This is a genomic window from Paraburkholderia sp. SIMBA_054, from assembly GCF_046534875.1.
Lineage (GTDB): Bacteria > Pseudomonadota > Gammaproteobacteria > Burkholderiales > Burkholderiaceae > Paraburkholderia > Paraburkholderia hospita.
In genome coordinates this window covers 1-54,084 of the sequence record NZ_JAWRXV010000070.1, presented here as the reverse complement: position 1 = coordinate 54,084, position 54,084 = coordinate 1, and the positions used below count along the sequence as shown (strand labels likewise).

At 62.7% G+C, this 54,084-nt stretch carries 51 protein-coding genes and 1 tRNA gene; 30 read left to right on the top strand and 22 right to left on the bottom strand.

Annotated elements, in window-relative coordinates:
• Positions 1–490: 490 nt before the first annotated feature.
• The 3 genes from imuA to SB822_RS46555 are packed head-to-tail and all read left to right on the top strand — an operon-like array spanning position 491 to position 5,753.
• On the top strand, positions 491–1,198 hold the full coding sequence (gene imuA, locus SB822_RS46565; protein WP_007590380.1) for a translesion DNA synthesis-associated protein ImuA: 708 nt from the start codon (positions 491–493) through the stop codon (positions 1,196–1,198).
• On the top strand, positions 1,128–2,597 hold the full coding sequence (locus tag SB822_RS46560; protein ID WP_410857836.1) for a Y-family DNA polymerase: 1,470 nt from the start codon (positions 1,128–1,130) through the stop codon (positions 2,595–2,597). Before imuA ends, SB822_RS46560 begins: the two co-directional genes overlap by 71 nt.
• Before the next feature lie 6 nt (positions 2,598–2,603).
• Entirely contained in the window at positions 2,604–5,753 is a 3,150-nt protein-coding gene (locus tag SB822_RS46555) for an error-prone DNA polymerase (protein ID WP_410857835.1), read from the top strand.
• Positions 5,754–5,777: 24 nt separating this feature from the next.
• Here the strand turns inward: SB822_RS46555 and SB822_RS46550 are convergent, their stop codons facing one another.
• Positions 5,778–6,695 carry a dTDP-4-dehydrorhamnose reductase family protein gene (locus SB822_RS46550; protein ID WP_007744856.1) on the bottom strand — a complete coding sequence of 306 codons (918 nt, stop codon included), beginning with the start codon at positions 6,693–6,695 and terminating at the stop codon, positions 5,778–5,780.
• Positions 6,696–6,710: 15 nt separating this feature from the next.
• Positions 6,711–6,920, bottom strand: a complete 210-nt coding sequence (locus tag SB822_RS46545) for a heavy-metal-associated domain-containing protein (RefSeq protein WP_007590394.1) — start codon at positions 6,918–6,920, stop codon at positions 6,711–6,713.
• A gap of 134 nt (positions 6,921–7,054) precedes the next feature.
• On the opposite strand from SB822_RS46545, the gene cueR reads away from it, so the two are divergent.
• From cueR to SB822_RS46525, 4 genes are all read left to right on the top strand, one after another.
• A complete protein-coding gene (gene cueR / locus SB822_RS46540) occupies positions 7,055–7,480 on the top strand; it encodes a Cu(I)-responsive transcriptional regulator (protein WP_007590395.1) in 426 nt (141 codons plus the stop codon).
• Between the two features lie 281 nt (positions 7,481–7,761).
• Positions 7,762–7,908: a DUF3563 family protein gene (locus tag SB822_RS46535; RefSeq protein WP_007590397.1), complete on the top strand. Its 147-nt coding sequence runs from the start codon at positions 7,762–7,764 to the stop codon at positions 7,906–7,908.
• A 202-nt stretch (positions 7,909–8,110) separates the two neighbouring features.
• Positions 8,111–8,461, top strand: coding sequence for a hypothetical protein (locus tag SB822_RS46530; RefSeq protein ID WP_007590399.1), 351 nt, complete (start codon positions 8,111–8,113; stop codon positions 8,459–8,461).
• Between the two features lie 159 nt (positions 8,462–8,620).
• Complete coding sequence (locus tag SB822_RS46525; RefSeq protein WP_007744857.1) at positions 8,621–9,655, top strand: ABC transporter substrate-binding protein; 1,035 nt, start codon at positions 8,621–8,623, stop codon at positions 9,653–9,655.
• A 20-nt stretch (positions 9,656–9,675) separates the two neighbouring features.
• Here SB822_RS46525 and SB822_RS46520 read toward each other — a convergent pair whose 3' ends face one another.
• Both SB822_RS46520 and SB822_RS46515 read right to left on the bottom strand, forming a co-directional pair.
• Positions 9,676–10,521, bottom strand: a complete 846-nt coding sequence (locus SB822_RS46520) for a 23S rRNA (adenine(2030)-N(6))-methyltransferase RlmJ (RefSeq protein ID WP_007590403.1) — start codon at positions 10,519–10,521, stop codon at positions 9,676–9,678.
• Between the two features lie 249 nt (positions 10,522–10,770).
• Positions 10,771–11,742 carry a potassium channel beta subunit family protein gene (locus tag SB822_RS46515; RefSeq protein ID WP_007590407.1) on the bottom strand — a complete coding sequence of 324 codons (972 nt, stop codon included), beginning with the start codon at positions 11,740–11,742 and terminating at the stop codon, positions 10,771–10,773.
• Between the two features lie 215 nt (positions 11,743–11,957).
• On the opposite strand from SB822_RS46515, the gene SB822_RS46510 reads away from it, so the two are divergent.
• Entirely contained in the window at positions 11,958–12,755 is a 798-nt protein-coding gene (locus tag SB822_RS46510) for a 3-hydroxybutyrate dehydrogenase (RefSeq protein WP_007590408.1), read from the top strand.
• 37 nt (positions 12,756–12,792) lie between these two features.
• Positions 12,793–14,043, top strand: a complete 1,251-nt coding sequence (locus tag SB822_RS46505; protein WP_007744858.1) for a DUF3734 domain-containing protein — start codon at positions 12,793–12,795, stop codon at positions 14,041–14,043.
• 104 nt (positions 14,044–14,147) lie between these two features.
• On the opposite strand, the gene SB822_RS46500 is transcribed toward SB822_RS46505, so the two are convergent.
• Positions 14,148–15,347 (bottom strand): amino acid aminotransferase, encoded by a 1,200-nt coding sequence (locus tag SB822_RS46500; protein WP_007590410.1) that lies wholly within the window; start codon positions 15,345–15,347, stop codon positions 14,148–14,150.
• 379 nt (positions 15,348–15,726) lie between these two features.
• Here SB822_RS46500 and uvrB point away from each other — a divergent pair, with 379 nt between their 5' ends.
• The 6 genes from uvrB to SB822_RS46470 all read left to right on the top strand — a co-directional run bounded on the left by uvrB (position 15,727) and on the right by SB822_RS46470 (position 21,945).
• Entirely contained in the window at positions 15,727–17,820 is a 2,094-nt protein-coding gene (gene uvrB, locus SB822_RS46495) for an excinuclease ABC subunit UvrB (RefSeq protein ID WP_007590411.1), read from the top strand.
• A gap of 395 nt (positions 17,821–18,215) precedes the next feature.
• Positions 18,216–18,764, top strand: a complete 549-nt coding sequence (locus SB822_RS46490; RefSeq protein WP_007590413.1) for an iron transporter — start codon at positions 18,216–18,218, stop codon at positions 18,762–18,764.
• Positions 18,765–18,852: 88 nt separating this feature from the next.
• The gene (locus tag SB822_RS46485; protein WP_007590415.1) at positions 18,853–19,188 is read left to right on the top strand and encodes a cupredoxin domain-containing protein; all 336 of its coding nucleotides are present in this window, start codon (positions 18,853–18,855) and stop codon (positions 19,186–19,188) included.
• 63 nt (positions 19,189–19,251) lie between these two features.
• Complete coding sequence (locus tag SB822_RS46480) at positions 19,252–20,097, top strand: FTR1 family protein (protein WP_007590420.1); 846 nt, start codon at positions 19,252–19,254, stop codon at positions 20,095–20,097.
• A complete protein-coding gene (locus SB822_RS46475; RefSeq protein WP_007744859.1) occupies positions 20,094–21,503 on the top strand; it encodes a 4Fe-4S binding protein in 1,410 nt (469 codons plus the stop codon). Before SB822_RS46480 ends, SB822_RS46475 begins: the two co-directional genes overlap by 4 nt.
• A gap of 34 nt (positions 21,504–21,537) precedes the next feature.
• Positions 21,538–21,945 carry a GlcG/HbpS family heme-binding protein gene (locus SB822_RS46470; protein WP_007590422.1) on the top strand — a complete coding sequence of 136 codons (408 nt, stop codon included), beginning with the start codon at positions 21,538–21,540 and terminating at the stop codon, positions 21,943–21,945.
• Positions 21,946–22,224: 279 nt separating this feature from the next.
• On the opposite strand, the gene hemP is transcribed toward SB822_RS46470, so the two are convergent.
• The 4 genes from hemP to SB822_RS46450 form a co-directional block, all read right to left on the bottom strand.
• Positions 22,225–22,500 (bottom strand): hemin uptake protein HemP, encoded by a 276-nt coding sequence (hemP, locus tag SB822_RS46465; RefSeq protein ID WP_410857834.1) that lies wholly within the window; start codon positions 22,498–22,500, stop codon positions 22,225–22,227.
• Between the two features lie 143 nt (positions 22,501–22,643).
• Positions 22,644–23,135 carry an SRPBCC family protein gene (locus tag SB822_RS46460; protein WP_007590424.1) on the bottom strand — a complete coding sequence of 164 codons (492 nt, stop codon included), beginning with the start codon at positions 23,133–23,135 and terminating at the stop codon, positions 22,644–22,646.
• A 39-nt stretch (positions 23,136–23,174) separates the two neighbouring features.
• Positions 23,175–23,573, bottom strand: coding sequence for an OsmC family protein (locus SB822_RS46455; protein ID WP_007590427.1), 399 nt, complete (start codon positions 23,571–23,573; stop codon positions 23,175–23,177).
• 153 nt (positions 23,574–23,726) lie between these two features.
• Positions 23,727–24,599 (bottom strand): pirin family protein, encoded by an 873-nt coding sequence (locus SB822_RS46450; RefSeq protein ID WP_410857833.1) that lies wholly within the window; start codon positions 24,597–24,599, stop codon positions 23,727–23,729.
• A 122-nt stretch (positions 24,600–24,721) separates the two neighbouring features.
• On the opposite strand from SB822_RS46450, the gene SB822_RS46445 reads away from it, so the two are divergent.
• A complete protein-coding gene (locus SB822_RS46445; RefSeq protein ID WP_007590431.1) occupies positions 24,722–25,702 on the top strand; it encodes a LysR family transcriptional regulator in 981 nt (326 codons plus the stop codon).
• 385 nt (positions 25,703–26,087) lie between these two features.
• Here the strand turns inward: SB822_RS46445 and SB822_RS46440 are convergent, their stop codons facing one another.
• From SB822_RS46440 to SB822_RS46430, 3 genes are read right to left on the bottom strand one after another with little or no spacing between them, the layout of a single operon-like run.
• On the bottom strand, positions 26,088–26,507 hold the full coding sequence (locus tag SB822_RS46440) for an ExbD/TolR family protein (RefSeq protein ID WP_410857832.1): 420 nt from the start codon (positions 26,505–26,507) through the stop codon (positions 26,088–26,090).
• A 16-nt stretch (positions 26,508–26,523) separates the two neighbouring features.
• Positions 26,524–27,255, bottom strand: coding sequence for a MotA/TolQ/ExbB proton channel family protein (locus SB822_RS46435; protein ID WP_007590435.1), 732 nt, complete (start codon positions 27,253–27,255; stop codon positions 26,524–26,526).
• Positions 27,256–27,298: 43 nt separating this feature from the next.
• Complete coding sequence (locus SB822_RS46430; RefSeq protein WP_410857831.1) at positions 27,299–28,024, bottom strand: energy transducer TonB; 726 nt, start codon at positions 28,022–28,024, stop codon at positions 27,299–27,301.
• Here SB822_RS46430 and SB822_RS46425 point away from each other — a divergent pair.
• Positions 28,023–28,250, top strand: a complete 228-nt coding sequence (locus SB822_RS46425) for a hypothetical protein (protein ID WP_007590437.1) — start codon at positions 28,023–28,025, stop codon at positions 28,248–28,250. The two genes, SB822_RS46430 and SB822_RS46425, sit on opposite strands and share 2 nt — an antisense overlap.
• Positions 28,251–28,276: 26 nt before the next feature.
• Here the strand turns inward: SB822_RS46425 and SB822_RS46420 are convergent, their stop codons facing one another.
• From SB822_RS46420 to SB822_RS46395, 6 genes are all read right to left on the bottom strand, one after another.
• The gene (locus SB822_RS46420; protein ID WP_007590439.1) at positions 28,277–28,513 is read right to left on the bottom strand and encodes a bacterioferritin-associated ferredoxin; all 237 of its coding nucleotides are present in this window, start codon (positions 28,511–28,513) and stop codon (positions 28,277–28,279) included.
• 239 nt (positions 28,514–28,752) lie between these two features.
• A complete protein-coding gene (gene murI, locus SB822_RS46415) occupies positions 28,753–29,646 on the bottom strand; it encodes a glutamate racemase (RefSeq protein WP_410857830.1) in 894 nt (297 codons plus the stop codon).
• Positions 29,647–29,760: 114 nt separating this feature from the next.
• A complete protein-coding gene (bfr, locus tag SB822_RS46410) occupies positions 29,761–30,240 on the bottom strand; it encodes a bacterioferritin (protein WP_007590442.1) in 480 nt (159 codons plus the stop codon).
• A gap of 173 nt (positions 30,241–30,413) precedes the next feature.
• Positions 30,414–31,937 (bottom strand): fumarate hydratase, encoded by a 1,524-nt coding sequence (locus SB822_RS46405; protein WP_007744869.1) that lies wholly within the window; start codon positions 31,935–31,937, stop codon positions 30,414–30,416.
• Positions 31,938–31,997: 60 nt separating this feature from the next.
• A complete protein-coding gene (locus SB822_RS46400; RefSeq protein ID WP_094296797.1) occupies positions 31,998–32,615 on the bottom strand; it encodes a TIGR00645 family protein in 618 nt (205 codons plus the stop codon).
• A 277-nt stretch (positions 32,616–32,892) separates the two neighbouring features.
• Entirely contained in the window at positions 32,893–33,792 is a 900-nt protein-coding gene (locus SB822_RS46395) for a DMT family transporter (protein WP_086919381.1), read from the bottom strand.
• 444 nt (positions 33,793–34,236) lie between these two features.
• Between SB822_RS46395 and acs the strand changes: the two genes are divergently transcribed.
• The 4 genes from acs (at position 34,237) to SB822_RS46375 (ending at position 38,918) form a co-directional block, all read left to right on the top strand.
• Entirely contained in the window at positions 34,237–36,219 is a 1,983-nt protein-coding gene (gene acs, locus SB822_RS46390; protein WP_007590451.1) for an acetate--CoA ligase, read from the top strand.
• Between the two features lie 165 nt (positions 36,220–36,384).
• The gene (locus SB822_RS46385) at positions 36,385–36,750 is read left to right on the top strand and encodes a DUF4212 domain-containing protein (RefSeq protein ID WP_007744875.1); all 366 of its coding nucleotides are present in this window, start codon (positions 36,385–36,387) and stop codon (positions 36,748–36,750) included.
• On the top strand, positions 36,747–38,765 hold the full coding sequence (locus tag SB822_RS46380; protein WP_410857829.1) for a sodium:solute symporter family protein: 2,019 nt from the start codon (positions 36,747–36,749) through the stop codon (positions 38,763–38,765). The genes SB822_RS46385 and SB822_RS46380 overlap by 4 nt, the downstream gene beginning before the upstream one ends.
• 62 nt (positions 38,766–38,827) lie before the next feature.
• Positions 38,828–38,918, top strand: a tRNA-Ser gene (locus SB822_RS46375).
• 571 nt (positions 38,919–39,489) lie between these two features.
• Here SB822_RS46375 and SB822_RS46370 read toward each other — a convergent pair.
• Complete coding sequence (locus SB822_RS46370; RefSeq protein ID WP_007744876.1) at positions 39,490–40,413, bottom strand: LysR family transcriptional regulator; 924 nt, start codon at positions 40,411–40,413, stop codon at positions 39,490–39,492.
• A gap of 102 nt (positions 40,414–40,515) precedes the next feature.
• Between SB822_RS46370 and SB822_RS46365 the strand changes: the two genes are divergently transcribed.
• The 5 genes from SB822_RS46365 to SB822_RS46345 all read left to right on the top strand — a co-directional run bounded on the left by SB822_RS46365 (position 40,516) and on the right by SB822_RS46345 (position 46,387).
• Positions 40,516–41,418 carry an HpcH/HpaI aldolase/citrate lyase family protein gene (locus SB822_RS46365; protein ID WP_007744877.1) on the top strand — a complete coding sequence of 301 codons (903 nt, stop codon included), beginning with the start codon at positions 40,516–40,518 and terminating at the stop codon, positions 41,416–41,418.
• A gap of 47 nt (positions 41,419–41,465) precedes the next feature.
• Positions 41,466–42,671, top strand: a complete 1,206-nt coding sequence (locus SB822_RS46360; RefSeq protein ID WP_094296793.1) for a CaiB/BaiF CoA transferase family protein — start codon at positions 41,466–41,468, stop codon at positions 42,669–42,671.
• 29 nt (positions 42,672–42,700) lie between these two features.
• Complete coding sequence (locus SB822_RS46355; RefSeq protein WP_007744880.1) at positions 42,701–43,537, top strand: amidohydrolase family protein; 837 nt, start codon at positions 42,701–42,703, stop codon at positions 43,535–43,537.
• Positions 43,538–43,628: 91 nt separating this feature from the next.
• Positions 43,629–44,993, top strand: coding sequence for a short-chain fatty acid transporter (locus SB822_RS46350; RefSeq protein WP_094296792.1), 1,365 nt, complete (start codon positions 43,629–43,631; stop codon positions 44,991–44,993).
• 38 nt (positions 44,994–45,031) lie between these two features.
• Complete coding sequence (locus SB822_RS46345) at positions 45,032–46,387, top strand: 2-hydroxycarboxylate transporter family protein (RefSeq protein WP_410857828.1); 1,356 nt, start codon at positions 45,032–45,034, stop codon at positions 46,385–46,387.
• A 97-nt stretch (positions 46,388–46,484) separates the two neighbouring features.
• Here SB822_RS46345 and SB822_RS46340 read toward each other — a convergent pair whose 3' ends face one another.
• On the bottom strand, positions 46,485–47,252 hold the full coding sequence (locus tag SB822_RS46340) for an SGNH/GDSL hydrolase family protein (protein WP_007744889.1): 768 nt from the start codon (positions 47,250–47,252) through the stop codon (positions 46,485–46,487).
• Between the two features lie 126 nt (positions 47,253–47,378).
• Here SB822_RS46340 and SB822_RS46335 point away from each other — a divergent pair, with 126 nt between their 5' ends.
• Entirely contained in the window at positions 47,379–47,750 is a 372-nt protein-coding gene (locus SB822_RS46335) for a DUF2591 domain-containing protein (protein ID WP_007590475.1), read from the top strand.
• A 69-nt stretch (positions 47,751–47,819) separates the two neighbouring features.
• Here the strand turns inward: SB822_RS46335 and SB822_RS46330 are convergent, their stop codons facing one another.
• Positions 47,820–48,092, bottom strand: coding sequence for a hypothetical protein (locus tag SB822_RS46330; RefSeq protein ID WP_007590478.1), 273 nt, complete (start codon positions 48,090–48,092; stop codon positions 47,820–47,822).
• A gap of 173 nt (positions 48,093–48,265) precedes the next feature.
• On the opposite strand from SB822_RS46330, the gene SB822_RS46325 reads away from it, so the two are divergent.
• Together SB822_RS46325 and SB822_RS46320 are read left to right on the top strand one after the other, a co-directional pair.
• A complete protein-coding gene (locus tag SB822_RS46325; RefSeq protein ID WP_007590479.1) occupies positions 48,266–48,796 on the top strand; it encodes an MgtC/SapB family protein in 531 nt (176 codons plus the stop codon).
• A gap of 74 nt (positions 48,797–48,870) precedes the next feature.
• The gene (locus tag SB822_RS46320; protein ID WP_094296790.1) at positions 48,871–50,505 is read left to right on the top strand and encodes an acyl-CoA synthetase; all 1,635 of its coding nucleotides are present in this window, start codon (positions 48,871–48,873) and stop codon (positions 50,503–50,505) included.
• A gap of 26 nt (positions 50,506–50,531) precedes the next feature.
• Here SB822_RS46320 and SB822_RS46315 read toward each other — a convergent pair whose 3' ends face one another.
• On the bottom strand, positions 50,532–51,071 hold the full coding sequence (locus tag SB822_RS46315) for an Lrp/AsnC family transcriptional regulator (protein WP_035539518.1): 540 nt from the start codon (positions 51,069–51,071) through the stop codon (positions 50,532–50,534).
• Positions 51,072–51,229: 158 nt separating this feature from the next.
• On the opposite strand from SB822_RS46315, the gene mdeB reads away from it, so the two are divergent.
• The gene (gene mdeB, locus SB822_RS46310; RefSeq protein WP_410857827.1) at positions 51,230–53,944 is read left to right on the top strand and encodes an alpha-ketoglutarate dehydrogenase; all 2,715 of its coding nucleotides are present in this window, start codon (positions 51,230–51,232) and stop codon (positions 53,942–53,944) included.
• The last annotated feature ends 140 nt before the right edge of the window (positions 53,945–54,084 follow it).

The following is a 54,084-nucleotide window of genomic DNA, read 5'->3' as shown; positions in this document are numbered from 1 at the left end:
TGAAAGTAGGTAATCGTCAGGCTCCTTACCCAAGACCAAGACCCCGCCCTCAAAAGCGGGGTCTTGGCGTTTGTAGAGCACGTTTTGAGGTCGCGCCCGACAGCGTGGTCGAGCCGAAATGGCCGGCTTCGCGATATCCCCTCGGTTCCCTTTTGCCAAGCGTGCGCTGACGCGGGGCGTTATTCTCGTAGCTTCGCACCCAATGCCCACCTCACCGCATTGACGCTTGACTGACGGTCTACGCCCAGCACATCCATCCCTTCCGTTTTTGTCCTTTGCACATATTGACCAGCAGCGCGATCAGCAATTGTCGTTCTGTCAATCTGCGCTAAAACCAAACCGACAAAACATCTGACGAAACGTCTTGGCTACCACCAAACCAGCCTCTTAAGTCCTAAGAAAACTCCGAACCCTTCCCCAAAAGGGTGCCATTCCCGTGTCAATTTCCGTGTAGGATACTGTACATATATACAGGTATTTTCCTACGCCGATGTCATCCGCAGCCACGCGTGCCGAAGAGATTCACCCATCGCTATGGCGAGCCTCGCAGCTCGCACGCGGCGGGCGGCGCACGCTTGATACCGGCTATCCCGCGCTATCTACCGAGTTGCCCGGCGGTGGCTGGCCCATCGGTGCGCTGGTCGACTTGCTGGTTCAGGTGCCGGGTGTCGGTGAGATGCGCCTGCTGCGGCCTGCATTGAGCTCACTGGGCGATCGTCCCATCGCGTTGGTACAGCCGCCGCATATTCCAGACGGCCTGGGCCTCGATTACATCGGGCTCTCGCTCGACAGGCTGCTGCAGGTCAAAGCGCCCAAAAGCTCCGACGCCTTCTGGTCCGCCGAGCAGATTCTGCGCGCCGGCACCTGCGGCGCGCTCATCTTGTGGGCGCAGCATGCGCAGGCGTCATCGCTGCGTCGTTTGCATCTGGCCGCGCAGTCTTCTGAGACGCTCTTCATCATGGTCCGGCCGCTCGCCTCGGCTCAGGACTCATCGCCGGCTTTATTGCGGCTGGCGTTACGACCTTCGGCCGACGGTCTGATGGTCGACATCGTGAAACGACGAGGCCCAACACGCGCGGAGCCTCTGTCGATTCCTCTTCAACCCACCCCCGTTCTGTTTTCCCGTCATGCGCGTCTTTCTCGCCGTCCACTTGCCGAAGTTGCCGCTCGAAGTCTTTCGACCGAGGTGGTCGCCTGAGCCCGGGCACGGCAGCGTGGTGCTGGAGAAAGACAAGGTCGCGATCGCCGACGGCTCGGCCCGCGCAGCGGGCGTGCGACTCGGGATGAAGCGCGGTGGCGTGCTGACGCTGTCGCCGGAAACGATGCTGTACGAGCGCGATATCGCACGCGAGAACGCCACGCAACGCGAAGTGGGCATCGCGCTGATGAAGTTTTCGCCCGACGTCGCGCTGCTCGACGAAGCGACGGTGCTCGTCGAAGTCGGCGGGAGCTTGCGGCTTTTCGGCGGGCTGTTGCCGTTGTGCCGTCAGGCGAAGGCGATTCTCGACGCGCTCGGCCTGACGGCGCGCATCAGCGCCGCGCCGACCGGGCAGGGCGCATGGCTGCTGGCGAAACACGGCAACCGGCGCGTGCTGCAACTCGCATCGCTCGAACGCGTGCTCGAGCCGCTGCCGATGCTCGCTGTGCCGGAAATCCGTCCGTTTGCCGACTGGTTCAGCGGTCTTGGCTGCGAATCGATTGCAGACGTCCGCCGTTTGCCGCGCGCCGGCCTGCAGCGGCGCTGTGGCGAGCATCTGCTGGATTCGCTCGACCGCGCGTTCGGCACCGCGCCGGAACTGTTCGACTGGCTCGAGCTGCCGCCCACGTTTAGCGCGCGCCTCGAATTGCCCGATCGTCTGGAGCATGCGGACGGCGCAGTGTTTGCCGCGCATCGGCTGATCGTGCAGCTGTGCGGCTGGCTGTGCGCGAAGCAACTGGCCGTGACGGCGATCACGCTGTCGTTCGAGCATGAGCGCGGCCGCGAAGCCATGGCGCCGACGTCGATCGATATCGCATTGGGCGAGGCCGCGTGGCGCGAAGATCATCTGCTGCGTCTCGTGAAGGAGCGGCTGCACCGTCTCACATTCGAGGCGCCCGCCATCGCGTTGCGGCTCGATGCATCGAGGGTCGACGCTGCCGCGCCCGCCACCGATCAACTTTTCCCTCAGCCGGGCGGCTCACCGGCGGATCACGCGCGGCTGATCGAACTGCTGATCGCGCGTAATGGCGAAGAGAATGTGCTGCGTCCCGCGCCGACGGCCGATTACCGGCCTGAAATCGCGAACCGCTGGGTGTCGATCAACCATGTGGAAAAGAAAATGCAGTTGCCCAGAGGCTTGCCGCGCCCGACATGGATGCTGGCGACGCCCGTGCGTCTGCTCATGCGCCAGCACCGGCCGTTTTATGGCTCGCCGTTGAAGATGGTATCGCCGGGTGAGCGGATCGAAGCGGGCTGGTTCGATGGCGCGCTCGTCACGCGCGACTATTTCGTGATGCAAGGCGAAGACCGTAGCTGCTATTGGGTTTATTACGAGCGCGTCAGCAGCCGCGATGCCGAAGAGGAGCCGCGCTGGTTCCTGCACGGCCTGTTCGGATGACGCGCGATGGATACGACGTTCAACGCGTTGCCGGCCTACGTCGAGTTGTTCTGTTTCTCGAACTTCACGTTTTTGCATGGTGCGTCGCATGCGGAAGAACTCGCCGAGCGCGCGTTTCAGCTCGGTTATTCAGGGCTCGCCGTCACCGACGAGTGTTCGCTTGCGGGCGTCGTGCGCGCGCATGTGGCGGCGAAGGAAGTGGGCTTGCCGCTCGTGATCGGCTCGTACTTCCAGTTGCGCAACGCCGATGGCACGCCTGCGTTCGGCCTGATCCTGCTCGCGCAGAATCGCGAGGGCTACGGCAACTTGTCGGAGCTGATCACGGTTGCGCGCACGCGCGCGCCGAAGGGCGAATATCGCCTCACGCCGCATGACCTGTCGCGGCCCGATCGCGAGCACGCGCATCTGCGCGGCATGCCCGATTGCCTGGCAATCCTCGTGCCCGATTTTCCGGCGAACGAAGAGGTGCTCGACGCGCAGATCGAATGGCTCGACGAGACGTTTCCCGGCCGCGCATGGGCCGGGCTCGTGCTGCATCAGCGTGCGATGGACGACATTCATCGCGGCGCGCTCGAATATGTCGCGGAGAAGCAGAACGTGCCCGTCGTCGCATTGGGTCACGTCGTGATGCATGTGCGCTCGCGCAAGCCATTGCAGGACACGATGACGGCGATCCGTGTCGGCAGGCCGGTGCATGAATGCGGCTACGAACTCGCGCCGAACGCCGAGCAGCATTTGCGCTCGCGCTTGCGCATCGCGAATCTGTATCCCGAACATACGATACGCGAGACCATCAGCGTGCTGTCGCGCTGCGCGTTTTCGCTCGACGAACTTCGTTATGAATATCCCGACGAACTCGTGCCGGAAGGCTACACGCCGACTGCGTATCTGCGCCAGGAAACGTACATCGGCGCGCAGTACCGCTTTCCCTCGGGCATTCCGTTCAACGTGCAGGAGCAGATCGAGCACGAACTCGCGCTGATCGCCGACCTCGGCTATGAGCCGTATTTTCTGACCGTCTATGACATCGTCCGTTATGCGCGCAGTCAGCACATCCTGTGTCAGGGGCGCGGGTCGGCGGCCAACTCGGCTGTGTGCTATTGCCTCGGCGTCACCGAGGTCGATCCGGCGCGCGGCAACATGTTGTTCGAGCGCTTCATCTCGAAGGAGCGCGGCGAGCCTCCCGACATCGACGTCGATTTCGAGCATCAACGGCGCGAAGAAGTAATCCAGTACATCTATCGCAAGTATGGACGCGACCGCGCGGCAATCGCGGCGGCCGTGTCGACGTATCGGCCGCGCGGCGCGTTGCGCGAAACGGGCAAGGCGCTCGGCATCGATCCGCAGATCGTCGATACCGTCGCGAAGTCGCATCAATGGTTCGATACGAGTCACGATCTGCTCAAGCGCTTCGAAGAGTCGGGGCTCGATCCGGAAAAGCCGCTGATTCAGGCGTGGGCGCGGCTTGCGTCGCAACTGCTCAATTTCCCGCGTCATCTGTCGCAGCATTCGGGCGGTTTCGTGATCAGCCGCGGCAAGCTCACGCGGCTCGTGCCCGTCGAGAATGCGGCGATGGCCGATCGCTCGGTGATCGAGTGGGATAAGGACGATCTCGAATCGCTTGGCTTGCTGAAGGTCGATGTGCTCGCGCTCGGCATGCTGTCGGCGATCCGGCGCACGCTGGATCTCGTGTCGGATCGCATTGGCGAGCGCTTCGAGATGCAGCACATTCCGCCCGAAGACAAAGCGACCTACGACATGATCTCGAGCGCCGATACCGTCGGCGTGTTCCAGATCGAATCGCGCGCGCAGATGAGCATGCTGCCGCGGCTGCGTCCAAAGGAGTTCTACGATCTCGTGATCGAAGTGGCGATCGTGCGGCCAGGGCCGATCCAGGGCGGAGCGGTGCATCCGTATCTGCGGCGGCGGCAGGGACTCGAACCGGAAACGTATCCGAGCGAGGCGTTACGCGAAGCTTTGGGCCGCACGCTCGGCGTGCCGATCTTCCAGGAGCAGGTGATGCAGGTCGCGATTCTCGCGGCGGGTTTTACGCCGGGCGAGGCGGATCAGTTGCGTCGCGCGATGGCCGCATGGAAGCGCAAGGGCGGGCTCGAAAAATACTACGATCGCATCGTCAACGGCATGCGCGAGCGCGGCTACGAGCAGAGTTTTGCCGAGGCGATTTTTGAGCAGATCAAAGGCTTCGGTGAATATGGTTTTCCGGAGAGCCACGCGGCGAGTTTCGCGCTATTGGTCTATGCGAGCAGCTGGCTGAAATGCCACGAGCCCGAGGCGTTTCTCGCCGCGATGCTCAACAGCCAGCCGATGGGTTTCTATTCGCCATCGCAACTCGTGCAGGACGCGCGACGGCACGGCGTAATCGCGTTGCCCGTCGATGTGACGATCAGCGGCTGGGACTCGTCGCTCGAAGTGGTGGAGGGTAGCGCGCGTCCCGCCGTTCGCCTCGGCCTGTCGCTGCTGCGCGGCATGAAAGACGGCGCAGCCGAGCGTATCGAAAACGCGCGCGCGGTGCGGCCATTCGGAAGCGTTCACGATCTCGCGCGCCGGGCGCAACTCAACCGGCGTGACCTGCACGTGCTCGCCGACGCGAATGCGTTGTCGTCGCTGGCGGGCAACCGGCGCGAAGCGTTGTGGCATTCGGTGGACGCCGTGCCCGACAAGGACATGCTATCGGTTGCCGCCGTTCAGGACGATACGCCCGAACTCGGTGCGCCGTCGGAGGCGCAGGACATCGTTGCCGATTACCGCTCGGTGGGACTGACGCTAGGCCGTCATCCGCTGGAGTTGCTGCGGCCCGCGTTGCTGGAACAGCGTCTGATGCCCGCGTCGACGTTGCGCAACTATCGCAATGGCAGGCTCGCGCGCGGCTGCGGCATCGTCACCGTGCGGCAGCGGCCGGGAACGGCCAAGGGCGTGCTGTTCGTGACGATCGAGGATGAGACGGGCAACGTCAACGTGATCGTGTGGCCGAGTTTGCTGGAAAGACAAAGGAAAGAAGCGCTCGGCGCATCGCTGCTCGCCGTGTACGGCACGTGGCAATGCGAAGGCGAAGTGCGGCACCTGGTGGCGCAGCGGCTCGTCGATATGTCGCATCTGCTGGGCGGCTTGCAATCGATGAGCCGCGACTTCCACTGACTTTCTACAGCGCTCGATGCAGCGCTAACCGCGCCACGGAAATTGCGCGAGCACGTCGCGTATCGCCGTATCGAACGGCGTGCGCCGGCCGATGCCGAGCGTTTCGAGCCGCGTCGAATCGAGATGACAGTTGTGCGGGCGCGGCGTCGCATCCGTTGGCGTGTGCTGCGGCGTCAGTTGCGCGTCGATCTGCAACGCGCTGGCGAGACGCTGCGCGATGTCGTACTTCGTCATCGGCTCGTCGCCGGACCACTGGACCGTGCCGCACACCGCTTCGTCGCGCGCGTGCCACTCCAGCAACTGACGCACGACGACGGCCACGTCGGGCGTATACGTCGGATAGCGGATCGCCCACGCGTCCATCACGGCGGCTTTCACTTCGGACGAAGCTGTACGTGCCGACGCGGCAATCGCGGGCACGAGGCTCGTCACAGCCGACTCCTGCCAGTCGACGATCGGTCCGAACAGCAGCGGCAAGCGCAACACGCAGCCGAGATCCGTCGATTCGGCGAGCGCCTGCTCACCCTCCAGTTTGCTGCGGCCGTAGGCGTTGATCGGCGACGGCGTCGCGTCGTAGCGATAGGGCGGTTGCGTGCCGTCGAACACGTAGTCGGTGGAAATGGACAGCACCCACGCGCCGTGCCGCCGCGCCGCCAATGCGATCGCGCGCACGGCATCCACGTTCAGCGCACGCGCGAGCGCCGGATCGTGCTCGCACACGTCCGGACGCCGCTCGGCTGCCGCGATGACGAGTGCGTCCGGCCGCTCGCGATCGACGAACTGCGCGACGGCGTCGGCATCGCGAATGTCGAGCGTGACGCTTTGCCCGAAGGGACGGCTGAAGGTCGTCTGCACGAGCTGCCAGTCCGGCTGCTGCGTCAGTTCACCAACGATCGCGCGTCCCAGCAAACCCGATGCGCCAATAACGGCCACCTTGAACATGCGCGTGTTCTCCGCTCAGTTGCCGTCGACGCCAACGACCGTGTAGCCGGCTTCGTCGATGGCGGCCTTCAGCGTATCGATGGACGCGGCCGACTGAATGGCGACCTTGCCCGCCGGCAGGTCGACCTGAACCTGGGCGCCTGCGTCCTGTTCCTGGATGGCGCGCGTGACGGCGGCGACGCAATGCTGGCAGCTCATGCCTTCTACCTTGAATTCGATGCTCATGCTTTTCCTCTAGCTGGTAAGTCCTGCAACGGTTGAATTATGCCTGTCGACCGGCAACTACATGATTGACCTTCCCACTGTGGGAAGGTCAAGAATCATGCAACATATCGTGAAGGCAGAGTGGGGAACGAGCGATGAATATTGGTGAAGCGGCCCGTGCGTCGGGCGTGACGGCGAAAATGATCCGCTATTACGAGAGCGTCGGATTGCTCGCAGCGAAGGAGCGCACGCAGGCGGGATACCGGGTTTACGGAACGCAGGAAGTCCATTCGCTGCGGTTTATCCGCCAGGCGCGGCGCCTGGGGTTTCTGGTTGAGGATATTCGCAAGCTGCTTGCACTGTGGAACGACCGGTCGCGTGCGAGCGCGGAGGTGAAGTCGATTGCATTGGAGCATGTTGCCGAACTGAACCGCCGTATCGCCGAATTGACCGAGATGCGCGACACGCTCACGCATCTTGCCGACCATTGCCATGGCGATGACCGTCCGGATTGCCCGATTATCGAAAGCCTTGCTGCTGTGGATTCGACGCCGGCTGCGCCGCATTGTCACGGGCATTGAAAAACAGTGGTGCCGCGTTGTGAGTAATCGTGACTTTGGCACCAAGATGGTGCCAAAACGGTGTATTGATCGATCGATTTTTCGATGAATTTCAAAAATACGCTGGAAATCAATGATTTGACTGTGAAATTAACATGCACCATTCCAAAACGGAATGCACGTCATTCGTGCAATTCACTGGCAAGGTTTCACCAGAAGGCTATAATCCGGGTTAACCCTTCTACGGGAAATCCCTGATGCCCAATTCACCGGGGATTCTTAACTGATCCTTGGAGTTCATCATGTTTGCATTTGTAATCGAAAAGCTGAGCAACTGGTTTGAAACTGCTGAACGTACCCGTCGCGAGGCTTACCTCGCAGAATCGTCGGATATCGTCCAGCTCGAACAGCGTATCCGCGCGCTCGAAACCAGCGGCTACTCGCTGTAAGTCGTTCGCCCCGGCTCGCGCGGCAGTGATGCGCCGCGAGCCCCGGTTGCAAGATCAAGCCCCGTCATGCGGGGCTTTGTCACATCTGGAGCCAGTGGATTGCGCTACGCTGGTCGCCGGCGACTAGCTCAAATGCCTGCGCCGCGGTAAGGTATGATGTTTTCGCGATAACCGGCATTCCTACAATCATTCCGGGGCGCCCATGTTTTCAGACCACTCGATTCATCTGCTGCGATTCGCAGCCGCTGTCGTGCTGCTGGGGGCAGCATCGACGGCATTTGCCGCTTCGCCGACGAGCCGGCCGCCGCTGGTTCTCGACACGCAAGCCGGCATCAGCGACGGCCAGGGCGGCACTATCCTGACGACGGGGCCGCTGTCACACAGCCGCATCGTCGAGGCACAGCCGATTGCCGCGCCCGAGGAACTCGCGCCCAACGGGGCGCCGCCTTACATCGTGGCGCCATATATTCAGGTGCCGGGCGCCACGCAGGCTCCCTATCCCAATCCGTCGACGCCGCAGCCGCGTCCGCGATACGTGCCGCATTCGCAATAGTTCAGCCTGGCGCGGCGACTCGTTTCATTATTCGGGTTTCGGCGCATGGCGCGCACTACGCCCTCAGACGACAATCGCTGCGCGATCATCGCTCGGGGTGTGCATTCCACGCGTCCCACGCAGCGAGACGAACAATTCGAACAAAACAGGAGACAAAGAATGCGCGACCTCTGGTTTAGTCGTGCCGCAAGTGTGTGCGCGGCGCTGCTGGCACTTGCGGCGCACCCTGCCATCGCGAAGGAAACGCCTGAAAAGCCGACGCTCACAATGGCGGTCGGCGGCCTGCCGGGTCTCTACTATCTCCCTGTGCTGACGGCCTCTCGACTGGGCTTCTTCAAGGACGAAGGACTGGACGTGACGCTCGAGGATTTCGCGGGCGGATCGAAGGCGCTCGAAGCGGTGGTGGGCGGCAGCGCGGACGTCGGCGCGGGCGCCTACGAGCACACGATCTTCATGGCGGCGAAAGGCCAGCACTACCGCGAGTTCGTGCTGATGGGGCGGGCACCGCAGATTGCCGTCGGGGTGACGAAAAGCAAAGCCGACACGCTGAAGTCGCTGGCTGATTTCAAAGGCGCGAAGGTGGGTGTGAGCGCGCCCGGTTCGTCGACCGATCTCGTGCTGACCGTCGCGTTGCGCAAGGCCGGCGTGCAACGCAGCGATATCTCGGTGATTGGCGTAGGCAGCGGCGCGACCGTGATTTCCGCAGTGAGCAACGGACAGGTCGACGCGCTGTCGAATGTCGACCCGATGATGACGAAGCTGCAACGCTCGGGCGATATCAAGGTGCTGGTCGACACGCGCACCGTGAAGGGCACGCAGGAAGTGTTCGGCGGGACGATGCCCGCGGCGACGCTCTACGCATCGGACAGCTTCATACAGAAGAATCCGAAGACGATACAGGCGTTGGCGAATGCAATCGTGCGCGCGGATCGCTGGCTTCAGACGGCTAGCGATGACGACATCGTGAAGATGGTGCCGCCAGCCTATCTGCTCAACGACAAGGCGCTGTACATCGAGGCGTTCCACAATGTCCGCGAGGCTTACTCGCCCGATGGCCTGATGCCGGCCGACGGACCGCCCACGGCATTGCGCGCGCTCGCTTCATTCGATACGCGGCTCGATGCGTCGAAGGTCGATCTGAAGGCGACCTATACGAACGACTTCGCTCGCAAGGCGGCCGAGCAGGTCAAGTAGCCGCATACCCGTTGGGCCGCTCAATCGCCGCGATGCTCGATCTTGAACTGCGCGGCCTTGTCCAGGCCCAGCACCTCGACGAGCCACGGCAGCGTTTCCTTCAGCATCTTCGCCAGCGTGTAGGGCGGATTCAGAATGAACATGCCGCTGCCGAAGAGCCCAAAGCCGTCGGTGGGCGGGTTGCTGACGGTTAGCGAAACATGCAGCCAGTTCCTGTCCTGCAGCCGTTTCAACTGGTCGGGAAAGCGCTGCGATTCCGGTCGAGCGACTTGCGGATACCAGACGGCATACGTTCCCGTCGCAAACCGCTTCAGACTTTCTTCGACGCAATTCAGCGTGCGTCCGTAGTCGCGCTTGTCTTCATAGGAGGGATCGACGAGCACGAGCGCGCGACGTGGCGCCGGCGGCAGTAGCGGCTTGATGCCGTCGAAGCCGTCGCCCGAAAAGAGCATCGCGCGACGACCCGCGTCGCGGAAGTTGTGACGCAGCACGTCGATCTCGGTGCTGTGCAACTCGAACAGACGCATGCGGTCCTGCTCGCGCATCAGACGCCATGCGAGATAGGGCGAGCCCGGGTAGTAGCGCAATTCGCCATCGGCATTCAGCGCGGACACTTCATCGACATATTCCGCAAGCATGGGCGGCAAATCCTTGCGATTCCACAGTTTCGCAATGCCCGTTTCGAACTCCCCGGTCTTGGTCGCGTAGCCTTCCTTCAGCGAATAGACGCCTGCGCCCGCGTGCGTGTCGATGTACCAGTACGCCTTGTCCTTTTGCCCGAGGTAGCGCAGCAACTGCACGACGACAGCGTGTTTCAGGACGTCGGCGTGATTGCCTGCGTGGAAAGCGTGGCGGTAACTAAGCATGGCAATGAAGGCGCTAGTGAAGAAGCGAATTAGGCGGTCGCCGTGCGGGACGAATGCCGATGAGAACGCTGCGCAAAGCGCATTGCCTCGGCTTTCGGCCGCGCGGCCGCAGAGTCAAACGTTGGGGCTGCGTATTGTACGCGAGGTACGCGAGCGGACCGCCGCCGTCCGTTTGTCGCCAATTCGCAGCCCATTCGCCGCGACAGGCCGCATCCATCATTTGTACGGCCTGCGCAGCGTGTCCAACGGTCACTGATAAGCGTCGCCGACGATCGCTTCGATCTTCTCCTTGAGCTCCGGCGTGATCTGCGCGGCTACGTCCTGCGCCTTCATGTTTTCCGCGATCTGCTCGACACGCGACGCGCCAGTGATGATCGTGCTGACGTTCGGATTCGTCAGGATCCACGCGAGCGCCAGTTGCCCGATGGTGCAGCCGAGTTCGTCCGCGACTTCTCCGAGCCTGCCGACCACGCTGTTCTTGCCTGAGTCGGTCAGTTCCTTGCGCAGCCAGTCGTAGCCTTGCAGTTCCGCGCGGCTGCCGGCGGGCACGCCGTTGCGATACTTGCCCGTAAGCAGACCGGAAGCGAGCGGGCTCCACGTCGTAAGGCCGAGACCGATGTCTTCGTAAAGCCGGCGATACTCCTGCTCGACGCGCTTGCGATGGAACAGGTTGTATTGCGGCTGCTCCATCACGGGCTTGTGCAGATGATGCCGCTCGGCAATCTCGTATGCCGCGCGAATTTCATCGGCGCTCCATTCGGACGTGCCCCAGTAGAGCGCCTTGCCGCGCGTGATCATGTCGCTCATCGCCCACACGGTTTCTTCGACGGGCGTGTTCGGGTCAGGACGATGACAGAACACGAGATCGACATAATCGAGCTGTAAACGCTTGAGCGAGTGATCGATCGCATTCAGCAGATACTTGCGGTTGAGCGTGTGGTACTGGTTGGGCGCTTCGTTGAGCCCCCAGAAGAACTTGGTCGAGACGATGTAGCTCACGCGCGGCCAGTTCAGTTCTTTCAGCGCTTCGCCCATGATCTGCTCGGACTTGCCGCCCGCGTAGACTTCGGCGTTGTCGAAGAAATTCACGCCCGCGTCGCGCGCGGCCGCCAGCGATTCCCGCGCGGCGCGCCGGTCCACCTGATTGCCGTAAGTCACCCATGAGCCGATGGACAGCTCGCTGACTTGCAGGCCGGAACGGCCGAGACGTCGGTAGTTCATCCAGATCTCCTTTTGTGAATGTCGTAGCCGGAACCCCACACATTAATCCGAATCGGGAAGACGTGCCTTTGGGTGTGTAGTTCGCGTAGCTTCATGCACAATAGCGGAGTCGGCCGCAGCGCAGCAATAGACCGGACGGCATATGCCATTCAGCCAGCTTTACGGTGCCTGCGCGCCATGTTGTCATTGCTCAATCAACTGCATGGAGGTTCTGGATGTCGTCATCTAACGATAGTCTGAAAGGCAAGGTCGCCGTCGTCACGGGCGCGGCGAGCGGCATCGGCAAGCAGATCGCGTTGACGCTCTCCGCGGCGGGCGCGGCGATCGCAATCGCGGACCTGAACCAGGACGGCGCGAACGCCGTCGCCGAAGAGATCAACAAGGCGGGCGGCAAGGCGCTCGGCGTCGCGATGGACGTCACGAACGAAGATGCCGTTAACCAGGGCATCGACAAGGTCGCGGCCGAGCTCGGCTCAGTAGATATCCTGATTTCAAACGCCGGCATTCAGATCGTTAATCCGATCGAAAACTACTCGTTCTCGGACTGGAAGAAGATGCAGGCCATCCACGTCGACGGCGCCTTCCTCACCACGAAAGCCGCGCTCAAGCACATGTACAAGGACGATCGCGGCGGCATCGTGATCTACATGGGCTCGGTGCATTCGCACGAAGCATCGCCGCTGAAGTCGGCCTACGTCACGGCCAAACACGCGCTGCTCGGCCTTTCGCGCGTGCTCGCGAAGGAAGGCGCGAAACATAACGTGCGCTCGCATGTCGTATGTCCGGGCTTCGTGCGTACGCCGCTCGTCGACAAGCAGATTCCCGAGCAGTCCAAGGAACTGGGCATCAGCGAGGAAGAAGTGGTCAAGCGCGTGATGCTCGGCGGCACCGTGGACGGCATTTTCACCACGGTCGAAGATGTCGCGCAGACGGTGCTGTTCCTGTCGTCGTTCCCGACGGCCGCGCTCACGGGGCAATCGTTCATCGTAAGCCACGGCTGGTATATGCAATGAACGCGCAATAAACGCACAAAAAGCGAGGAGGGTGATGATGGCGCAACGCGATTCACAACGGAGTGTGAAGCGGGCACGCGCCGGCGGTGCCGGCGCGGGAGAAAGCGAGCAGGCGGGCACGGCGTCCGGCGTTCGCGCCAGTCATCACGCGGCGCTGCCTCAGTACGAGACCATCGCGCTGATGCTGCAAGGCGGCGGCGCGCTAGGCGCGTATCAGGCTGGCGTGTATCAGGGGCTCGACGAGGCGGGCATCCTGCCCAACTGGCTAGCGGGCATTTCAATTGGCGCGCTGAACACGGCGATCATTGCGGGTAATGCGCCCGAGCATCGCGTCGAGAAACTGCGCGAGTTCTGGGAGACCATCTGCCAGCCGGCCTATGGTCCGCCCATGCCGCCTGCCCTCGAACAGGCTTTCTTCAATTCAAACGACACGGTGCGCAAGGCGTTCACTGCGATGCAGGCAGTCGGCGCGCTCGTCGATGGGCAGAAGGGCTTTTTCACGCCGCGTTTTCCGCCGCCGTTGCCCGCCGTTTCCGTTCCGCCGCAACTCGCGAGCTACTACGACACGACACCGCTCAAGGCGACGCTCGAGCGGCTATGCGATTTCGACCGGATCAACTCGAAGGAAGTGCATGTCTCGGTTGGCGCCGTGAATGTGCACACGGGCAACTTCGCCTATTTCGACAATGCCCATAAGACGCTGAAACCGGAGCATTTCATGGCGTCGGGCGCGTTGCCGCCGGGCTTCGGAGCCGTCGAGATCGACGGCGAGTACTACTGGGACGGCGGACTGATGTCGAACACGCCGCTGTACGAGGTCGCGCAAGCCAGTCCGCGCCGCGACACGCTCGCGTTTCAGGTCGACTTGTGGAGCGCGCTGGGTCCCGTGCCGGACAACATCACCGATGTGCAAGGCCGGATGAAGGACATTCAGTATTCGAGCCGCACGCGCCTCGTCACGGACACGATGCAGCGCACGCAGCGCTTTCGGCATGTGCTGCGCGAAGTGCTCGATCGCGTGTCGCCCGAGCATCGCGATGATCCATGGTGCAAGCTTGCCGAAGAGCTATCGTGCTCGAAGCGTTACAACATTGTTCACCTAATCTACGGCAACAAGGAATACGAAGGGCACTACAAGGACTTTCAGTTCGGCTTGTCGACGATGCGCCAGCACTGGGAAAGCGGCCTCGAAGACATCCGCAATTCGCTTGCGCAGCCTGGCTGGCTCGATATGCCCGACAACGATGCGGCCTTCGTCACGCACGACATTCACCGCGACTTGCGTTGAGCGCGTTCTTTACGTCAACGGCATGAAAAAAGGCGCTCGAAACGAGCGCCTTTTCAATCGCAAGCAGTATGAGACGACGTTTCGCGCCGTCTCGCTCGCAATGGTTACTTCAGGACAGCGGCAACCGCGTTAGCCACAACGTCCAGGTTGCGCGTGTTCAGCGCGGCCACGCAGATACGGCCCGTGCTGACGGCGTAGATGCCGAACTCTTCGCGCAGACGGTCCACTTGCGCAGCTGTCAGACCCGAGTACGAGAACATGCCGCGTTGCGCGTTGACGAAGCTGAAGTCGCGGTCGATGCCCGCTGCCTTCAGGCGCTCGACGAGACCATTGCGCATCGCGCGAATGCGGTCGCGCATCTCGCCCAGTTCCGTTTCCCAGGTAGCGCGCAGTTCCGGCGAGCCGAGCACGGCCGCGACGACGGCGCCGCCGTGCGTCGGCGGGTTCGAGTAGTTCGTGCGGATCACGCGCTTGAGTTGCGACAGCACGCGCGCCGCTTCGTCCTTGCTGCCCGTGATGATCGACAGCGCGCCGACGCGCTCGCCATACAGCGAGAACGACTTCGAGAACGACGACGACACGAACACGTTCAGTTCCGATTGCGCGAACAGGCGCACCGCAGCTGCGTCGGCGTCGATGCCGTCGCCGAAGCCCTGGTAGGCGATGTCGAGGAACGGCACGAGTGCGCGCGCCTTCACGACTTCGACCACCTGCTTCCACTGGTCGACCGTCAGATCGACGCCCGTCGGGTTGTGGCAGCACGCGTGCAGCACGACGACCGTGCCCGCCTCGTAGCTGTTGAGCGCCGACAGCATGCCTTCGAAGTTCACGCCTTGCGACTTCGCGTCGTAGTATGGGTACGAGACGACTTCGAAGCCCGCGCTTTCGAACAGCGCGCGGTGGTTCTCCCAGCTCGGATCGCTGATCGCGACCTTCGATGCCGGATTGACGCGCTTCAGGAAGTCCGCGCCGATCTTCAGCGCGCCCGTGCCGCCCAGCGCCTGTGCCGTGACGACACGGCCAGCGGCGATCAGCGGCGAATCGTTGCCGAGCAGCAGTTTCTGCACGGCTGCGTCATAGACGCCAATACCTTCGATGGGCAAATAGCCGCGCGGCAGTGCCGCTTCGATGCGTGCCTTTTCTGCTTCACGCACAGCGCGCAGCAGAGGAATCTTGCCTTCTTCATTGGTATACACGCCAACGCCAAGATTGACCTTGGTGGTGCGCGTATCTGCGTTGAAAGCTTCGTTCAGGCCCAGAATCGGGTCGCGGGGAGCGAGTTCGACAGCGGAGAACAGAGACATGATGATTCGGCAGTAGTGAAAAGAGGGACGACTTCGGATGCTGCTAGGAACCGTATGCACCGTGTGGCGACCGGGTTCGGCAATTGCGGCGGAAAGTCCTGGTCCAGGTTCCGGCGACGCTTTCAACCGACGGCCGCGCTGGCGCGCAACGCGCCATTGTAACGAATCTCGCCGGGGTTTTTGATATCGGCGGGGCCTGTGAACGGATTAATTTGCAATGAAAACAGCGATCTGGCGATGTTTTCATGCCGCGTTCGCATCAATCCGGGCGCAACAGCGGACGTGCGCCGGCTGCGTCCTGGGCGTCCGGCGAGGCGGCAGCCCGCCTGTTCGCAAAACGCTAGAATAGTCGTTTGCTCCCGGCCGAGGTGCCGCTTCCATGTCCGAACATCATCTGAGTGAAGTCCACGACGCTCTCGACGAATCCAAATTCGTGACGTTCGAGGGCTCCCCGTTCCGGCTCTATCAACCGTATCTGCCCGCGGGCGACCAGCCGACGGCGATCGACACGCTTGTCGAAGGCGTCGAGGACGGTCTGTCGTTCCAGACGCTGCTCGGCGTGACGGGCTCCGGCAAGACCTTCACGATGGCGAACACGATCGCGCGGCTCGGCCGGCCGGCCATCGTCTTCGCGCCGAACAAGACGCTGGCCGCGCAGTTGTACTCTGAGTTTCGCGAGTTTTTTCCGCGCAACGCCGTCGAATACTTCGTCTCGTACTACGACTATTACCAGCCGGAAGCGTACGTTCCGCAGCGCGATCTGTTCATCGAAAAGGACTCGTCGATCAACGAACACATCGAGCAGATGCGTCTGTCCGCAACGAAGAGCCTGATGGAGCGGCGCGACGTCGTGATCGTCGCAACTGTATCGGCGATCTACGGTATCGGTAATCCGTCGGAATATCACCAGATGATTCTGACGCTGCGTACGGGCGACAAGATGGGGCAGCGCGACATCATCGCGCGTCTGATCGCAATGCAGTACAACCGCAATGAAGCTGACTTCGCGCGCGGTTCGTTCCGCGTGCGCGGCGACACGATCGATATTTTCCCCGCCGAGCATGCGGAAATGGCGGTGCGCGTCGAACTGTTCGACGACGAAATCGATACGCTTCAGCTGTTCGATCCGCTCACGGGCCGCGTACGTCAGAAGATTCCGCGTTTCACCGTCTATCCCTCGTCGCACTATGTGACGCCGCGTGAGACGGTCATGCGCGCCGTCGAGACGATCAAGTCCGAGCTACGCGACCGGCTCGAATTCTTCTACGGCGATGGCAAGCTGGTCGAAGCGCAACGGCTCGAGCAGCGCACCCGCTTCGATCTGGAAATGTTGCAGGAACTGGGTTTCTGCAAGGGCATCGAGAACTACTCGCGGCATTTCTCGGGTGCCGCGCCCGGCGAGCCGCCGCCGACGCTGGTCGACTACCTGCCCTCCGACGCGATGATGTTCCTCGACGAATCACACGTGCTGATCGGCCAGTTGAACGGCATGTACAACGGCGACCGCGCGCGCAAGGAAAATCTCGTCGACTACGGCTTCCGGCTGCCGTCCGCGCTCGACAACCGGCCGCTCAAGTTCAACGAGTTCGAGCGCAAGATGCGCCAGGTCGTGTTCGTGTCGGCGACGCCTGCCGACTACGAGAAGAAGACGGCGGGGCAGGTGGCCGAGCAGGTCGTGCGCCCAACAGGCCTCGTCGATCCGGAAATCGAGGTGCGGCCGGCACGCACGCAGGTCGACGACGTGCTGGCCGAGATCAACGAGCGCGTGAAGGCCGGCGACCGCGTGCTCGTCACGGTGCTGACCAAGCGCATGGCCGAGCAGCTGACGGAGTTTCTCGCCGATCACGGCGTGAAGGTGCGCTATCTGCACAGCGACATCGACACCGTCGAGCGCGTCGAAATCATTCGTGACCTGCGGCTGGGCACCTTCGACGTGCTGGTCGGGATCAACCTGTTGCGCGAAGGGCTGGACATTCCCGAAGTGTCGCTCGTCGCGATTCTCGATGCCGACAAGGAAGGCTTCCTGCGCGCCGAGCGTTCGCTAATCCAGACGATTGGCCGGGCCGCGCGTAACGTGAACGGCAAGGCGATTCTCTACGCGGACAAGACTACGGATTCAATGAAGCGCGCGATCGACGAAACCGAGCGGCGGCGCGCGAAGCAGATCGCGTTCAACACGGAGCGGGGCATCGTGCCGCGCGGCGTGGTGAAGCGGATCAAGGACATTATCGACGGCGTCTACAACGTCGACGAAGCACGCGCCGAGCTGAAGGAGCAGCAGGTTCGTGCGAAGTTCGAAGACATGTCCGAAAAGCAGATCTCCAAGGAGATCAAGCGGCTTGAGAAGCAGATGATGGAGCACGCGAAAAATCTCGAATTCGAAAAAGCGGCTCAGATGCGCGACCAGCTTGCGTTGCTGCGCGAGCGGGTGTTCGGCGCGAATGTCGGTGATCATCTGACGGGCACGGACTAGCTTCCGTCCACGTTTCCGCCGTTGCGGGGAAGGCTACGAGGCGCGGCGCTTTGCCGCCGCGCATGTCGCTCCATGTCTCACCCATGTTCAGCCGCGACGCCATCGCGGCGCCTTGCCGCAAACGGCGCGAAAACTTCGCTTAAGCTTTGCGTAAGACCCTGTCGCAGCAAGGCTTTCGACGCTTTCGCATTTGTTTCTCCTCCCGAACAGTGATAAACTGGTTCAAGTATTGAGAATGGTTCGCATTACCGTTCGTTACTGCTTTCGCACTTGCGTTGGCGGCATCGGACAATTCGCGAAAGACGTGAAGACCACGCGCTTGCGAGACCTCTTCAACGCGCCTTTCCGAGTTCGGCTTTTCGTTACTTCAGTCTAAAAAAACCAAAGGAGTTTCAATGCGCGTTTCGTCAATCTTGAGCGGCGGAGTAGCTGCCCTCGCTGCCGTCGCCGCGATGTCGGCGTCGGCCGCTGAATATCCGATCGGCAAGCAGCAGATCCGCGGCGGGATGGAAATCGGCGCCGTCTATCTTCAACCGATCACGATGGACCCGGAAGGCATGATGCGCAAGGCGTCGGATTCTGACGTGCATCTGGAGGCCGACATCCATGCAGTCAAGAAGAATCCGACTGGGTTCGCAGAAGGTGACTGGATGCCTTATCTGCAAGTGCACTACGAACTGACGAAGCCGGGTTCGAGCTATGACCAGAAGGGCGACCTGATGGCGATGGTTGCCGACGACGGTCCGCACTACGGCGACAACGTCAAGCTCGCCGGCCCGGGCAAGTATCACCTGAAGCTGATCGTGGAACCGCCGATGCAGGAAGGCCACATGGCGTTCGGCCGTCACGTCGACAAGGAAACGGGCGTGGGCCCGTGGTTCAAGCCGTTCACGCTCGAATACGACTTCACGTTCGCGGGCATCGGCAAGAAGGGCGGTTACTGATCGGTGTCGATCGCATCGCGATCCCTGATGCCGTGACGAGCGGCAGTGAGCGGCGCGTGAGAGCGCGCCGCATTTTTAGGAAGGGTGCATGAGAGTCAATCAGAAGCTTGCCGTTCTCGCGATGGCGGCATCGTTCTTCGGCGTGGCGCACGCCGCCGAGGAAGCCGTGACGTTCAAGCTCGAAATGACGGACGGCAAGCTGACGCCGGCGCGTATCGAAGTGCCCGCGGGCAAGCGCATCCGGATCGAAGTGAAGAACACGGGTAAGGGCGCGGCGGAATTCGAAAGCGTCGAGCTGCGCAAGGAAAAGGTTCTGGCGCCGGGCGCCGAATCGGTGGTCGTGATCGCTCCGCTCGATCCCGGCACCTACAAGTTTTTTGATGATTTTCATCAGCAGGCGCAGGGCGTGATCGTCGCCAAGTGACGTCGCGGCAGCACGAGCCGTAACACGGACGCGCGGCGTCCACTGAAGTGGTTGGAGGTTTCGATGGGTCAGGTAGTGTTCATCGTTTGGCGGGAAAGCGTCGAGGCGCTGCTCGTCGTCGGCATTCTGTACGCGTGGCTGAAGAATGGCGACGAACAGGCGCGTCACGGTCTGCCGTATCTGTGGGCGGGCGTGGCAGCAGGCATTCTGGCCGCGATCGGCCTGGGCGCCGCGCTGGTCGGGTTCACCGAAGTGCTGTCGGGCGATGCGCAGGATTATTTCCAGACCGCGATGGTGCTGGTCGCCTGCGTGCTGATCGTGCAGATGGTGATCTGGATGAAGTCGCACGGGCGCACGCTCAAGCGCGACATGGAAAAGTCACTGCGGCAGAGCACGCAGAGCGCGAACTGGTGGGGCGTCGCCGTGCTGGTCGCGCTGGCGATCGCACGCGAGGGTAGCGAGACGGTGATCTTTCTGTACGGCCTCGGTTTCGGCCAGTCGGGTCACGTGGGCATGAGCCAGATTCTTGCCGTGCTGCTGGGCCTCGGTCTCGCATTCATCACGTTTTACCTGCTGCAACTGGGCGGCAAGATCTTCTCGTGGCGGCTGTTCTTCCGCGTCACCGAAATCATGCTGCTGTTTCTCGGCGCGGGCCTGTTCCAGACGGGCGTCGACAAGCTGATCGACAAGGAAATCCTGCCGACCATCGCTGACCGCATATGGAACACGTCGATGATTCTCGACGACTCCAGCACGTTCGGCTCGCTGGTCGCGACGCTGACGGGTTATCGCGCGCATCCGGCGCTGATGAACCTGATCACGTACGCGCTGTACTGGGTCGTCGTGTGGTATCTGATCCGCCGTTCGAAGCGCGTTCCCGCGCAACAGACGGCAGGGCGCGCGGCATGACGACGGCAGTCGCAAATCGCCGCAGCCGGCTTGCAGAAGCCGGCAACTGGATGCAGCGCCACGGCGCTGCCATCCGCGGTATTCAGTGGGTCGTCGTTGCCGTCTACGCTTTTCTGATTCTCGTGCCCGCGTTCACCGAACTGCCGGGCGACACCGCGCATCTGTGGAACAACCTGACGCTCGCGGCGCAGTTCGTTTTCTGGGGCATCTGGTGGCCGTTCGTGCTGCTGTCGATGGTGATGCTCGGGCGGGTCTGGTGCGGCGTGCTGTGTCCCGAAGGCGCGCTCGCGGAGTTCGCGAGCAAATACGGACGAGGCTGGGCGATCCCACGCTGGATGCGCTGGGGCGGTTGGCCTTTCGTCGCCTTCGGTCTGACGACGATCTACGGCCAGATGGTCAGCGTCTATCAGTATCCAAAAGCAGTCTTGTTGGTGTTAGGCGGATCGACATTCGCCGCGATGATCATCGGGTTGCTATACGGACGAGAGAAGCGCGTCTGGTGTAAGTATCTGTGCCCCGTCAACGGGGTTTTTTCGCTTTTGGCGCGTCTCGCGCCGTTCCACTACAAAGTCGACGAAGAGGCGTGGCGCCGGTCGTACAAGGAAGGCGAACACGGTCACCGCGTGATCCCCATCAATTGCGCGCCGCTCGTGCCGTTGCGCAACATGAAGGGCGCCTCCGACTGCCATATGTGCGGCCGCTGCAGCGGACACCGCGACGCGATCGCGCTGACGTGGCGCAAGCCGTCGACGGAAGTAGTGAATCTCGGCGACAAGCAGGCGAGCGCCTGGGACACCGCGCTGATCCTCTACGGCCTGCTCGGCATCGCGATCGGCGCATTCCACTGGACAGGCTCGCCGTGGTTCATCGACATCAAGCAGTCGCTCGCGACATGGCTCGTCGATCACGACATCATGTGGCCGCTCGACACGAACGCGCCGTGGTTCCTGTTCACGCATTATCCGGAACAGAACGACGTGTTCTCGTGGCTCGATGGCACGATGATCATCGCCTACATCCTCGCAACGGGCGTGGTCTACGGCACGGTGCTGCTCGCGTTGCTGGCGGGCGCGACGCGCACGCTGGGACGCTTCGACATGACGCGCCTGCATCATCTCGCGCAAGCGCTGATTCCGATTGCGGGCACGGGCGTGTTCCTCGGCCTGTCGGCGACGACGCTGTCGCTGCTGAAGGCCGAACATGTGCCGCTCGACTGGGCGTCGGACGTTCGCATCGCGATTCTCGTGATCTCGAATGCGTGGAGCGCGTGGCTCGCGTGGCTCGTGACGCGCCGCTACACGGCGCGGGTTTTCCAGCGCGCGCTGTCGGTGGTATGGTTCATGGCAGCACTGGCCGTCGTCGATAGCGCGTGGTGGCTGATGTTCTGGTACTGGCCGGCACATTGATCGGCGGCGCGCCGCGTACCCGAGCGAGGCGCCTGTGAGAACCAAACCCGTATTGACCGACGAAGACGTCAGCAAGATGGCCGCCGCGGCGCACGCGCATGCGGCGACGAATCACTGGACCGTGACGATCGCGATTCTCGACGACGGCGGTCATCTCCTTCACCTGCACCGAATGGATGGCGCGGCACCCGGCACGGTCGACATGGCGACCGCGAAAGGGCGCACAGCCGCGCTCGGGCGCCGCGAAACCAAGGTCTACGAAGACATCATCAAGCAGGGGCGCATCGCGTTTCTGAGTGCGCCGCTCGCCGCGTTCGTGGAAGGCGGTGTGCCCATCGTCGTGGAAGGCGAGACGGTGGGCGCGATCGGCGTATCGGGCGTGAAATCGGAGCAGGATACGGCGATTGCACGCGCGGGCATTGCCGCGCTCGAACTGCGCTGACGGTTCCCGCGCGGGTCGCAAAAGACAAAAGCCGTGCAGATGTTGTCATCTGCACGGCTTCGCTTCTGTCATCGATGAACGTTGCGCGATTCATAAGCGCGCACGTCGCGGTGAGAACCAAAAAAAGCGGCCTGGCTTGCTTCGACGGCTGGCTTGGTGTCTGCACGAAGGGGTCTAGATCTCGCGTGCAAGCCGTCGTGGCTGGCTAGTGCCCAACACCTCTCTGGGAGGTGGTCCCCACAATACCCTGTACTAAAACAATCTTTACTGCGGCATTCGTTACTTCGTCAGAATCAGTTTGCCCAGTCGCGTTGCACGCAACTGATACGTCTCGCCGTTGTGCATGATGCTCACATGGGTACGGCCCTGAAGCAGCGCATCGCTGCGCAGCACGCGCTCGGATGTTTCTGCTGTCGACGGCGCTGCGTCATTGCCGTTGGCTGCATGGCGTTTCGCAGGCGCCGTCGTCACGGATTTGGCGGGACGACTGGTCGTCAATGCCGCTGCCGCGGGGCGGCGCAGGCTAAGCGTGGAAGAGCGTGTCATGTTCGTCATGCTTGCCGTTGGTATTCGTCGATTCGTTAGATTGATTCTAAATGATAACCATTCCCATTTACAAGGTTTCGAAATTAATCGGTTTAACGTTTCGATAGGCGAGGGGATTTGCGCCGCCTGAAGGCTTTGGCGGCGCGCTGGATTTAGTGCAACTGGTCAGGCGTATTGCGCGCGCTGACGAACTGGCGGATCAGGCGGACCGTATCGATGTCCGACTCGCGATACGCCGATTTCACGATCTCTTCCGTTTGATGCGCGTCCGGGTCGACGTTTTCGTCGGCGGACGGCAGGCTCGTCCTGTACTCGAAGCGCAGGAAGAGTTGCAGCTCGTCGGGCTGCTCGATGGTCATCGTCAGCGAGCCGCCGACGTAGTCGGCCGTCGCGCTGATGTCGTAGCGCACGCTTTTTTGCGGCGTGAGCGTGACGTGATCGCGCACGGTCGCATGGCCGTAATGCAGCTCACGCTCCATCGTGCTTTCCGTGCGCGACAGGATCGAGCAGCTGTCGAGGCCCATCACGAACAGCTGCGGCTGCTCCGCGCGCAGCACGAGCCCTTCCCACAGCTGTTCGCGCGTCAGCGATTCGACGAGCGGATTGAGCGGATCGTTGATCTGAATGAGATGTTCGAAGTTCAAGACGACAGCTTCCTCTTAAAGCTCAAAATTCACGCAATATCAGGCAACGGCCAGGCCCGTGCGGATCGAGATCGGATTGCTCAGGATCTTGTGCACGGGACATGCATTGGCGATTTGCAGGAGTCGTTCCTGCTGTTCGTCCGACAGATTGCCCGTCAGGACGATCTGGCGGTCGATCGCCGTGCCGTCGCCTTCTTTCTGCATCGACAGCGTCACGCGCACTTCTTCGAGCGGCCAGCCTTTACGCTGCGCGTACATCTTCAGCGTAATCGACGTGCACGCGCCGAGGCTCGACAGCAGCAGCGAGTTCGGCGTCGGGCCACGATCGCCGCCGCCCAGCGACTCGGGCTCGTCGGCGAGCCATGTGTGTGTGCCATCGTCGAACAGCACCTGGAAATCCGTCGAGCCGATGTGTGCGGTGACCTTCGTGTCTGCCATGCGCGCTCCTGTGCGGGACGTTGAGTTGGAACGTTCAGATGGAACAATAGCGCCGCGCGGCGCAGGACGCGGCGCGCGGCTCGAACCGCTATTGTGAACGAATTTGCTGCGATTCGCGGTTGAGTGCCGGTCCGCGAAAAGCCGTATGGACGACTAGTGTGTGATCTGTCCCATGCGGCCGGCCTGATAGTCGATGACAGCCTGACGGATTTCGTCTTCCGTATTCATCACGAACGGGCCGTAACGGACGACAGGCTCGTTCAGCGGCACGCCGCCGAACAGCAGCACCTCGAGCGGTTCAGGGCCGGCGGCGATCGTCACCGTGTCGCCGTCGTTGTCGAACACGATCATCTGCTGTGCGTCGATTTCGAGCCGCTCGTCGCTATACAGGCCTTTTCCCGACAGCCCGTAAGCGAACACGCGATAGTCGCGCGGCACGGGATGTACGAGCTGCGCGCCAGGCTGCAGCGTGAAATGCTGGTAGAGGATTGGCGTGCGCGTTTCGATCGCGGCCTTCACGCCGAGTGCCTCGCCCGCAATCACTTTCACGCGCACCTTGCCGTCTGCGGATGTCGCGACGGGAATCCCCGCCGACGGCATTTCCTGATAGCGCGGTGCGATCATCTTGTCGCGCTTGGGCAAGTTCACCCACAGTTGCAGGCCGTGCACGCGGCCGCCCGTCGCGATGAAAGAAGGATCGGGCATTTCGCTATGCACGACGCCCGCGCCTGCCGTCATCCATTGCACATCGCCCGCGCGCAGCGTGCCCGAGTGGCCCGCCGAATCCTTGTGACCAAACTGGCCTTCGAGCACGTACGTGACCGTTTCGAAGCCGCGGTGCGGATGATCGGGCGCGCCTTTCGCCTCGCCGGGCGCGTAATCGATGGGGCCCATTTCATCGAGCAGCAGAAACGGGTCGAAATCCATCAGCATGCGGGTCGGAAACGGGCGGTGGACGACGAAACCGCCGCCTTCAACCGTGCGTACGGAAGGATACGTGCGTTCGATCGTGCGGGTCGCGCTCATCAAAATCACCTCGAAAATTGGGGAATAGCGTTATTTCTGAAACATAGGGCTATTATATGGACCGTTTTGGGCCGTGACAGGCCGTCTATCGCAATGGATTGTTCTGCTAGTGAAACGATGACATGAAGATCGATTCGCATAACCTGAATGACCTGATGTACTTTTCGCAGGTCGTCGAACACGGTGGGTTCTCCGCCGCTGAACGCGTGCTCGGCATTTCGAAGTCGCGCCTGTCGCGCCGGCTGACGGAGCTGGAGGCGTCGCTGGGCGTGCGTCTTTTGCAGCGCTCGACGCGCAAGCTCGCGCTGACGGAAGCGGGGCAACTGTTCTACCAGCACTGTCAGGCGATGCTGTCCGAGGCGCAGGCGGCCGTCAACGTCGTGCAGCAGTTGCGCTCGTCGCCGCGCGGCACGGTGCGGGTCAGCGTGCCCGTGACGATTTCGCAGACCATCATGTCGCAGATCATGCCGGAGTTCATGCACCGTTTTCCGGAAGTCCGCGTCGTGGTGCGCGTGACGAATCGCGTGGTCGATCTGTTCGAGGATTCGATCGACGTTGCGCTGCGCGTGCGTTCGGAGCCGCCCGAGAACGCGAACATCGTCGTGCGGCCGTTGTGGCGCACGCAGCAGATGCTGGTCGGCGCGCCGAGCCTGCTGAGTCAGAACGCGCCGCCACTTGAGCCCGCGGACCTGAAACGCTTCGAAACGCTCGATACGCCCACAGGCGACGGTCGCCACGTCTACAACTTGATCGCGCCCGACGGCACGCGCCACGCGCACGACCATGAACCGCGCCTCGTCACGGCCGACCTGATGATGATCCTGGAAGCGGCGCTCGCGGGCGTCGGCATCGCGGCGCTGCCGGAAATGATGTACGGCGCGGCGCTGCGCAGCGGCCGCCTGTCGCCCGTGATGCCGGGCTGGACGCTGCCGTCGCCGCAGCTGTACGCCGTTTTTCTGTCGCGGCAGGGCATGGTGCCCGCCGTGCGGACCTTCGTCGACTATCTCGTCGAGATGCTCGACCCCGACACGGGCAAGCACATTCAACAGGAATGCCCGGAGCGCGAAGCGAAGAATCTGCGGCTGAAAGCGGCTGTGGCTTAACGAAGCCAACACGTACTTTCACGCGAACGCAGGAAGTGAAATACCTTTTGCCATTCAAGCGCGGCCGGCGATGGATACTTTCAATTGCCGCGGGCTTGAATGGAAAAGCCCACGGGCTTATATTGAAATCCCTTCGCTAAGGAGTGTCCTATGCGAAAAATCACGGCCGCTTTGATAGCGAGCCTGATAGGGCTGACAGCGTTGTCCGTGTCGACCACGGCTTTCGCATGTGGTGATCAGGTCCAAAGCACAAGCAATGGTAAATGATCCCACCGCCCGAAGGCGCCGAGTGCGCATGAAAAAAGGCCTTCATCCGACGATGAAGGCCTTTTACTTTTAGCCCTGAAAAACAGGGCTTTTGTTCGAACGGAAGAGGGCGGCGCGTTTATTTGGCCTTCGGTTCCGTGACGAAACCGATCTTCGTCAGGCCGCCTGCCTGGGCCGCCGACATCACCTGCGCGACCTTTTCATACGCGACCTTGCGGTCCGCGCTCAGATGCAGTTCCGGCTGTGGTTCCTGCTGCGCAGCAGCGGCGATCTTTGCCTGCAGCATGTCGTCGGAGATTTTCTGTTCGTCCCACATCAAGTTGCCGTCAGCGTCGATCGCAATCGTCACCTGCGCGGGCCTTGTATCTTCCTTCTGGCTGCTCGCGTGCGGCAGATCGATCTTCACCGCATGGCGGATCACGGGGATCGTCACCATGAACACGATCAGGAGAACCAGCATGACGTCGACGAGCGGCGTCATGTTGATTTCATTCATGAGGCCGTCGTCATCGTCGCCGGCGAAAGGGCTCATTGCCATCGCTATGTCTCGCTATTTAGTTGGCGCGGGTCGCGAGCCGAAGACCGTCTCCGCGTTTCGACGACGACAGGCGGGCGCCCGTCACGAAGAACGCATGGAGGCCGTGTGCAAAGCGGCTCAGCTTGCTGACGATGCCCTTGTTGGCACGCGTCAGCGCGTTGTAGCCGAGCACGGCGGGAATGGCGACGAACAGACCGAAGGCCGTCATGATGAGCGCTTCGCCTACGGGGCCGGCGACCTGATCGATCGACGATTGACCCGCTGCGCCGATCGACAGCAGCGCGTGATAAATACCCCACACCGTCCCGAACAGGCCGACGAACGGCGCCGTGCTGCCAATCGACGCCAGCACCGCAAGGCCGCTCTGCATGCGCGCGACGCTTTCGTCCATCGTGTCCTTCAGGCAGCGCGTGACCCAGTCCGACACGTCCATGCGGTCGTGCAGGTGCGGCTGCGTCTGATGATGGTGATCGGCGGCTTCCTGGCCCGACAGCGCGAGCGCGAGGAACGGGTTCTCAGCCGGCGACGACGTGTCGCGGCCGAGCTTCTTCATGCCGTCGGCGAAATCGTCCGAATGCCAGAATGCCTTTTCGGCGTTCTTCGTGAGGCGGCCCAGACGCATCACGTTCCAGCTCTTGACGACGATCACGCTCCACGACAACACCGACATGATCAGCAACGTCACCGCGATGCCGCGTGTGACGAAATCCCCTTGTGCCCAGACGTGGGCAATACCGTAGTTCTGCATGGCAATTCCTTTTTCTTTTGAAATCCTGGTCAGCTGATCAATATCAATTGTTCAGGCTGAAGTCGAACGGCTGGACGGCGGGCACGCGAGTCGGCTCGCCGTCCACAAGATAGGGTTTGCACGAGCTCGAGCGAATCGCGTCGAGCGCGGCCTGATCGAGGCGATCGGAGCCGCTGCTCTTCTTCAGTTCGACGTTTTCGATCCGGCCCGACGCCGACAGAATGAACTGCACGACGGCGCGGCCCGTTTCGCCGCGGCGGCGCGACATCGCCGGATAAGTCGGCTCGATGATGCTGCAGTTCAGGTGCGACGCGTCCTTGGGCGCGGTGATCGACATCACCGTTTTTGCCGCGGGCGCGGCCGGTGCGGGCGCAGCAGGTGCTGGCGGCGCGGGCGGAGCCGGCTCGGGCGCGCTGATCTCGTGCTGCGACGGCGCTTGCGCGACGGGCATTGGAGTCGGCGTGGGCTTCGGCGTCGGGCGCGGCTGCACCTTCGGCTTGACCTTCTGGATGGGCACGGGCTTCGGCGGCGGCGGGGCCGATTCGATCGCGACAGGCGCAGCGGCAGGGGTCGGCGGCGGAAGCAGCTCCGCCGTGATCGTGCGCTGGGTCTCAACCTGCAACGGCGCAACGTCGCGCACCGTGAACGCAATAGCGAGCGCGATAACGTGAAGTCCGATGACGATACCCGTCACCGTGGCGATACGCGGGTTGATTCGGGCGGAAGCGTCCGGCGCGAAGCCGGTTGGGAGAGAAGGCGTGGCCTGCATGGTTAGCGTGGCGGCGCGCCGGCAATGCAGCACGTCATGCAAAACAGCGTCATGTTCGGAATATCAGCAGCGAAATACAAACGGTGGTCAGAAAACCGATCAGCAATTCCATCTCGAACTCCTCGAAGAATGGCGTCGCTGGCTGGTGTCGGACTGGCTTGCTGACGGCGGAAACGAAAAAATTACAGCGCCCGATAATGGCACGCTTTTCGAAGCACTATGTTGAAACGCGTCAAAGGCCGGGAACCGGCTTCAGGCTGCCTTGCGTTCGTAGAACGTCAGCGGCGCCGCTTGCGTGTGATGCTCGACGCCACAGCGGCTCGCACAGACGCCGCTTTGCGCCATCACGTCCCGTACGGACTCCTCGCACTTGCCGCAGCACATGGCGACGCCGAGCTCGAACTGGAGCTCGTCGAATGAATCGACGCCTGCGGCGATCGTTGCACGGATTTTTCGGTCGGACACTGACTTGCACACGCAGACAATCATGACAGCTCGCGATAGCTAACGTTAATGCGAATTATTATCATTTTGTTTGGTCGGTTTGGCAAGCCTCCCAGGCAAAATTTTGTAACAAAACCAGCCTGTTAGAAGGGTTTCGTCCGGCACCGCACGATAGTTCAAGTGGCGGCGGGGCGTTGTGGGGGCGGGTTTCCGCCGGGTGGCGGCGTATTTGATGCGGTGGCGACGCATGGAAACCACGGGCGGCACGGTGCCGTTTGCCAGCCTCAGGCGGCGTGCGAATCCGGCGTGATCGTACGGCGCGACGGAATGTGCACGCGGTCAACGGGCGCGTCGATATCGAGCAGCGTCGCCGCGAGCTGTTTGAGGTGCGCGCCGTCGCTGGTCGAGCAGAAGCGCGGCGGCGGCACGGCGTCGCGCGCAGGCGCACGCAGCCCTTGCTGGTCGAGCACGCGCTCCAGTTGCCGGGCGATCGCGACGCTCGTGTCGATCAGCGTCAGCCGGTCGCCGGCGATATCGCGGATCGCCGCATCGAGAAACGGGTAGTGCGTGCAGCCGAGCACCAGCGTATCGGCGCCGGCGTCGAGCATCGGCTGAAGGTAGCTTTCGATCAGCGCGCGCAGTTCGGGCGAGCCGATGTCGCAGCGCTCGACAGCCTCCACGAGGCCGTGGCCCGGCTGGCACAGAAAACGGCAGTCGCTGGCGTAGCGTTCGAGCAGCCCCTGGAAGCGGGCACTGCGCAGCGTCACGCGGGTCGCGAGCACGCCCGCCACGCGCGATTTCGACTGCAACGCCGCGGGCTTCACGCCCGGTTCGACGCCGATCAACTGAATAGGCAATTTTTCGCGCACCAGCGCGATCGACTGCGCGGTCGCCGTGTTGCAAGCGACCACCAGCGCCTTCGCGCCCTGCGCGACGAGCCATTCGCCGATCGCGAGCGTGCGGTCGGCGATGAAATCGTCGTCGCGCTCGCCGTAGGGCGCATAGAGCGAATCCGCGACGTAGATGAGCGCTTCGTCCGGCAGTTGCGAGCGAACCGCGCGCAGCACCGACAATCCGCCGAGGCCCGAGTCGAAAATGCCGACGGGCGCGCGCGGATCGAGCGAGGTGAGCGGCGGAATCGAAGCGGACGTAGCGGAGGCGGGGGACGAAGCGGTCATGGTTTCAACGGAAGCCATATAAGAAAATCCGCGCAGCGCCTGTGAGCAAACGTTGCGCGGATCGGACCGCAGAAGTGTATCAGGAGTGGGGACCCTCCCAGCGCGGGTGTCGTCTTATTCTTCCTGCGAGCCCATCGCCGACTGCTGGTAGTTCTGGATGCCGACCTTGTCGATCAGGTCGATCTGCGTTTCGAGCCAGTCGATATGTTCTTCGGTGTCGTCGAGAATCGTCGTGAAGATTTCGCGCGAGATGAAATCACGCACCGACTCGCAATAAGCGATGGCTTCCTTGCACGTACCCTGCGAGATGGTTTCGAGCTTCAAATCGCATTCGAGAATTTCTTTCGTTTCTTCGCCGATCAGCAGCTTGTGCAGGTCTTGCAGATTCGGCAGGCCATCGAGCATGAAAATGCGTTCGATCAGCAAGTCGGCGTGCTTCATTTCGCCGATCGATTCGTCGTACTCATGCTTGCCCAGCTTCTCGAGACCCCAGTGCTTGTACATCCGCGCGTGCAGGAAATACTGGTTAATCGCGGTCAGTTCGTTCTTCAACTGGGCGTTCAGATATTCGATGACTTTTTTATCGCCTTGCATGACGTTTCCTCTTCAAGAGCTGGGTTTTCCAACAACAATAAACGCCTGAAAACTAAAAGCCAAGGACGAATATGGTTGTTGAGAATCATTCACGCAATTTTATTTGTATTTCGCGTGAACAATAAAAAAGCCGGGACTATAACGTCCCGGCTTCGGTAAAACAAAGAAAATCTTTAAGCAGTTGCGACGGGAATCTTACCGATCTTTGCCTGCCATTCCTTCGGTCCCGTTTGGTGCACAGACGTGCCGTTCGAATCGACGGCGACCGTCACGGGCATGTCCTGCACGTCGAATTCATAGATGGCTTCCATGCCGAGATCTTCGAACGCGAGCACCTTCGCGCTGCGGATCGCCTTCGACACGAGATACGCCGCGCCACCCACAGCCATCAGATACGCCGCCTTGTGCTTCTTGATCGCCTCGATCGCGACGGGGCCGCGCTCGGCCTTGCCGATCATCGAGATCAGGCCGGTTTGCGCGAGCATCGTTTCCGTGAACTTGTCCATGCGCGTCGCGGTGGTCGGGCCTGCCGGGCCGACCGCTTCGTCGCGCACCGGGTCGACGGGGCCGACGTAATAGATCACGCGGTTGGTGAAATCGACGGGCAGCTTTTCGCCCTTCGCGAGCATGTCGGCGATGCGCTTGTGCGCGGCGTCGCGGCCCGTCAACATCTTGCCCGACAGCAGCAGCGTCTGGCCCGGCTTCCACGACGCGACTTCTTCCGGCGTCAGCGTGTTCAGGTCGATGCGCTGGCTCTTCTCGGTGTCCGGTTCCCACTGCACCTTCGGCCATGCGTCGAGCGACGGCGCTTCGAGCTTCGCGACGCCCGTGCCGTCCAGCGTGAAGTGCGCGTGACGCGTGGCCGCGCAGTTCGGGATGATCGCGATGGGCTTCGATGCCGCGTGCGTCGGTGCGGCCATGATCTTCACGTCGAGCACGGTCGCGAGGCCGCCCAGACCCTGCGCGCCGATACCGAGCGCGTTGACCTTCTCGTGCAGTTCGACGCGCAGTTCTTCGATCCAGTCCTGCGGGCCGCGCGCGATGACGTCCTGAATGTCGATCGGGTCCATCAGCGATTCCTTCGCCATCAGCATCGCCTTTTCAGCCGTGCCGCCGATGCCGATGCCGAGCATGCCGGGCGGGCACCAGCCCGCGCCCATGGTCGGCACGGTCTTCAGAATCCAGTCGACGATCGAATCCGACGGATTCAGCATCGCGAACTTCGACTTGTTCTCCGAGCCGCCGCCCTTGGCCGCGACTTGAACATCGACCTTGTCGCCCGGCACGATCTCGTAGTGGATCACGGCGGGCGTGTTGTCCTTCGTGTTCTTGCGCGCGCCTTCGGGCGGGCTCACGATCGATGCGCGCAGCACGTTGTCCGGGTTCAGATAACCGCGGCGCACGCCTTCGTTGATCATGTCGGTGACGGACATCGTCGCGCCGTCCCAACGCACGTCCATGCCGACTTTCACGAACACCGTGACGATGCCCGTGTCCTGGCAGATCGGGCGCTTGCCTTCGGCACACATGCGGCTGTTCGTCAGAATCTGCGCGATCGCGTCCTTCGCGGCCGGGCTCTCTTCGAGTTCGTACGCGCGGCCGAGCGCCTCGATGTAGTCGAGCGGATGGTAGTAGCTGATGTACTGCAGCGAGTCGGCAATACTCTGGATCAGGTCTTCCTGTTTGATGACGGTCATGGCTAGGCTCAGTGGGGCATTGTGGCGCTTGTTATCGCGGCCGCGTGACGACGCGGCCGGTCAGACGCCTTCAGGGGAGTTGGAAATCGATGGGTTGTTGCCGTGCGACGCGCCGCCGCGCGCGGCGGGCTCGTGAAAATGCTCCGGGTGCGTATGCGTGGTCAGCCGGTCGACGAATGCCATCACCAGCGCGGACACGAGGAACGTGACGTGGATGATGACCTGCCACATCACGGCCTGCTGCGTGTGCTTGTCCGGGTCGATGAAGGTCTTCAGCAGATGAATCGACGAGATTCCGATCAGCGCCATCGACAGCTTCACCTTCAGCACGCCCGCGTTCACGTGGTCGAGCCATTCGGGCTCGTCGGGATGACCTTCCAGGCCGAGGCGCGAGACAAAGGTTTCATACCCGCCGACGATCACCATGATCAGCAGGTTCGAGATCATCACCACGTCGATCAGGCCGAGCACGACGAGCATGATGTTGGTTTCGTCGAGCGTCATCGCGTGCGTGACGAGGTGCCACACTTCCTTCGCGAACAATACGACGTAGACGCCTTGCGCGACGATCAGGCCCAGATACAGCGGCACCTGCAGCCAGCGGCTCATGAAGATCACGGAGGGCAGAAGGCGCATGCGGCGCGGCTGGCCGGACAGAGTGGGGCGCGGAGCGGTCATGTAGGGTCGACGTAGTGTTGGCGCTTCTTGGTGACGGATCGTGGCGACGGATACGGCGGGCACGGACGCGCTCGCATCGACGGCGGCGGATCACGTGAAAAGCGAACGACCGGCAGTCAACGGCACGGCGGTGAAACCGGCCGGCAAGGCGCGTTGGGCGCGATATTGTACAGCGTGATCCGTGACAGCCATGTCGAGGCGGGCACCCGGGCACTTAGCGCCTAAGACAGCATGGCGCGGCGGCGTGCGCCATGCTGTGCTTTCTGCCGATTTCGAGCTAAGAAGCGACGGGCGGCACGCGCCGTGCCTTCAGGCTCGCCAGAGCGATGCCCGCGACCACGCAGGCGAGCGCGATGCCATGCGCGAGCGTCGGCCGTTCGTCGAGGAACACGATCCCGTAGATCGCGGCGGCGACGGGCAGCACCGCGCTGAACACGCCAGCGAGACTGCCCGGCACATGGCGGATGCCCTTCATCCACAGCCAGAACGAGAAGATGCTCGCCGACAGGCCGTACCACAACACCAGCGTCCAGATGCCGACGGGCACGCTCGTGTAATTGAAGGCGAACAGCGACGACACGCCGAGCGGCAGCATCAGCAACAGGCCGAACAGATGTGTGTACGCGCAGATGTCGATGGGCGCGAGCGTCTGCGTGAGCCGGCGCGACAGGATCACATAGAGCGATTCGCAGCAAACCGCGCCGAGCACCATCAGGTTGCCGGCGAACGAACTCTCGCTGGATGGGCCGGTGGCGGCGCCCGCGTGCGCGAGATTGATGACGACCACGCCGGCGATCGCCAGCGCAATCGACGCCAGCGCGCGGCGATCCGGCTTTTCCTTGAGGAAGATCCACGAGAACAGCGCAACTACGGCGGGAATCGTGCTCGTGATGACACCCGCCGCGACGGCGCTGGTTCGATGCACGCCGTTGAGCATCAGCAGCGTAAACCCGAATGTGCCGAACAGCGCCTGCAGGAAAAGGTTGAGCCATTCGCCCGCTTTCACGCGGCGCAGCTTGTTCACGCGCAGGAGCGGCCATAACACGGCCATGGCGATCACGAAGCGCAGCAGGGCAAAGAGGGGAACGGGAACGAACGCGACAATCGACTTGCCGATGCCGACGTTGCTGCCGACGAGCAGCATTGCGGCGATGAGGAACAGTGAGTAGCGGTTCAAGCTGGAATCCGGACGGCTAGATCAGTTAGCATTGTAAAAGGGCGCTAACAAGGGCGCAAAGCGGGGCTGCGTCGTCCGGCGAGCCTTGCGGACTGCTTGCAGCGCGGCAAGCATACGCGCCGCACCTGGTGTTTAGCCTGACGCACGCTCGACCCGCACGTAAGAACGCGGTAAGTTGCAACGCTTATCGTGGGAAGTGATCGAAGCTGATGAAGGCATGCGGCGCGCCCAATGTGCGACGCCGCAGTTGTCATTCGCCGAATCGCTGTGTGCTCATCGCTGCCGATGCGCACGAGGGTGGGAGACACGCCGCAGGACAACATCATGCGGCGCCACGATGACGGGTATGACGATATGGAGCGACGCGCTGCGCCGGCCACGGCTGGCACGCATCGCGCGCGCACCCGCAAGGATTGACGTTTCATCTTCACCAAGGGGTAGTCGATGTCTGCGATTGAATCGGTTCTTCAAGAACGCCGCGTGTTTCCGCCTTCAGCCGAAGTGACGGCGCAGGCTACTGTGTCCGGCATGGACGCGTACAAGGCGCTCGTCGCCGAGGCCGAGCGCGATTACGAAGGCTTCTGGGGCAGGCTGGCGCGCGAGACGCTCAGCTGGAAAAAGCCCTTCACGAAGGTGCTCGACGAATCGAACGCGCCTTTCTACAAGTGGTATGAAGACGGCGAACTGAACGCGTCGTACAACAGCATCGACCGTCACGTCGAGGCGGGCAACGGCGAGCGCGTCGCGATCATCTTCGAAGCCGACGACGGCACCGTCACCAACGTCACGTACAACGACATGCTGCAACGCGTGTCGCGCTTCGCAAACGCGCTGAAAAAGCGCGGCATCAAGAAGGGCGATCGCGTCGTCATCTATATGCCGATGTCGATTGAAGGCATCGTCGCGATGCAGGCATGCGCGCGGATCGGCGCAACGCACTCGGTCGTGTTCGGCGGGTTCTCGTCGAAGTCGCTGAACGAACGTCTCGTCGATGTCGGCGCGGTCGCGCTGATTACCTCCGACGAGCAGATGCGCGGGGGCAAGGCGCTGCCGCTGAAGAACATCGCTGACGAAGCGCTCGCGATGGGCGGCTGCGAGGCCGTCAAGAGCGTGATCGTCTACCAGCGCACGGGCGGCAAGATCGGCTGGGACGACACGCGCGATCTGTGGATGCACGAGGTCACCGCAAACGAATCGGACCAGTGCGCGCCCGAGTGGGTCAGTGCCGAGCATCCCCTCTTCATCCTCTACACGTCCGGTTCGACGGGCAAACCGAAGGGCGTGCAACATAGCACGGGCGGCTATCTGCTGTGGGCCGCGCAGACGATGAAGTGGACCTTCGACTGGAAGCCCACGGATGTCTTCTGGTGCACGGCCGATATCGGCTGGGTCACGGGTCACAGCTACATCACGTATGGGCCGCTTGCGCTCGGCGGCACGCAGGTCGTGTTCGAAGGCGTGCCGACGTATCCGAACGCGGGCCGCTTCTGGGACATGATCCAGAAGCACAAGGTCACCGTGTTCTACACCGCGCCGACGGCAATCCGTTCGCTGATCAAGGCAGCCGAAGCCGACGCGAAGGTGCATCCGAAAAGCTACGACCTGTCGACGCTGCGCATCATCGGCACGGTCGGCGAGCCGATCAATCCGGAAGCGTGGGTGTGGTACTACGAGAACGTGGGCGGCTCGCGTTGCCCGATCGTCGATACGTGGTGGCAGACGGAAACGGGTGGCCACATGATCACGCCGCTGCCGGGCGCGACGCCGCTCGTGCCGGGTTCGTGCACGCTGCCGCTGCCGGGCATTATGGCCGCGATCGTCGATGAGACGGGGCAGGACGTGCCGAACGGGCAGGGCGGCATTCTCGTCGTCAAGCGCCCGTGGCCGGCGATGATCCGCGCGATCTGGGGCGACCCGGAGCGCTTCAAGAAGAGCTACTTCCCCGAGGAACTCGGCGGCAAGCTATACCTCGCGGGCGACGGCTCGGTGCGCGACAAGGACACCGGCTACTTCACGATCATGGGCCGTATCGACGACGTGCTGAACGTGTCGGGCCACCGTCTCGGCACGATGGAGATCGAGTCGGCGCTGGTCTCGAATCCGCTGGTGGCGGAAGCGGCCGTGGTTGGCCGTCCCGACGAGACGACGGGCGAAGCGGTGTGTGCGTTCGTCGTGCTGAAGCGCTCGCGTCCCGAAGGCGAAGAAGCCGCGAAGATCGCGGCGGAACTGCGCAACTGGGTCGGCAAGGAAATCGGTCCGATTGCGAAGCCGAAGGACATCCGCTTCGGCGACAACCTGCCGAAGACGCGCTCGGGCAAGATCATGCGCCGCCTGTTGCGGTCGCTCGCGAAGGGCGAGGAGATCACGCAGGATGTGTCGACGCTGGAGAATCCGGCGATTCTCGACCAGCTGGGCGAATCGCGCTGATCTTGCGCAACCGCGACGACGTAAAGATTTGAAGCAGCAAACGGCGCATCCGATATGGGTGCGCCGTTTTTTCGTACGCTTGAGATGTCGTCTCGACCCGCCGCGCGAAATCGTTGCGCGGACAACCCGGATTGCCGATGCAACACCTTTTTGATAAATAGGCGCATGACCGCGCCACACCACACATCGCGATTCACGATCAATCCCGTGCCCGAGCCGCCGCCCGTGACGGCGGCGATGGCGCGTGCGCACGCGCGCTACTGGCGCTTCAACGTCATGCTGATCGTCGCGCTGATGCTGATCGGTTTCTTCGTGTCGTTCATCGTGCCGCTCATCGCGCGAAACCTCGAGCACGCGCGTTTTGCGGGCTTCAGCCTGCCGTTCTACATGGGCGCGCAAGGGGCGATTCTCGTGTACCTGCTGTTGATCGTCGTGTACATCGTGCTGATGCAACGCGCCGACGCGGCGCTTCTGCGCGCGCTCGCAGCCAGCGCGACCGACGACTTCGCCGAGCGCGCAGCCGACCGATGAAGCTCGCGCATCGGCTGATCCGCTCGTATTCGCTCTACACGATCGGCTTTTTGATCTTCATCTATCTGCTCTGGCGTATCGAAGCCGTCAGCGGGCCGGGCACGTGGATCGGCTACGTGTTCCTGTTCGTGCCGATTGCCGTGTATGCAGTAATCGGCCTGCTGTCGCGGACTTCCGATCTCGTCGAATACTACGTAGCGGGGCGGCGCGTGCCGTCCGCGTTCAACGGCATGGCGACGGCGGCGGACTGGCTGTCGGCGGCCTCGTTCATCGGGCTGGCGGGCACCTTGTACGCAACGGGCTATGACGGTCTCGCGTACATGATGGGCTGGACGGGTGGCTATTGCCTCGTCGCGTTTCTGCTTGCGCCGTACGTGCGCAAGCTCGCGCGCTACACGATTCCCGATTTTCTCGGCACGCGCTTTTCGAGCAACGCGGTACGCGGGCTTGCGGCGCTGTCGGCGATCCTGTGCTCGTTCGTTTATCTCGTCGCGCAGATCCAGGGCGTCGGACTGATCGCGACGCGCTTTATCGGCGTCGACTTTGCGATCGGCATTTTCTGCGGGCTCGCGGGCATTCTGGTGTGCTCGTTTCTTGGCGGCATGCGCGCGGTGACGTGGACGCAGGTTGCGCAGTACATCATCCTGATCGTGGCGTTCCTGATTCCTGTGTCGATGATTGCGCACAAGGACGGGCTCGGCTGGGTGCCGCAACTCAACTATGGGCGTCTGATGGAGCGCGTCGAGTCGCTCGAGCGCCAGGTGCGCGATGCGCCATCGGAGCAGTCGGTGCGCGACGACTACCGGATGCGCGCAGCGCTGATCCAGACGCAGATCGACAGCCTGCCGCAGTCGTATATCGACGAGAAGGGCCGCCTTACCGTGCAACTTGACGATCTGCGGCGGCATAACGGACCGCTGCGCGAGATCGCCGATCTGGAGCGGCGCATCGCGCGCTTTCCGCGTGATCCAGCGACGGCGCAGATCGTGTGGGCGCAGCAACGCGACGAGATGATGCAGCGCGCAGCGCCGCCCGTGCCGATGCATGAGCCGTTTCCCGCCGCGAACGAGGACGAGCGGCGGCTGCATCTGCGCAATTTCCTGTCGCTGCTGCTGTGCCTCTCTCTGGGGACGGCGAGCTTGCCGCATATCCTCACGCGCTACAACACGACGACGTCGGTCGCGTCGGCACGGCGCTCGGTTGGCTGGACGCTGTTCTTCGTCGCGCTGTTCTATCTGACGGTGCCCGTGCTTGCGGTGCTGATCAAGTACGAGATTCTGTCGAATCTGGTCGGGCATCGGTTTTCCGACCTGCCGCAATGGGTGATGCAGTGGCGGCATGTCGAGCCGTACCTGCTGAGCATCGCCGATGTGAACGGCGACGGAATCGTCCGCTGGAGCGAGATCCAGATGCAGCCGGACATGGTCGTGCTCGCCGCGCCGGAGATTGCGGGGCTGCCGTATGTGATGTCGGGGCTGATTGCGGCGGGCGCGCTGGCGGCGGCGCTTTCAACCGCCGATGGCCTGCTGCTGACGATCGCCAATGCGCTTTCGCACGACGTGTATTACCACATGGTCGATCCCGAGGCGTCGAGCCAGAAGCGGGTGACGATCTCGAAGATCCTGTTGCTTGGGGTGGCGCTGTTTGCGTCTTATGTGGCGTCGCTGAATACGGGGAACATCCTGTTTCTGGTGGGCGCGGCGTTTTCGCTGGCGGCGTCGAGTCTTTTTCCTGTGCTCGTGCTTGGGGTGTTCTGGAAGCGGACGACGCGTCTGGGCGCGGTGGCAGGCATGGTGGCGGGGCTGGTGGTGTGCATCTGGTACATCGTGTCGACGTATCCGTTCTTCACGCAGCTGACGGGCTTTGTCGGGCCCCGCTGGTTCGGTATCGAGCCGATCAGCTCGGGCGTGTTCGGCGTGCCGGCGGGTTTTCTGGTGACGGTGCTCGTGAGCCTCGTGGACCGGAAGCCGGATGCGTATACGCGGGCGCTGGTGGACTATATCCGCCATCCGTGATGGTTGGCCTTTCGGACGGGGTGGCAATGGCGGCGGGATCTGCTATAATGCGCCTCCCCGCCGGAGAGATGGATGAGCGGTTTAAGTCGCACGCCTGGAAAGCGTGTATAGGTTAATAACCTATCCGGGGTTCGAATCCCCGTCTCTCCGCCACAATTCAATACTGAAACCCCGTTAAGCCGATGGCTTGCGGGGTTTTTGTTTTTCTTCGGGTTCGTGATTGGGTCCGGCTCTCGTTGGGGCGCTGGTTTTTTTCATGTGATCGCGACACTCCGCTGGCAATCCGGCGATGTCCGGCGTGCTCGGCTATCGCCGCACTGTCGGTCTGTCTGCACCGCAACTCCGCTCCCATTGGAATGTCCATTTCCTCGTCAGTCATGCACTTGAAATTTAGTATGACATATCAATTGCAGGATCCGAGGTTTTCGAACAGGCAGACCCCGGAATGCCGAGGCGCAAGCGCAACGATGGCGCACTACAAAAGCCCGGGTCTCGCCGATCGCATAGTTCTGAATTGACGCTTCCTGAGTGGCAGCCGTGCTTTCAAGCACGGCCGAATGCCTGACTTTGCGGCGACTCCATCAGCCGCTCGCTTCGCGCAATACCTGTTCGGGCGAATGTATTGACATCGCCGGAGCGGGGCAGCGGCAGCCGAATCGCTCTAGTTACCACTTCCTGTTGTCATCGACGCAATCACATCGCCGACAACAGAGTAATCGGGCGATCACCCACCCGACCGGCGCCGCCCAACCTTCTTCCCATCGCCACCGCTATCCCCATACCCAAGCACCCCATCCGCACACTGCAAAAACCCCTTGATCAACCGCCCACGCGGCGACGTCTTATGCCACAGCACACCGAACCGCCTAGGCTCGGTCGGTGTCGGCAGCGCGAGCCTCGCGACCTTTAGCGTCGCCGTCAGCGGCGACACGATATCCGGCACCAGCGACACACCGAGTCCCCGATCGACCATCATCGCAATCGCCATCAGCGAATTCAGTTCGAACACTTCACGTGGAGCGATCCGCGCGGACCGCAGATATTGATCCGCCTGCTTGCCGCCGCCGAGCGAGCGGTCATAGCGGATAAACGGCTCACGCCGCAGCAGTTCATGCGGGTCCTCATCCTTCAGCCGCGCCGGCGCGAGCACGACAATCGGTTCCTCCCGCAGCAGATGCCAGTCATATGCCTTGGGCAGCGCGAACGCAGGATGCAGACAGACGGCAACGTCGAGATCACCAAGTTGCAAGGTTTCATAGAGTTCCATCGACGTCCCAGCGCGTATCAGCACGTTGGCCTGCGGAAACGCTCGCGCGAACGCGGCCAGCACGTCCGGTAACAACGAGAGCAGCGCCGTCGTGATCGTACCGATGCGCAATTCGCCCGCAGCTTCGTCCTCAAGCGCGAACGCCTTCAACTCCGCGAATTCACGCACGAGATTCCTCGCACGCGCGATCACACGATGACCCGCTTCCGTCGGAATCACCGTGCGCCCCGCGCGCACGAGCAGGGGCACGCCGAGTTCCCGCTCGAGCGCCTGCACCTGCTGCGCGATCGCCGCAGGCGTCACGCCGACTCGCCGCGCCGCCTCGGCCATCGAGCCCGTATCGACGACCAGCAGCAGATTACCGAGAAAGTTAATGTCCATAACGATAGATATTCTATTGTTTAAAGATAGGCACAGATAGTTTATCTAAAACCTGTCTCTCCGTAGACTGGTTGCCAGCCAATAAGCAACTGGAACGGAGACATGAGAAGCAAGCTGTTCGTGCCGGCATCGCGCCCGGAGCTGTTCGCCAAGGCGCTCGCGAGCGCCGCCGATGCCCTCTCGTTCGATCTCGAAGATGCCGTCTCACCGGAGCGCAAGCCGCAAGCGCGTCTCGCGCTGCGGGATCTGTTGCGCGAAAGCGCGGTGCGCGAGCATCGCAAGGTGCTGATCGTGCGCGTCAACGCGCTCGACACCCCGTTTTTTTCCGCCGATCTCGACGCCGTCGTGCAGCCCGGTCTCGACTACCTGAATCTCCCGAAACCCGAAAGCGCGGACGACGTGCGCGCCGCTGCCGCTGCGCTCGAACAGGCCGAGCAGGCAAATGGCGTGAGCGTGCCCGTGCGCTTGCTGCTCAACATCGAATCGCCGAAAGCATTGCGGCGCGCCGCGGAACTCGCCGCCGCGCATCCGCGCGTCGCCGGGTTGCAGCTTGGGCTGGGCGATCTGTTCGAGCCGCTTGGCATCGCGCGTCGCGAGCAGGCGGCGATTCAGCAGGCGATGTTCACGCTGCGCATCGCAGCAGGCGAGGCGAACGTCTTCGCGTACGACTCGGCGTTCGCGAACATCAAGGACGAAGCGGGCTTCCGCGCCGAAGCGCAGCTCGCGCACGCGATGGGCTTCCTCGGCAAGAGCTGCATCCACCCGAGCCAGATCGCGCTGGCCAACGACGTGTTCCGTCCGTCCGACGCAGACATCGCGCATGCGGTGCGCGTCGTCGAAGCAGCACGCGATGCGCAGAGCAAAGGCCTGGGCGCGTACGTCGTCGACGGCAGGATGATCGATCCGCCGTTCTTCGAGCGTGCGCGCGCGCTCGTGCAGCACGCTGCGCGTCTCGAACTGCTGACGGGCGAGCAGCGCGCCGTCGTTGGCAGCACAGCCTCGTAAAGCAGCGCGTTGTCGTGCACACACATCGAATCGAGTTGGAGAAACACATGCAACAACCATCGCAATCAGCCGACGCACGACAGCAGGGACCGCTCGCCGGCTTGCGCGTGCTCGACCTGAGCGCCTATATCGCGGGGCCGTATGGTTGCACGCTGCTCGCCGATCAGGGCGCCGAGGTCATCAAGATCGAGCCGCCTTCGGGCGACAACCTGCGCAAGTATCCTTCGACGCTCGAAGCCGAAAGCCGCGCCTTTCTCGGCGTGAACCGCGGCAAGCGCGGCCTCGTGCTGGACCTGAAACAGCCCGAAGCGCTCGACGTGATGATGCGCCTCGTGAAGACGGCCGATGTGCTCGTGCACAACTTCCGGCCGGGCGTGCCGGAGCGCCTCGGGATTGGTTACGAGCAGTTGCGCGAGGTCAATCCGCGGCTGATCTATTGCGCGGTGACAGGGTATGGCGAAACGGGCCCCAACCGCGACAAGGCGGGCTACGACCAGGTCCTGCAAACGATGACGGGCATCTGCGCGCTGCAAGGCCACCACGGCGGTCCGCCCGAAATCGTCTATGGCTCGGTGGTCGACTACTATGCGGCCGCGCTGGTCGCGGCGGGCGTGTCGTCCGCACTGTTCGATCGCGAGCGCAGCGGCGCAGGTCAGTACGTGGGCGTGTCGTTGCTGCGTAGCGCACTGGCGATGCAGTCGGCCCGCATGATCTGGGCCGACGACGAGCCGAAAGAGACGGGCCGCGACATGCGCTCGGGCGGCATCACGGGTATTCATCCGACGCGCCAGGGCTATCTGTATCTGTCGGCGAACACGCCACATTTCTGGCAGGCGCTGTGCGAGAAAACGGACCTCAAGGAGCTTGCGGAGAATGAACGCTACGACACGGTGCGCAAGCGCGCATTGCATTGCGGCGAAATCGTTCCGAAGCTTCGCGCGGCTTTGCAGGTTCGCACGGCGCTCGAATGGGAAACGCATTTCGGCGACGCCGTGCCGTGCGCCGCGGCCCGCGGCATCGAAGACATGTTCGACCATCCGCAGGTGCTCGCCGAAGACATGGTGACCGACTTCGAGTATCCGGGTGTGGGCCGGTATCGCGGCTTCAAGCATCCGATCCGTTTTGGCGCGACGCCGTTGCCCGAGCCATTCGCGGCCCCCGCGTTCGGCGAGCATTCGGACGCGGTGCTGCGCGACGCGGGATGCTCCGACGCCGACATCGAAAGTCTGCGCGAGAAGCGCGCTGTGCTGTAGAGATCCGCAAAAAGAAGAAGGAGACACGCATGGACTTACATCGGCACACGCCACCAGGCGCTTGCGATTCGCACATCCACATCTATAACCGCGCGTTCCTCGCGCATCGCGACGCAGCAGGTTTTGTCGACACTGCGGATGTGGCAGCGTATCGCGAAGTGCAGGCGCGGATCGGCACGCAGCGCGTGGTGATCGTGACGCCGCGCATCTACGGCACCGACAACGCCGTGACGCTCGATGCGATTCGCCAGTTCGGCATCGCGAATGCGCGCGGCGTCGCCGTCGTGCGTCCCGATGTGACGGACGCCGAGCTTGAAACGCTGCACGCGGGCGGCATTCGCGGCATCCGCTTCACGCTCTATACGCCGGCGAACGCCGTGGTCGGCTTCGACATGGTCGAGCCGCTGGCAACACGCGTGGCGGAACTCGGCTGGCATGTGCAACTGCATTGGACGGCCGCGCAGATCGTCGAGCACGAACCGCTGCTCGCGCGTCTCCCATCGACGATCGTGTTCGATCATTGCGCGCGCCTTCCGTTGCCCGATGGCGCGGCGCACGCGGCGTTTCCCATCGTGTGCCGTCTCGCCGATGCCGGTCGCGCGTGGATCAAGCTGTCCGGCCCGTACCTCGATTCGATCGAAGGGCTCGACCGTCGCTATGCCGATGCAGCGCCGACGGCGCGGGCATGGATCTCGGCCGTGCCGGACAGGCTGGTGTGGGGCAGCGACTGGCCGCACGTAACGGAGACGCACAAGCCCGACGATCCGTTGCTGCTCGATCTGCTCGGCGAATGGACGAACGATACGGCCACGCGCGATCGCATCCTCGTCGACAACGCGGCAACGCTATACGGATTCGGCAATTGAGCGCCTTGCACTGAAAAGTCCTGAAGAGACGACCCGCCAACTACACAAAGCCCAAACGACGCGCGGGCACATTCAAAACCGGAGACACGTGATGAAATCCACCGTTGCGCCATCGTCAGTGCGCAAGACCCGCTTCACCGAGGCGACGATCGGCCTGTTCGAGCGCACCATCCCCGATCCGTTCGTGCTCGCAATCCTCATCACGGCGATCGTCGCGGTGTTGTCGGCGATGTTCGCGCCACATGCGTCGTTGGGCAAGCTGGTCGGCGGCTGGTACAAGGGCTTCTTCGACATTCTCACGTTCGCGTTTCAGATCACGCTGGTGCTCGTGACGGGTCACGCGTTCGCTCACGCGCCCATCGTGCAACGCGTCTTCAAGGCACTCGTTTCCGTTGCTCGCACGCCCGTGCAGGCCGCGACACTCACGTTCGTGCTCGTGGCCGTTGCGTCGTTTTGCAACTGGGGTCTGGGGCTCGTCGTCAGCGCATTGCTGGCGCGCGAAGTCGCGAAACGCATGCGGGTCGACTTCGCGTGGATCGTCGCGGCGGGCTTCTCGGGATGGGTCGTGTGGGCAAGCGGCATCTCCAGTTCGATTGCGCTTGCGCAGTCGACACCGGGCAGCGCGATGAACGTCGTGCAAAAGATCACGGGTGAGGTGCTGCCGTTCAGCGCGACGGTATTCACGGGTTTCAATCTGGTGCCGACCATCGCGATGCTGCTGGCGATGCCGTTCGTTCTCGCATGGCTCAAGCCACGCGACGAAGATGCCGTGCTGCTCGATACGCAAAAGCATCCCGATGCGGCGCCGCGTGAGAAGCCCACGGGCAAGCTGAGCTTCGCGCGCTGGATCGAATATTCGTGGCTCGGTTCGGCATTCATCGGTGCGACGGGCATTGCGCTGCTGGTGCTCGCGCAGTCAGAGCACATCGCGTTTTCCGGCGTCAACGCGGTGATTTTCGTGATGTTCATTGCGGGCGTGATCCTGCACGGCTATCCGCTCGCGTATGCCGATGCCGTGAAAAACGCCGCGCGGCAGACGGGTTCGATGATGCTGCAATACCCGCTGTACGGCGGAATCATGGGCATGATGGATGCGACCGGTTTTCCGAACGTCATTTCCCATTTCTTCATCGCTATTTCCAACGCGCATACGCTGCCGTTCTGGAGTTACGTCTGCTCGCTGATCGTCACGTTCTTCATTCCGAGCGGCGGCGGCCACTGGGCAGTGCAGGGGCCGTTCGTCGTGCCTGCCGCCGTCGCGCTGCATGCATCCGTGCCCGCGACGACGATGGCCGTCGCAATGGGCGAGCAGGTGTCGAACATGATGCAGCCGTTCTGGGCCGCGCCCGTCGTTGCGATGGCGGGCATCGGCGTGCAGCGCGTGCTCGGCTTTACCGTGATGACGTTTATCGTCGGCGCGCTCGTGTATGGCGCCGCATTGCTGCTGCTCGTATGAGCGGGGCTCCCGTCGAAACAATGAACGGAGACCATCCAATGAAATCATCGACGCAAGCCGCGTTGGGCGCTGCTTCGATTAGCGAGGCGCAAGCGCCGCATGCCGTCATCGAATGGTGGTGGCGCGTGTTCGACCTACGCGTCGGTTCGTTGCCATTGCCCGTCTATGTGCTGATGCTGGGCGTGCTCGGCGCGATGGCGGCGAAAGGCAAGCTCGCAGCGGATCTGCCGACAGGCATCGCACTCGTCGCGGTCGGCGGCTTCACATGCGCCGAACTGGCGAAGCGCATTCCGTGGATTCGCCACATCGGAGCCACGTCGATTTTTGCGGCCTTCATTCCGTCGATGCTGGTGTACTACAAGCTGATGCCCGAGCCCGTCGTCAAGGCAGTGACGACCTTTACGAAGACTTCGAATTTTCTGTATCTGTTCATCGCGGCGATCATTGTGGGCAGTGTGCTCAGCATGGACCGTCACATGCTGATCAAAGGCTTCGTGCGCATCTTCATTCCCGTTGCGGCGGGCTCCGTTGCCGCGGCGCTGGTCGGCACTGCTGTGGGGACCGCGCTCGGGCTCGATGCGCGCCACGCGTTGTTCATGGTCGTCGTGCCGATCATGGCGGGCGGAGTCGGCGAGGGCGCGCTGCCGTTGTCGGCAGGTTACGCGCAGATTCTGGGCGTCGAGCAGGGGCCGCTGTTCGCGCAGGTTCTGTCGGCGGTGATGCTCGGCAATATCGCGGCGATTTGTTGCGCCGGCTTGCTGAGCTATCTCGGCACGCGCCGGCCTGAATGGACGGGCAACGGACGTTTGACCAAAGCGGACGGCAGCGATGAAGACATCGCGCCACGCCCGGCGTCATTCGAATTCGACGTCGGCTCGGTCGCGGCGGCGGGTTCGACGGCCATCGCGTTCTATCTGCTTGGCGTGCTCAGCCATCAACTGTTCGGCTGGCCCGCGCCCGTCGTGATGCTCGTGCTGGTCGTCGCGGCGCAGCTGTTCCAGGTCGTGTCGCCGCGCGTGCGAGGCGGCGCGCGTTTCATGTACGGCTTTTTCTCGACGGCCGTGACGTATCCGCTGATGTTCGCGATCAGCGTCGCCATGACGCCGTGGGGCGAGATCGTGACGGCGTTTCATTGGGTCAATATCGTCACGGCGGTTTCGACGGTGCTCGCGCTGACTGTGACGGGTTTCTTCGTCGGCAGGCTGGTCGGCATGTATCCCGTCGAAGCCGCCATCGTCAATGCAACGCATAGCGGGCTCGGCGGGACGGGGGATGTGGCGATTCTCACTGCGGCCAACCGGATGGAGCTGATGCCGTTTGCGCAGATTGCAACGCGTATCGGTGGTGCGTTGACGGTGATGGCAGCGTTGGGGGTGTTTGCGTACTGGAGATGATCCCGTGCTTCGCGTTTATCGAGCCGTCGAATTCAACACGATTCGACGGCTTTTTATTGTGGTCGTATCAAAGCACAAGAAGATTTGTCGAATGCGATCACTCGATCAGCTTCGCGACGATCGGCTCGACGACTTCGCGCTGCCGTTCGGCCTTGAGCCGATACAGCGCATCCGTTGGATGCACGCCGTCGATCAACAACGATCGCCAGTCATGCATCGCACCGATATACGCGTACTGCCGGATCAGTGCGAGCCGGTAATGCTTCGCCATTTCATCGACGACAGCGACATAGCGCGGCACTATCCTTTTGTTCACGGAATAATCGACCGGGTTCGGTTCTTCGAGCACGACGATCCGGCCCGCGCCTTGCGACTCTTCGATGAAGCGCATCAGGTGCGCGCGAAACGCGGAGGGCGGCTCCTTGACGTGATTGTCGGCGTCGTTGAGCGCGAAGTTGACGATCACGATATGCGCCGGCGACGTCGCTACCCATTGCGCGTACGGCTGGCTATATCCGTTGATGCCTTTCTCGCGATCGACGAGCGTCGCGCCCGGCACGCCGTTGTTCTGCACAATCACATGCGGGCCGAAGCGGGCCTGCAACGCAGCCTGAAGCAGGGCGGGCGGATTGTCCGGCGTTTGCCATGACTTGTTGAAACCGTCCGACGTTTGATAGCCAAACATCGTCGAATCGCCTTGCGCGTCGATGATGATCGGCCGGTCCGCCGTGGCCGCCCTGTGCGCCGGGCCAGCGGCGGCATTGGCCTGCATCGCGGCGATGCCGAGCAGCACGGCCGCCAGCGCATGCGAGCGCTTATGCGACGGTTTTGCGCGCAGACTTGCCTGTCGATAGTCGAACGTCATGGTGCCCCGCAATTGAGTTGGACGTCAGTCGCCGCGATCTGATCTTGCGGCGTCACAAAGCGCAACACGAACTTGATGCACAATCGATACTGCGTTCAGCACATACGATCTCCACGAGGAGCAGAGATGAGAGTTTCAGAGCTGGAAGGCGCGTTACTCGATTACTGGGTCGCCCGAGCGGACAATCTGCCGATGCCACGCGTCGACGACGGCTTCTGCTGGATCGAGGAGCCCGCCTGCGACGGCGATCCCGCTGGCGCGCTCGAAGCTGCGTTCGCGCCGTCCACGGACTGGGCGCAATGCGGCCCGATCATCGAACGGGCGAGAATCCATCTCGTGCCGGCCGCGGCGGGCGATCGCGCGGCATGGACGGGGTCGGTTCCAGCCGGCGCGAGCACGATCGAGCAGGTCGGCGAATCGCCGTTGATCGCGGCGATGCGCGCGTTCGTCGCGAGCCATTTCGGCGACACGGTCGCGGACGAAGCCGGCACGCACTGAGCGCCGCCGTGCATCGCGCCATAAGGCGAGCCGTACGGCGATCCATACGGCGCGCCGTGCGTCATTTCATCAGATGCACTCGAACACCACTTCGACAGTCTGAGTGCCTGCGCCGCGCACGCCGTTCGTGTGGATCTCGACGGTGTGCAATTCCTTGTTCTGTTCGCGGCAATACGCCTTTGCATGCTTGATCCCCGCGTTGCGGACGCTATTCCACGAAATCAGGCTGAAGCGCCCGTGACTCGTTATCGAGAGGTAGCCGTTCTGCTTTCTGTCCACGCCCGATACCGCGGTACACGCGGCAAGCACGCCAATTCCGGCGAGCAGAATGCACTTCTTCATAGTCCTCCCTCGGTTGGCGCATTGTCGCGGGCGAGGGCCGCAACAGGCAACTGAAAAAAACTTTAGCGGGGTTCTGTGTGTCGGGCTCGCTATCCGGCGACACGCGATGACATTACATTATGCTTTCCCGTAAGGGCGCAGCGCGTGCGTTGCCGTGTCGAGAGGAGGAGGGCATGGGCGGATGGTGGCATGAAGTCTGGTTGACCGTGGCCCGGGAGTTCTCGGATCTGGACGACGTCAAGGCGATCACGCAAGTCGTGATACGCCTTGGACTCGCGTTGCTGTTGGGCGGCGCGCTGGGCTTCGAGCGCGAAATGGCGAGGCGCGACGCGGGCCTGCGCACGCATATGCTGGTCGCGACGGGTTCGGCTCTGTTCGTGCTCGTGCCGTTGCAGGCGGGATTTTCGCAGGACAACATGAGCCGCGTGTTGCAGGGCCTGGTATCGGGCATCGGCTTTCTCGGCGCGGGTGCCATCATCAAGCTCAGCGCGGAGCGGGAAGTGCGCGGACTGACGACGGCCGCGAGTCTCTGGCTTGCGGCGGGCGTCGGCGTCGCGGCGGGACTCGGGCGCGAAGCGACTGCGATTCTCAGCACGGTGATCGCGCTCGTGATCCTCGGCGGCGTGCGGATGTTCAAGCCGCTCGTGCCGCCCCACACGCATGACAAGCCTGAACAGGACGAGCCGTCGAAACGTGTCGAGTGAGGCGAGCACGCGCCGCAGGCTTTGCTTGCGGAGTAGCATGAGCGGGCGCGTGCCCAATACTTAGGAGACAACGGATGCTTCCCGCCGCTGACAGCTACGACGCCCTCGTCGCCGCGTTTGAATGGCGCATTCCGCCGCAGTACAACATCGGCGTCGATGCTTGCGACAAATGGGCCGACGGCAGCGGCCGTCTTGCGTTGATCTGCGAAACGCGCGACGGGCAAGCAACGCGCTACACCTTCGACGAACTCAAGTCATTGTCCGACCGTTTCGCCAACGCGCTGCGCAGAAGCGGCGTGAAGAAGGGCGATCGTGTCGGCATCTTTCTCGCGCAATCGGTGGAGACGGCGCTCGCGCATCTCGCCGTGTACAAATGCGGCGCGATCGCCGTGCCGCTCTTCGCGCTGTTCGGTCCCGACGCGCTGCAGTACCGTTTGTCCGACAGCGGCGCCGTCGCGCTCGTCACAGACCTCGGCGGCGCACAGAAAATCGCCTCGGTCCGTTCGAGCCTGCCTGAATTGCGTTCGATCTTCTGCGTCGACACCGACCATGCGGATACCGCCTTGCAGGTCGAATCGTTCTGGTCGGCGTTGAACGAATCGCCCGCCGCCTTCGACGCGGAGCCGACCTCCGCCAACGATCCTGCCGTCATCATCTACACGTCCGGCACGACGGGCAAGCCAAAGGGTGCGCTGCATGCGCATCGCGTGCTGCTCGGCCATCTGCCCGGCGTGGAGATGCCGCAAGCGTTCTTCCCGAACGACGCGCGCCTGATGTGGACGCCCGCCGACTGGGCGTGGATCGGCGGGCTGTTCGATGTGCTGCTGCCGTCGTGGCATCACGGCGTCGCCGTGCTGGCGCGGCGCTTCGAGAAGTTCGACGGCGAGGCCGCGTTCGACCTGATGCAGCGTCATGCCGTCACGCATGCGTTCCTGCCGCCGACGGCGCTGAAGATGATGCGCACCGTCGAACATCCCGAGCGCTGGGCACTGTCGCTGCGCGCGGTGGCGAGCGGCGGCGAATCGCTTGGCGCGGAGCTGATCGAATGGGGACGGCGCGCGCTTGGCGTGACGATCAACGAGTTCTACGGGCAGACGGAGTGCAATGTGGTCGTGGCGTCATGCGCGACGTTGTTCGAGCCATGCTTCGGTTCGATCGGCAAGGTGGTGCCGGGCCATCGCGTGGCGATCGTCGATGACACGGGGCACACGGTGCCGCGCGGCGAGCCTGGCAACATCGCGATCCACGCGCCGGACCCGGTGATGTTCCTCGGCTACTGGCGCAATGAATCCGCCACGCGCGACAAGTTTCGTGGCGACTGGCTGCTGACGGGTGACATGGGGCTGATGGACGGGGACGGCTTTATCCGCTTCGTTGGCCGCGACGACGACGTGATCACGAGCGCCGGTTACCGGATCGGTCCCGCGCCGATCGAAGACTGTCTGCTGCGTCATCCCGCCGTGCGGATGGCGGCCGTGGTCGGTGCGCCCGATGCGCAGCGCACGGAGATCGTCACCGCGTTCGTCGTGCTGAACCCCGGCTATCAGCCGAGCGACGCGCTCGTGCAGACGCTGCAGGAGCACGTGAAGACGCATCTCGCCGCGCACGAGTATCCGCGCGCGATCCATTTCGTCGACGCGTTGCCGATGACGCCGACAGGCAAGGTCATCCGGCGCGAGTTGCGCGAGCGCGTGACGCCGCCGCGCTAATCAATCCGGCGCGCGGGTGGTCCAGATCACGCCCACTCACGCGGCGCGTCATCCTCCGTCGACAGCGTCAGGCCCGCGACGGGCAGCGGCAACGCCGTCTTGTAGCGCACCTGCTTGAGCGCGAAGCTCGAGCGGATATTCGACACGCCGGGAATCTTCGTCAGCCACTGCACGATGAACCGTTCCAGGCTCTGCATATCGGGCACGACGACGCGCAGCAGATAGTCGGCGTCGCCCGTCATCAGGTAGCACTCCATCACCTCGGGGCGTTCGCCGACTTCCTGCTCGAAGCGGCGCAGCGCGTCTTCGACCTGCTTTTCGAGGCTCACCTGAATGAACACGTTGATGCGCAGGCCGAGCGCCCCGGCGTCGAGCAGCGTGACCTGTTGACGGAACAGGCCCAGCTTTTCGAGCGCGCGCACGCGGTTGAAGCAGGGCGTCGGCGACAGGTTGACGGCGCGCGCCAGTTCCGCGTTGGTGATGCGCGCGTTCTGCTGAAGTTGCTGCAGGATCGCGATGTCGATGCGGTCCAGCCGTCGTGCGGCCGGTTTTGCGTCTGAGCTCATGGTGTAAATATTCCGCGTAAGGTCGATTTACCAGAATAAATACACTATCTGAAAGCGCTGACGCAAGCAAAAGAGACGCACATTTTGCGGATGCATGGGTAAGCTGATTGCACGTTTCCGAGTCGTTTTCACGTACGTTTTTCAGCCGGAGTTGTGCCATGACGGATTTATCGAGCGGTGCCCGCCCCGTTCTTGCCCTCACTCAAGCTCGCATCGACAGCGATCCGCAGGAGACGGCCGAATGGCTGGCTGCGCTCGATGGCGTCGTCCAGCACGTCGGCCTCGAACGCGCGCAGTACCTGTTCGACCGGCTGGCCGCGCATGCGCTGGGCAACGGCGTCGCGACGGCGCGCGCGAACGTCACGCCGTACGCGAATACGATTCCCGTCGATCAGCAGTCACCGTATCCGGGCGACCTCGACACTGAGGAAAAGCTCGCCGCTGCATTGCGCTGGAACGCGCTCGCGATGGTGGTGCGGGCCAATCGCGCGTATGGCGAACTGGGCGGCCATATCGCCAGCTATGCGTCGGCGGCCGATCTGTTCGAAGTCGGCTTCAATCATTTTTTCCGCGCCGCGAATGAGTCGCACGGCGGCGATCTCGTCTACTTCCAGCCGCATTCGTCGCCGGGTGTGTATGCGCGCGCCTTTCTTGAAGGCTTTCTCGACGAGACGCATCTCGAACACTACCGCCGCGAGATCGCGGGGCCGGGCCTGTGTTCGTATCCGCATCCGTGGCTGATGCCGGACTTCTGGCAGTTCCCGACGGGCTCGATGGGCATCGGTCCCATCAACTCGATTTACCAGGCGCGCTTCATGCGCTACCTGCAAAACCGCGGCCTGCAAAAGACGGAAGGCCGCAAGGTGTGGGGCTTTTTCGGCGACGGCGAGATGGACGAGCCGGAATCGATCGGCGCCTTGTCGCTGGCGGCGCGCGAAGGGCTCGACAACCTTGTGTTCGTGATCAACTGCAATCTGCAGCGGCTCGACGGCCCGGTGCGCAGCAACGGCCGCATCATCGACGAACTCGAAGCGCAGTTCACGGGCGCGGGCTGGAACGTCATCAAGGTCGTATGGGGCTCGGACTGGGATGCCCTCTTTGCGCGCGATCGCACGGGCGCCTTGCTGCGCGCCTTCGCGCACACGGTGGACGGCCAGTTCCAGACCTTCTCGGCCAACGACGGCGCCTACAACCGCGAGCGCTTCTTCGGGCAGAACCCGGAGCTGGCCGCGCTCGCCGCGCATCTGAGCAACGACGATATCGACCGCTTGCGGCGCGGCGGCCACGACGTGCGCAAGCTGCATGCTGCGTATGACCGTGCGTTGAAGCACAGCGGCCAGCCCACGGTGATTCTCGCGAAGACGATGAAGGGCTTCGGCATGGGCGCGATTGGCCAGGGGCGCATGACGACGCACCAGCAGAAGAAGCTCGACGTCGAGCAGTTGAAGGCGTTCCGAGATCGCTTTCGCCTGCCTTTGTCCGATAGCGACGTCGAGCAGCTCAAGTTCTACAAGCCAGCGGAAAACAGCCCGGAAATGCAGTACCTGCATGCACGCCGGGCTGCCTTGGGAGGCTATCTGCCCAGAAGGCGGAAAGCGGCATCGCAGACACCGACCGTGCCTGCGATGTCTTCCTGGGGGCAATTCGCGCTGGACGCGAACGGCAAGGAGATGTCGACGACGATGGCGATCGTGCGGATGCTCGGCAGCCTGTTGAAGGATGCGTCGCTTGGGCCGCGCGTCGTGCCCGTCGTCGCCGACGAGGCGCGCACCTTCGGCATGGCCAACCTGTTCCGCCAGGTCGGCATCTATTCGCCGCTCGGCCAGTTGTACGAGCCGGAAGATATGGGCTCGATGCTCTACTACCGCGAAGACACGGGCGGGCAGATTCTCGAAGAGGGCATCTCGGAGGCGGGCGCAGTGTCGTCGTGGATTGCGGCGGCGACGTCGTACAGCGTGCACGATCTGCCCATGCTGCCGTTCTATATCTACTACTCGATGTTTGGCTTCCAGCGTATCGGCGATCTGATCTGGGCCGCAGCCGACCAGCGCGCGCGAGGCTTCCTGATCGGCGCGACGGCGGGCAAGACGACGCTCGGCGGCGAGGGATTGCAGCATCAGGACGGCACGAGCCATCTCGCGGCATCGACGGTGCCGAACTGCCGGGCGTACGACCCCGCGTTTGCCTATGAAGTGGCGATGATCGTCGACGAAGGCATGCAAGAGATGATCGGGCGACAGCGCGATGTGTTCTATTACCTGACCGTCACGAACGAGAACTACGCGCAGCCGTCATTGCCTGCAGCGTTCGTCGACAGCGTGCGCGAAGGCGTGTTGAAGGGTATGTATCCGCTTGATGTTCCTTCGCTGGAGACCGCGCAGGTCCAATTGCTGGGCTCGGGCGCGATACTCGGCGAAGTGCAGGCGGCCGCGCGCATGTTGAAGGACGACTGGAACATTGACGCCGCCGTGTGGAGCGTGACGAGTTTCACCGAGTTGCATCGCGATGGCATCGCATCGGAGCGCGCGGAGCGCCTGTTCAGCGATGACGAAACCGCGACGCCGTATGTGACCTCTGCGCTCGCCGCATCGCGTGGTCCGGTGATTGCCGCAACCGACTACGTGCGTGCCGTGCCCGAATTGATTCGCGCGTACGTGCCGCGCCGCTACGTGACCCTCGGCACCGATGGCTTTGGGCGCAGCGATACGCGCGCGGCACTGCGGGCGTTCTTCGAAGTGGATCGCGCGTCGATTGCGATTGCGGCATTGAAGGCACTCGCCGATGAAGGCGCGATTGCGCGTGAGATTGTTAAGCAGGCGCTGGCGCAGTACAACTGTCATGGCGATGACAGGGCGGCGCCTTGGGAAAGATGACGTTCGTTGAGTAGTGGTCTCGTGGGATTTGTTTCTGCGCTGGTTTGCGAGGTTTGATTTTGTGCTGGCATCCGCGATTTGTTAGCTTGCTTCAAGCGTCGCCCCTGTGCGGGGCGGCACCTACTTTTCTTTGCCGCCGC

Excerpts from the sequence above, each read along its gene's own strand:
- SB822_RS46350 (WP_094296792.1), top strand. The coding sequence starts at position 43,629 with ATGAAATCCACCGTTGCGCCATCGTCAGTGCGCAAGACCCGCTTCACC.
- SB822_RS46365 (WP_007744877.1), top strand. The coding sequence starts at position 40,516 with ATGAGAAGCAAGCTGTTCGTGCCGGCATCGCGCCCGGAGCTGTTCGCC.
- uvrB (WP_007590411.1), top strand. The coding sequence starts at position 15,727 with ATGTCCGAACATCATCTGAGTGAAGTCCACGACGCTCTCGACGAATCC.
- imuA (WP_007590380.1), top strand. The coding sequence starts at position 491 with ATGTCATCCGCAGCCACGCGTGCCGAAGAGATTCACCCATCGCTATGG.
- acs (WP_007590451.1), top strand. The coding sequence starts at position 34,237 with ATGTCTGCGATTGAATCGGTTCTTCAAGAACGCCGCGTGTTTCCGCCT.
- SB822_RS46475 (WP_007744859.1), top strand. The coding sequence starts at position 20,094 with ATGACGACGGCAGTCGCAAATCGCCGCAGCCGGCTTGCAGAAGCCGGC.
- SB822_RS46335 (WP_007590475.1), top strand. The coding sequence starts at position 47,379 with ATGAGAGTTTCAGAGCTGGAAGGCGCGTTACTCGATTACTGGGTCGCC.
- SB822_RS46405 (WP_007744869.1), bottom strand. The coding sequence starts at position 31,937 with ATGACCGTCATCAAACAGGAAGACCTGATCCAGAGTATTGCCGACTCG.
- cueR (WP_007590395.1), top strand. The coding sequence starts at position 7,055 with ATGAATATTGGTGAAGCGGCCCGTGCGTCGGGCGTGACGGCGAAAATG.
- SB822_RS46525 (WP_007744857.1), top strand. The coding sequence starts at position 8,621 with ATGCGCGACCTCTGGTTTAGTCGTGCCGCAAGTGTGTGCGCGGCGCTG.
- SB822_RS46315 (WP_035539518.1), bottom strand. The coding sequence starts at position 51,071 with ATGAGCTCAGACGCAAAACCGGCCGCACGACGGCTGGACCGCATCGAC.
- SB822_RS46535 (WP_007590397.1), top strand. The coding sequence starts at position 7,762 with ATGTTTGCATTTGTAATCGAAAAGCTGAGCAACTGGTTTGAAACTGCT.
- SB822_RS46385 (WP_007744875.1), top strand. The coding sequence starts at position 36,385 with ATGACCGCGCCACACCACACATCGCGATTCACGATCAATCCCGTGCCC.
- SB822_RS46530 (WP_007590399.1), top strand. The coding sequence starts at position 8,111 with ATGTTTTCAGACCACTCGATTCATCTGCTGCGATTCGCAGCCGCTGTC.
- SB822_RS46430 (WP_410857831.1), bottom strand. The coding sequence starts at position 28,024 with ATGCAGGCCACGCCTTCTCTCCCAACCGGCTTCGCGCCGGACGCTTCC.
- SB822_RS46485 (WP_007590415.1), top strand. The coding sequence starts at position 18,853 with ATGAGAGTCAATCAGAAGCTTGCCGTTCTCGCGATGGCGGCATCGTTC.
- SB822_RS46480 (WP_007590420.1), top strand. The coding sequence starts at position 19,252 with ATGGGTCAGGTAGTGTTCATCGTTTGGCGGGAAAGCGTCGAGGCGCTG.
- SB822_RS46320 (WP_094296790.1), top strand. The coding sequence starts at position 48,871 with ATGCTTCCCGCCGCTGACAGCTACGACGCCCTCGTCGCCGCGTTTGAA.
- SB822_RS46550 (WP_007744856.1), bottom strand. The coding sequence starts at position 6,695 with ATGTTCAAGGTGGCCGTTATTGGCGCATCGGGTTTGCTGGGACGCGCG.
- SB822_RS46345 (WP_410857828.1), top strand. The coding sequence starts at position 45,032 with ATGAAATCATCGACGCAAGCCGCGTTGGGCGCTGCTTCGATTAGCGAG.
- SB822_RS46515 (WP_007590407.1), bottom strand. The coding sequence starts at position 11,742 with ATGAACTACCGACGTCTCGGCCGTTCCGGCCTGCAAGTCAGCGAGCTG.
- SB822_RS46340 (WP_007744889.1), bottom strand. The coding sequence starts at position 47,252 with ATGACGTTCGACTATCGACAGGCAAGTCTGCGCGCAAAACCGTCGCAT.
- SB822_RS46555 (WP_410857835.1), top strand. The coding sequence starts at position 2,604 with ATGGATACGACGTTCAACGCGTTGCCGGCCTACGTCGAGTTGTTCTGT.
- SB822_RS46325 (WP_007590479.1), top strand. The coding sequence starts at position 48,266 with ATGGGCGGATGGTGGCATGAAGTCTGGTTGACCGTGGCCCGGGAGTTC.
- hemP (WP_410857834.1), bottom strand. The coding sequence starts at position 22,500 with ATGACGAACATGACACGCTCTTCCACGCTTAGCCTGCGCCGCCCCGCG.
- SB822_RS46450 (WP_410857833.1), bottom strand. The coding sequence starts at position 24,599 with ATGAGCGCGACCCGCACGATCGAACGCACGTATCCTTCCGTACGCACG.
- bfr (WP_007590442.1), bottom strand. The coding sequence starts at position 30,240 with ATGCAAGGCGATAAAAAAGTCATCGAATATCTGAACGCCCAGTTGAAG.
- SB822_RS46420 (WP_007590439.1), bottom strand. The coding sequence starts at position 28,513 with ATGATTGTCTGCGTGTGCAAGTCAGTGTCCGACCGAAAAATCCGTGCA.
- SB822_RS46490 (WP_007590413.1), top strand. The coding sequence starts at position 18,216 with ATGCGCGTTTCGTCAATCTTGAGCGGCGGAGTAGCTGCCCTCGCTGCC.
- SB822_RS46455 (WP_007590427.1), bottom strand. The coding sequence starts at position 23,573 with ATGGCAGACACGAAGGTCACCGCACACATCGGCTCGACGGATTTCCAG.
- SB822_RS46520 (WP_007590403.1), bottom strand. The coding sequence starts at position 10,521 with ATGCTTAGTTACCGCCACGCTTTCCACGCAGGCAATCACGCCGACGTC.
- SB822_RS46425 (WP_007590437.1), top strand. The coding sequence starts at position 28,023 with ATGGTTAGCGTGGCGGCGCGCCGGCAATGCAGCACGTCATGCAAAACA.
- SB822_RS46330 (WP_007590478.1), bottom strand. The coding sequence starts at position 48,092 with ATGAAGAAGTGCATTCTGCTCGCCGGAATTGGCGTGCTTGCCGCGTGT.
- SB822_RS46355 (WP_007744880.1), top strand. The coding sequence starts at position 42,701 with ATGGACTTACATCGGCACACGCCACCAGGCGCTTGCGATTCGCACATC.
- SB822_RS46440 (WP_410857832.1), bottom strand. The coding sequence starts at position 26,507 with ATGGCAATGAGCCCTTTCGCCGGCGACGATGACGACGGCCTCATGAAT.
- SB822_RS46445 (WP_007590431.1), top strand. The coding sequence starts at position 24,722 with ATGAAGATCGATTCGCATAACCTGAATGACCTGATGTACTTTTCGCAG.
- SB822_RS46545 (WP_007590394.1), bottom strand. The coding sequence starts at position 6,920 with ATGAGCATCGAATTCAAGGTAGAAGGCATGAGCTGCCAGCATTGCGTC.
- SB822_RS46400 (WP_094296797.1), bottom strand. The coding sequence starts at position 32,615 with ATGACCGCTCCGCGCCCCACTCTGTCCGGCCAGCCGCGCCGCATGCGC.
- murI (WP_410857830.1), bottom strand. The coding sequence starts at position 29,646 with ATGACCGCTTCGTCCCCCGCCTCCGCTACGTCCGCTTCGATTCCGCCG.
- SB822_RS46360 (WP_094296793.1), top strand. The coding sequence starts at position 41,466 with ATGCAACAACCATCGCAATCAGCCGACGCACGACAGCAGGGACCGCTC.
- mdeB (WP_410857827.1), top strand. The coding sequence starts at position 51,230 with ATGACGGATTTATCGAGCGGTGCCCGCCCCGTTCTTGCCCTCACTCAA.
- SB822_RS46370 (WP_007744876.1), bottom strand. The coding sequence starts at position 40,413 with ATGGACATTAACTTTCTCGGTAATCTGCTGCTGGTCGTCGATACGGGC.
- SB822_RS46380 (WP_410857829.1), top strand. The coding sequence starts at position 36,747 with ATGAAGCTCGCGCATCGGCTGATCCGCTCGTATTCGCTCTACACGATC.
- SB822_RS46560 (WP_410857836.1), top strand. The coding sequence starts at position 1,128 with ATGCGCGTCTTTCTCGCCGTCCACTTGCCGAAGTTGCCGCTCGAAGTC.
- SB822_RS46500 (WP_007590410.1), bottom strand. The coding sequence starts at position 15,347 with ATGTCTCTGTTCTCCGCTGTCGAACTCGCTCCCCGCGACCCGATTCTG.
- SB822_RS46510 (WP_007590408.1), top strand. The coding sequence starts at position 11,958 with ATGTCGTCATCTAACGATAGTCTGAAAGGCAAGGTCGCCGTCGTCACG.
- SB822_RS46505 (WP_007744858.1), top strand. The coding sequence starts at position 12,793 with ATGGCGCAACGCGATTCACAACGGAGTGTGAAGCGGGCACGCGCCGGC.
- SB822_RS46435 (WP_007590435.1), bottom strand. The coding sequence starts at position 27,255 with ATGCAGAACTACGGTATTGCCCACGTCTGGGCACAAGGGGATTTCGTC.